Annotated in this window: 43 protein-coding genes and 1 pseudogene (1 of these 44 running past the window's edge); 34 read left to right on the plus strand and 10 right to left on the minus strand. The window is 71.2% G+C overall.

The genetic code is table 11. From position 1 onward, the window contains the following. The 3 genes from ABZ842_RS34140 to ABZ842_RS34150 all read left to right on the plus strand — a co-directional run. On the plus strand, positions 1-2,255 hold a 2,255-nt coding region (locus tag ABZ842_RS34140), incomplete at its 5' end, for an amino acid adenylation domain-containing protein (protein ID WP_361545970.1). Beyond that, positions 2,252-9,280 (plus strand): amino acid adenylation domain-containing protein, encoded by a 7,029-nt coding sequence (locus ABZ842_RS34145; protein WP_361545973.1) that lies wholly within the window; start codon positions 2,252-2,254, stop codon positions 9,278-9,280. The genes ABZ842_RS34140 and ABZ842_RS34145, both read left to right, overlap by 4 nt. 1 nt (position 9,281) lies before the next feature. Beyond that, positions 9,282-10,286, plus strand: a complete 1,005-nt coding sequence (locus ABZ842_RS34150) for a 3-oxoacyl-[acyl-carrier-protein] synthase III C-terminal domain-containing protein (RefSeq protein ID WP_361545976.1) — start codon at positions 9,282-9,284, stop codon at positions 10,284-10,286. 229 nt (positions 10,287-10,515) lie between these two features. Here ABZ842_RS34150 and ABZ842_RS34155 read toward each other — a convergent pair whose 3' ends face one another. Further along, on the minus strand, positions 10,516-11,412 hold the full coding sequence (locus tag ABZ842_RS34155; protein ID WP_361545978.1) for a LysR family transcriptional regulator: 897 nt from the start codon (positions 11,410-11,412) through the stop codon (positions 10,516-10,518). 101 nt (positions 11,413-11,513) lie between these two features. Between ABZ842_RS34155 and ABZ842_RS34160 the strand changes: the two genes are divergently transcribed. The 12 genes from ABZ842_RS34160 to ABZ842_RS34215 all read left to right on the plus strand — a co-directional run bounded on the left by ABZ842_RS34160 (position 11,514) and on the right by ABZ842_RS34215 (position 26,762). Next, positions 11,514-12,257 (plus strand): IclR family transcriptional regulator, encoded by a 744-nt coding sequence (locus ABZ842_RS34160; RefSeq protein ID WP_361545981.1) that lies wholly within the window; start codon positions 11,514-11,516, stop codon positions 12,255-12,257. Positions 12,258-12,311: 54 nt separating this feature from the next. Next, a complete protein-coding gene (locus ABZ842_RS34165) occupies positions 12,312-13,493 on the plus strand; it encodes an acyl-CoA dehydrogenase family protein (protein ID WP_361545984.1) in 1,182 nt (393 codons plus the stop codon). Continuing rightward, on the plus strand, positions 13,490-14,737 hold the full coding sequence (locus ABZ842_RS34170; RefSeq protein ID WP_361545987.1) for a CoA transferase: 1,248 nt from the start codon (positions 13,490-13,492) through the stop codon (positions 14,735-14,737). The genes ABZ842_RS34165 and ABZ842_RS34170 overlap by 4 nt, the downstream gene beginning before the upstream one ends. Before the next feature lie 39 nt (positions 14,738-14,776). Next, positions 14,777-15,676 (plus strand): SDR family oxidoreductase, encoded by a 900-nt coding sequence (locus tag ABZ842_RS34175; RefSeq protein ID WP_361545990.1) that lies wholly within the window; start codon positions 14,777-14,779, stop codon positions 15,674-15,676. Positions 15,677-15,718: 42 nt separating this feature from the next. After that, on the plus strand, positions 15,719-16,492 hold the full coding sequence (locus ABZ842_RS34180) for a citryl-CoA lyase (RefSeq protein WP_361545993.1): 774 nt from the start codon (positions 15,719-15,721) through the stop codon (positions 16,490-16,492). Positions 16,493-16,511: 19 nt separating this feature from the next. Next, positions 16,512-17,768: an MmgE/PrpD family protein gene (locus ABZ842_RS34185; protein ID WP_361545996.1), complete on the plus strand. Its 1,257-nt coding sequence runs from the start codon at positions 16,512-16,514 to the stop codon at positions 17,766-17,768. Next, a complete protein-coding gene (locus ABZ842_RS34190) occupies positions 17,765-19,465 on the plus strand; it encodes a class I adenylate-forming enzyme family protein (RefSeq protein ID WP_361546002.1) in 1,701 nt (566 codons plus the stop codon). Before ABZ842_RS34185 ends, ABZ842_RS34190 begins: the two co-directional genes overlap by 4 nt. 47 nt (positions 19,466-19,512) lie before the next feature. Continuing rightward, positions 19,513-20,652: an acyl-CoA dehydrogenase family protein gene (locus ABZ842_RS34195; RefSeq protein WP_361546005.1), complete on the plus strand. Its 1,140-nt coding sequence runs from the start codon at positions 19,513-19,515 to the stop codon at positions 20,650-20,652. 61 nt (positions 20,653-20,713) lie between these two features. After that, positions 20,714-22,579 carry an alkyl sulfatase dimerization domain-containing protein gene (locus ABZ842_RS34200; protein WP_361546008.1) on the plus strand — a complete coding sequence of 622 codons (1,866 nt, stop codon included), beginning with the start codon at positions 20,714-20,716 and terminating at the stop codon, positions 22,577-22,579. 38 nt (positions 22,580-22,617) lie between these two features. After that, complete coding sequence (locus ABZ842_RS34205) at positions 22,618-24,078, plus strand: aldehyde dehydrogenase (protein ID WP_361546011.1); 1,461 nt, start codon at positions 22,618-22,620, stop codon at positions 24,076-24,078. A 28-nt stretch (positions 24,079-24,106) separates the two neighbouring features. Continuing rightward, positions 24,107-25,183, plus strand: a complete 1,077-nt coding sequence (locus ABZ842_RS34210; RefSeq protein WP_361546014.1) for a zinc-binding dehydrogenase — start codon at positions 24,107-24,109, stop codon at positions 25,181-25,183. Between the two features lie 220 nt (positions 25,184-25,403). Then, on the plus strand, positions 25,404-26,762 hold the full coding sequence (locus ABZ842_RS34215) for a hypothetical protein (protein WP_361546016.1): 1,359 nt from the start codon (positions 25,404-25,406) through the stop codon (positions 26,760-26,762). A gap of 161 nt (positions 26,763-26,923) precedes the next feature. On the opposite strand, the gene ABZ842_RS34220 is transcribed toward ABZ842_RS34215, so the two are convergent. From ABZ842_RS34220 to ABZ842_RS34230, 3 genes are all read right to left on the minus strand, one after another. Then, complete coding sequence (locus ABZ842_RS34220; protein WP_361546019.1) at positions 26,924-28,300, minus strand: MFS transporter; 1,377 nt, start codon at positions 28,298-28,300, stop codon at positions 26,924-26,926. Between the two features lie 254 nt (positions 28,301-28,554). Beyond that, positions 28,555-30,081, minus strand: coding sequence for a long-chain fatty acid--CoA ligase (locus ABZ842_RS34225; protein ID WP_361546022.1), 1,527 nt, complete (start codon positions 30,079-30,081; stop codon positions 28,555-28,557). A 287-nt stretch (positions 30,082-30,368) separates the two neighbouring features. Beyond that, on the minus strand, positions 30,369-31,370 hold the full coding sequence (locus tag ABZ842_RS34230; RefSeq protein ID WP_361546025.1) for an AraC family transcriptional regulator ligand-binding domain-containing protein: 1,002 nt from the start codon (positions 31,368-31,370) through the stop codon (positions 30,369-30,371). A 187-nt stretch (positions 31,371-31,557) separates the two neighbouring features. Here ABZ842_RS34230 and ABZ842_RS34235 point away from each other — a divergent pair, with 187 nt between their 5' ends. The 7 genes from ABZ842_RS34235 to ABZ842_RS34265 all read left to right on the plus strand — a co-directional run bounded on the left by ABZ842_RS34235 (position 31,558) and on the right by ABZ842_RS34265 (position 38,263). Further along, positions 31,558-32,112 (plus strand): 2,4'-dihydroxyacetophenone dioxygenase family protein, encoded by a 555-nt coding sequence (locus ABZ842_RS34235; protein WP_361546028.1) that lies wholly within the window; start codon positions 31,558-31,560, stop codon positions 32,110-32,112. Between the two features lie 10 nt (positions 32,113-32,122). Next, a complete protein-coding gene (locus ABZ842_RS34240) occupies positions 32,123-32,887 on the plus strand; it encodes an SDR family NAD(P)-dependent oxidoreductase (protein WP_361546031.1) in 765 nt (254 codons plus the stop codon). Positions 32,888-32,923: 36 nt separating this feature from the next. Next, entirely contained in the window at positions 32,924-33,964 is a 1,041-nt protein-coding gene (locus tag ABZ842_RS34245; protein ID WP_361546033.1) for an NAD(P)-dependent alcohol dehydrogenase, read from the plus strand. A gap of 34 nt (positions 33,965-33,998) precedes the next feature. Next, entirely contained in the window at positions 33,999-35,213 is a 1,215-nt protein-coding gene (locus ABZ842_RS34250) for an alkyl sulfatase dimerization domain-containing protein (protein ID WP_361546036.1), read from the plus strand. Beyond that, on the plus strand, positions 35,210-36,085 hold the full coding sequence (locus tag ABZ842_RS34255; RefSeq protein WP_361546039.1) for an alpha/beta hydrolase: 876 nt from the start codon (positions 35,210-35,212) through the stop codon (positions 36,083-36,085). Before ABZ842_RS34250 ends, ABZ842_RS34255 begins: the two co-directional genes overlap by 4 nt. A 41-nt stretch (positions 36,086-36,126) precedes the next feature. Then, positions 36,127-37,386, plus strand: coding sequence for an alkyl sulfatase dimerization domain-containing protein (locus ABZ842_RS34260; RefSeq protein ID WP_361546042.1), 1,260 nt, complete (start codon positions 36,127-36,129; stop codon positions 37,384-37,386). 412 nt (positions 37,387-37,798) lie between these two features. Further along, positions 37,799-38,263 (plus strand): hypothetical protein, encoded by a 465-nt coding sequence (locus ABZ842_RS34265; RefSeq protein WP_361546045.1) that lies wholly within the window; start codon positions 37,799-37,801, stop codon positions 38,261-38,263. Here the strand turns inward: ABZ842_RS34265 and ABZ842_RS34270 are convergent. The 3 genes from ABZ842_RS34270 to ABZ842_RS34280 all read right to left on the minus strand — a co-directional run bounded on the left by ABZ842_RS34270 (position 38,226) and on the right by ABZ842_RS34280 (position 41,953). After that, a complete protein-coding gene (locus tag ABZ842_RS34270) occupies positions 38,226-39,623 on the minus strand; it encodes a HAMP domain-containing sensor histidine kinase (protein ID WP_361546048.1) in 1,398 nt (465 codons plus the stop codon). The two genes, ABZ842_RS34265 and ABZ842_RS34270, sit on opposite strands and share 38 nt — an antisense overlap. Next, complete coding sequence (locus ABZ842_RS34275) at positions 39,623-40,321, minus strand: response regulator transcription factor (protein ID WP_361546051.1); 699 nt, start codon at positions 40,319-40,321, stop codon at positions 39,623-39,625. The genes ABZ842_RS34270 and ABZ842_RS34275 overlap by 1 nt, the downstream gene beginning before the upstream one ends. A 69-nt stretch (positions 40,322-40,390) precedes the next feature. Further along, positions 40,391-41,953: an alpha/beta fold hydrolase gene (locus ABZ842_RS34280; protein ID WP_361546054.1), complete on the minus strand. Its 1,563-nt coding sequence runs from the start codon at positions 41,951-41,953 to the stop codon at positions 40,391-40,393. Positions 41,954-42,149: 196 nt separating this feature from the next. Here ABZ842_RS34280 and ABZ842_RS34285 point away from each other — a divergent pair. Beyond that, positions 42,150-42,929 (plus strand): annotated as a pseudogene (locus ABZ842_RS34285) (PP2C family protein-serine/threonine phosphatase); the annotation flags it as partial. A gap of 10 nt (positions 42,930-42,939) precedes the next feature. Here ABZ842_RS34285 and ABZ842_RS34290 read toward each other — a convergent pair. After that, positions 42,940-43,896: an AraC family transcriptional regulator gene (locus ABZ842_RS34290; protein ID WP_361546057.1), complete on the minus strand. Its 957-nt coding sequence runs from the start codon at positions 43,894-43,896 to the stop codon at positions 42,940-42,942. A gap of 81 nt (positions 43,897-43,977) precedes the next feature. Between ABZ842_RS34290 and ABZ842_RS34295 the strand changes: the two genes are divergently transcribed. Further along, positions 43,978-44,826: an NAD(P)H-binding protein gene (locus ABZ842_RS34295; RefSeq protein WP_361546060.1), complete on the plus strand. Its 849-nt coding sequence runs from the start codon at positions 43,978-43,980 to the stop codon at positions 44,824-44,826. Positions 44,827-45,090: 264 nt separating this feature from the next. Beyond that, positions 45,091-45,870, plus strand: a complete 780-nt coding sequence (locus ABZ842_RS34300; protein WP_361546063.1) for an alpha/beta fold hydrolase — start codon at positions 45,091-45,093, stop codon at positions 45,868-45,870. A gap of 82 nt (positions 45,871-45,952) precedes the next feature. Here ABZ842_RS34300 and ABZ842_RS34305 read toward each other — a convergent pair whose 3' ends face one another. After that, positions 45,953-46,354 carry a Rid family hydrolase gene (locus tag ABZ842_RS34305; RefSeq protein ID WP_361546066.1) on the minus strand — a complete coding sequence of 134 codons (402 nt, stop codon included), beginning with the start codon at positions 46,352-46,354 and terminating at the stop codon, positions 45,953-45,955. Positions 46,355-46,600: 246 nt separating this feature from the next. Here ABZ842_RS34305 and ABZ842_RS34310 point away from each other — a divergent pair, with 246 nt between their 5' ends. The 4 genes from ABZ842_RS34310 to ABZ842_RS34325 all read left to right on the plus strand — a co-directional run bounded on the left by ABZ842_RS34310 (position 46,601) and on the right by ABZ842_RS34325 (position 51,104). Next, positions 46,601-47,587 carry an AsnC family transcriptional regulator gene (locus ABZ842_RS34310; RefSeq protein ID WP_361546069.1) on the plus strand — a complete coding sequence of 329 codons (987 nt, stop codon included), beginning with the start codon at positions 46,601-46,603 and terminating at the stop codon, positions 47,585-47,587. Positions 47,588-47,933: 346 nt separating this feature from the next. Then, entirely contained in the window at positions 47,934-49,418 is a 1,485-nt protein-coding gene (locus ABZ842_RS34315) for an MFS transporter (RefSeq protein WP_361546108.1), read from the plus strand. Positions 49,419-49,613: 195 nt separating this feature from the next. Continuing rightward, positions 49,614-50,576: an AsnC family transcriptional regulator gene (locus ABZ842_RS34320; protein ID WP_361546072.1), complete on the plus strand. Its 963-nt coding sequence runs from the start codon at positions 49,614-49,616 to the stop codon at positions 50,574-50,576. Between the two features lie 96 nt (positions 50,577-50,672). Further along, positions 50,673-51,104, plus strand: coding sequence for an Rrf2 family transcriptional regulator (locus ABZ842_RS34325; RefSeq protein ID WP_361546075.1), 432 nt, complete (start codon positions 50,673-50,675; stop codon positions 51,102-51,104). Positions 51,105-51,166: 62 nt separating this feature from the next. Here the strand turns inward: ABZ842_RS34325 and ABZ842_RS34330 are convergent, their stop codons facing one another. Further along, entirely contained in the window at positions 51,167-52,255 is a 1,089-nt protein-coding gene (locus ABZ842_RS34330; RefSeq protein WP_361546078.1) for an enolase C-terminal domain-like protein, read from the minus strand. A gap of 319 nt (positions 52,256-52,574) precedes the next feature. On the opposite strand from ABZ842_RS34330, the gene ABZ842_RS34335 reads away from it, so the two are divergent. The 5 genes from ABZ842_RS34335 to ABZ842_RS34355 all read left to right on the plus strand — a co-directional run. Beyond that, positions 52,575-53,711, plus strand: coding sequence for a DegT/DnrJ/EryC1/StrS family aminotransferase (locus ABZ842_RS34335; RefSeq protein WP_361546081.1), 1,137 nt, complete (start codon positions 52,575-52,577; stop codon positions 53,709-53,711). Then, complete coding sequence (locus ABZ842_RS34340) at positions 53,708-54,451, plus strand: hypothetical protein (protein WP_361546084.1); 744 nt, start codon at positions 53,708-53,710, stop codon at positions 54,449-54,451. Before ABZ842_RS34335 ends, ABZ842_RS34340 begins: the two co-directional genes overlap by 4 nt. Continuing rightward, positions 54,451-55,188: an amidohydrolase family protein gene (locus ABZ842_RS34345; RefSeq protein ID WP_361546087.1), complete on the plus strand. Its 738-nt coding sequence runs from the start codon at positions 54,451-54,453 to the stop codon at positions 55,186-55,188. The genes ABZ842_RS34340 and ABZ842_RS34345 overlap by 1 nt, the downstream gene beginning before the upstream one ends. A 138-nt stretch (positions 55,189-55,326) precedes the next feature. Beyond that, positions 55,327-57,381, plus strand: a complete 2,055-nt coding sequence (locus tag ABZ842_RS34350) for a hypothetical protein (RefSeq protein ID WP_361546090.1) — start codon at positions 55,327-55,329, stop codon at positions 57,379-57,381. A 123-nt stretch (positions 57,382-57,504) separates the two neighbouring features. After that, positions 57,505-57,671: the start of an extracellular solute-binding protein gene (locus tag ABZ842_RS34355; RefSeq protein ID WP_361546093.1), read on the plus strand. It continues 1,096 nt past the right edge of the window; only the first 167 of its 1,263 coding nucleotides appear in the window; it begins with the start codon at positions 57,505-57,507; its stop codon lies off the right edge, out of view.

Raw genomic sequence — 57,671 nt, forward strand, 5'->3', positions numbered from 1 at the left:
TGAACGCTTTCGATCATCAGGACATCCCGTTCGAGCGACTCGTCGAAACACTGAACCCCGAACGCTCCACCGCCTACCACCCCCTCTTCCAGGTGGCGTTCTCATGGCAGGGCCGTACCGGAGGCATCGAACTGCCCGGCGTGACGGCCGCACCCGTCCAGGTCACGACCGGCACTGCCAAGTTCGACCTGCTCTTCCACGTCGAGGAGCCACCCATGGGGAGCGAACAGCGACTCAGCGGGCTCGTCGAGTACGCCACCGACCTGTTCGACCACAGCACCGCACAGGCCCTGGCAGACCGCTACGTGCGTCTGATCACCGAATGCGCCGCTGCCGCACGGAGACCGCTCAGCGCGGTCGACGCGCTGACGCCTGCCGAGCGGGACCTCGTGGTGCGCCAAGTGAACGACACGAAGGCACCCACCCCCCACCTCACGATCCCCGCGCTCTTCGAACGGCAGGCCGCCGCCACACCGGACTCGATCGCCGTCGTCAGCGACGACCGCACCCTGACCTACCGCGAACTCAACCACCGCGCCAACCGACTCGCCCGCGAACTCCTCCGCCACGGTGTCGGCCAGGAGTCCACCGTCGCGGTGGCCGTACCGCGGTCACTGGAGTACGTCGTGGCGGTACTCGCCGTGGTCAAGGCCGGCGGAGCCTACGTGCCGCTTGCCCACGACCATCCCGCGGAGCGCCTGGAGCAACTGCTGCGGCACTCCCGGCCCCAACTGCTCGTGACCACCTCGACGGTGGCGTCAGCTCTGCCCGAGCACCCGTGCCCGCAGCTGATCGTCGACGCCCAGGCCGTCGCCGCGGACGTTGCCGCACAGCCGGCGGACGACTTGCCCGACCCGGGCCTCCCGGACCGGTTGGCGTACGTCATCCACACCTCCGGCTCGACTGGCGTGCCCAAGGGCGCCGGGGTCAGCCATCGCGCCGTGGTGGACCTCGCCTCCGACCGGCGATGGCCCGGCGGCGCCCACGACCGGGTCCTGATGCACTCGGCGCCGACTTTCGACGTCTCGGCGTACGAGACGTGGATACCACTGCTGAACGGCGGCCGAATCCATATCGCCCCACCGGGCCGCTTGGACGTCGATGCTCTCGCGACAGCCGTGGCGGAGCAGCAGGTGACCGCGGTGTGCATGTCCGCCGGCCTCTTCTCGGTGATCGCCGCGGAGCGCCCCGAGAGCTTCTCGGGGCTCCGGGAGGTGTTGGCCGGCGGCGAACAAGTGCCTGCCGACGCCGTGGCCCGGGTGTTGCGGGCCTGCCCGGACACCGAGGTCGTCAATGTGTACGGACCCACCGAGGCGACGGTCTTCGCCACCTGCCACCGGATCGCGGGAGGCACCCGGCTCGGCGCGGCCGTCCCGGTGGGACGGCCCCTGGACAACACGCGCGCCTACGTCCTCGACGACCGACTGCGGCCCGTTCCACCAGGGGTGGAGGGCGAGCTGTACCTCGCGGGTTCCGGCCTGGCGCGCGGATACGCACGACAGCCGAAGACCACGGCCGAGCGCTTCGTGGCCAACCCCTTCGACGCCGCCGGCGAACGCATGTACCGCAGCGGTGACCTGGTGACCTGGACGAAGGAAGGTGAACTGGTGTTCCGAGCGCGCGCCGACGACCAGGTGAAGATCCGAGGGTTCCGGGTCGAGCCGGGCGAGGTCGAGACCGCACTGATGACACACCCCGGGGTGGCCCGCGCCGTGGTCGCGGCCCACCCGAGCCCCGGCGGCTCCGGAGGGCTGCGCCTGGTGGCCTACGTGGTCGCTGCCGGCGCAACGGAAGGACCCGGGACGGCGTCGCCACGCGTCGGGGAGGCGGAGCTGCGTCCGTACCTCGCCCGGCGCCTGCCGGACCATCTGGTGCCCTCGGTCTTCGTGGAGCTCGACGACCTACCGCTGACCAAACACGGCAAGGTCGACCGCAAGGCGCTCCCCGTCCCCGGCGCTGGTGAAGCCCGGCCCGAGACGGCCCTCGTACGGCCGCGCACGGCCACCGAACGTGCGATCGCCGCGATCTGGGCGGACCTGCTCGACCGGGACGACATCGGCGTGCACGACAAGTTCTTCGACGCCGGGGGGACCTCGCTGTCCCTGCTGGCCCTCAGCAGCCGGCTCGCCGACCTCACCGCCCGTCCCGTGGAGCTGAGCGCACTGTTCGAACACACCACGGTCGAGGCGATGGCCCGGCTGCTCGACGACACACCCACCGGTGAAACCACTGACGAATCGGGGTACGAGCTGTGAAGAGCAGGAGCCGTTGCGACCAGGAGGCCGTGGCGATCATCGGCGTCGCACTGGCCCTTCCCGATGCCGATGACCTCGACGCCCTGCACCACAACCTGATCGCCGGGCGGTGCAGCGTCGGAAGGCCGGACAAGGAGCGGGCGCACTTCGCCGGTGCACCGGGGGGTCTCGACTATCTCAAGATGGGCTATCTGAACCGGATCGACCTCTTCGACCACCGGTTCTTCGGACTCTCCCAGCGCGAGGCCGAGCTGATGGACCCGCACCAGCGCATGACCGCGCAACTCGCCCACCGGGCCGTCGAGAACGCCTGTTACGCGCCCGGAGAACTGAGGGGATCTCGGACCGCGGTCGTCCTCAGCACCCCTGAACCCCACTACGCGACCCTGTACACGGACAGCGACCCGCAGCAGATCCTCGGCGCGCACCCCGCAGCGGCGGCGGCGCGGATCTCGTACCTCTTCGACTTCGCCGGGCCCTCGCTGACGGTGGAAACCGCATGCAGCGGGAGCCTGACCGCGATCGCCACAGCCGTGGAGGCCCTCCGCACCGGGCGCTCCGACCTGGCGATCGCCGGCGGGCTCAGCCTCTACCCGGTCCTGGCGGCCGAGAGCAGCCGCGAACCCATGATCGGCCTGGAGTCCCCCGAGGGGGTGTGCCGCCCCTTCGACGCCGCGGCGGACGGCTGCACCGGCGGCGAGGGCGGTGGTCTCGTACTCCTCAAACGCCTCGACGAGGCCCTGGCGGACGGCGACCACATCCACGCCGTCGTACGAGGCATCTGCGTGAACCACAACGGATTCAGCGCCACCAGCATGAGCGCGCCGAGCCCACGAGGGCAGACCGAGGTGATTCTGGAAGCCTGGCGGGAGGCCGGTGTCGCGCCGGTCGACTACGTCGAGGCACACGGCTCCGCCACCCGGCTCGGCGACGTGGTGGAGGCCGAGGGACTGAGGCGCGCGTTCCTCACTGCCGGGGTGAGCGAACCGTGCGGAATCAGCGGCATCAAGGGAAACATCGGACACCTCAACCACGCGGCAGGAGTGGCGGGCCTCTTCAAGGTGCTCGCCGCGCTGCGACACGGCACCCGATACCCCAACCCCCACTTCCAGTCGCCGAATCCGCTGATTGACTTCACTGGCCCGGTCCACGTCGACGAGGTCGCGACGGGTTGGACGCGTGCGGCCGGCCGAACCCGTCGAGCAGGTGTGAGTTCCTTCGGCCTGACTGGGACCAACGTCCACGCCGTCATCGAGGAACCGCCCGCCCCCGTGCCGCTGTCGGCACCGGCAGGGCCGGACGTCGAGTTGGTGACGCTCTCCGCCAAATCGCCCTCAGCACTCGAAGCGTACGCGCAGCGCGTCGCCGACTTCCTCGACCGAACCGAACACGACCTGCCCACGGTCACCCATGCCTTGAACCACGGGCGCGACGACCACCCCTATCGATGGGCGGGCACCGCGCACGACACCGGTGAACTAGCTCTCTGCTTAAGGGCGTTACGACACGGCGGTGGACCGGAGCCGATGACGGCGGCCCCCCTGGTCCTCCTGCTGTCCGGCGACGGCGACCTCGGCGACGCGGTGTGGTCACGACTGCGTGCGGCCTTCCCCGAGCTCGCCGACCCGGACGGCGCCACCCCCGGCGCGCTGCTGCACGCCCGGCAGTGCGCGGTCTACGAACTGGCACGCTCCCTGGGACTGACCGAGGCACGACTGGTCGGCTCCGGTGTCGGCAACTTCGCGGTCCGGGCCATCCAGAGCCCGTCGACGGCCGCGGACGCACGTCAGAAGGCGGCGGATGCCGCCGTCGTCGGCCAGGTCGACGAGGCCGGGCTACGCCGTGCCGTGCACAGCCTCGCCGAGGAAGGGGCCGTGGTCGTCGAACTGGCGGCGGAGGGAGTCCTGTGCCGGGAGATCGCCCGGGTCGCCCCTGAGCTGCCCGTGGTGCGACTATTCGAGAACCCCACCCGTCAGGGCGTACTCGCCGCCCTCGCCGAACTCTACGAGCACGGGGTGGACCTCGACTGGAGCCGGTACTACGCCCATGGCGGCATGCCCCGCATCGAAGTGCCCACCTACCCCTTCGACGTCGACGAGGTGTCCTGCTGGTGCCGCCCGCCCGGCTCCCCCTTGGACATCCACCTGGTCGGCGCCGCAGAGCCCGCTTCACCGGCGGCATCGGAACGCCCGAGCCGACAAGACGACATCGAACGCACACTGGTCGAGATCTGGAGCGGCGTCCTCAAGGCCGACGACGTTGACACGGATGCCAACTACTTCGAACTTGGCGGCACGTCGATCGCGGGCATCACCGTACTGCGCCAGGTCCAGGAACGTCACGGTGTCCAGCTGACCTTCGCCGACCTGCACGAGTACCCAGTACTGGGCGAGCTGGCCGGGCGCATCGACGCCCTTGCGGCCGGGGGAGCGGAGCGAGAGGACTGGACGATCCCACCGATTCCACGCCCCGGCCGCCTGCCGCTGTCGATGAACCAGGAGCAGCTGTGGTATCTGGACCGGCTCCACCCGGGCACCCCCCTCTACAACATCCCCATCGTGCTGCGCTACGTCGGAGACTTGGACTTCGACGCCTATCGGGGCGCCGTGCGCGACGTGGTGGACCGGCACGAGGTCCTGCGCACCCGCATCGGGGACGAGAACGGTCGCCCCTACGCACTTGATGAGGTGCCCGAGCCGCACGTGACGTTCCTCGACCTCTCCGCGCTCCCGGACGAGCGACGCACCGCCGAACTGGCCCAGGCGATGGAGCACGAGGCGAGCGAACCCTTCGACCTCGCGCGGGGGCCGCTGTTCCGCACCGCGATCATCAAGACCGGAGCTCAGGAGCACCTCGTCCAACACACCTGGCACCACATCGTCTTCGACGGGTGGACGCCTGCCGTCTTCTTCGGGGAGCTGTCCGCCTACTACACCGCGCGTCGAGGTGGGCCCGCGGCCCAGTTGCCGGCGCTGCCCGCCCAGTACGCCGACTTCGCGGCCTGGCAGGGCCAGTGGTTGCAGGGGCAGCGGATGGCACGCGGACTGGACTTCTGGCGTACGGAGCTGAGTGGCTTGCGCCCGGCCGAACTGCCGCTCGACCACCCACGCCCGGCGACCCAGTCCCACCGCGGCGGCAGTGTGCCGTTCGCACTCGACCCGGACGTCGCGGCACAACTGCGCGCGTTCAGCGTGCGAGAGAACACGACGAACTTCGTCACCATGCTCGCCGTGGTGGACACGGTGCTGGCACTGTGGGCGGGGCAACGGGACGTCGTCGTGGGCGCCGCGACCACGGGCCGGTTCAACCCGCTGACACACGGGCTGATCGGCTACTTCAACAACCTCCTTCCGTTCCGCACCCGCGTCGACGCCGGGCTGAGCTTCCGGGAACTGGTGGCCCGCTGCGCGACCACCGCCACCGGGGTGCTCGACCACGAGGAGATCCCGTTCGCGCAGATCGTCGCGGAAGCCGACCACCGCGACCCCTCTCGACACCCGATCTTCACGGTCTGCTACACCCACCAGAACACCACCAGGGCGTCCTACGACCTGCTGGACCTGACCATGGTGAGCATGGAGGACGATCTTCCCGCGGTCTCCGGAGTCGCCCCGGGAACCTCCAAGTTCGACCTCACCTTCGGCCTGTACGACCAGGACGGCGTTCCGATGGACGGCTACCTGGAGTACGCCGTCGACCTCTTCGAACCGGCCACCGCCCGCCACCTCGTCGAGCTGTTCCAGCGCATCGCGGCAGCTGCCATGCGGAACCCGGACCGGCCCCTGGAAGAACTGCTGGAAGACGGCGACGCGGCGGGTCTCCTCACCGGTGTGTGCCGTGACGTGACGCAGGGCCGCCTGGTCAGCCGGGCCTTCGAGGCGCACGCCGCGCAGCGCCCGGACGAGATCGCCGTCGTCGACAGGGCTGGCGAGCACACGTACCAGACGATCGAACAGCAGGCGAACCGGCTGGCGTGGCGGCTCGTGGAACACGGAGTCGGCCCCGACAGCGTGGTGCCCGTGCTCGCGGAACGCGGTGTGGAACTCGTGGTCGGTTGGCTCGCCGTGCACAAGGCGGGCGGCGCCTTCGCCACGATCGACCTCGGCGTGCCGGAGCAGCGCATACGGAGCATCCTCGCCGGCATCTCCTCCTCCGCAACCCTCGTCGGAACCGGTGCCGCCGGTGTCCTGGAGGACGGTCACGGTCCGCTCGTGCACATCAGCGCCACTGGCGTGGACGCGCAGAGGGACGCCGAGGGGGACCATGACGGTCCTCCGCCGCAGCGGGCGGGCACGGCGCACCTCGCCTATGTGTCGCACACGTCGGGCACCACCGGACGCCCCCTCGGCTGCGAGGTCGAACACCGCAGCCTGATCAACCTGCTGCGCTGGTGGGGCGAGGAGGTCGAGCTCACCACCGGGGACCGGATGGCCCAGCTGTCCGCACCCGGCTTCGACCTGGCCGTGCTCGAAGTCATGGCCGCCCTCCACCACGGCACACCCCTGTGCTTCGTGGACGACGTTCTCCAGACCCCGGCGAACCTCCTCGGGGAACTCGCCGAACACGGCGTGACGGTGGCCTGCCTGCCGACGCCCCTGGCCGAACTGATGCTCCCGGACACCCCTGACGTGCCGGGTCTCGCACTGCGCAGCCTGACCACCGGCGGTGACGTGCTACGTGCGAGGCCGCCCCGGGACTCCGCGCTCACCCTGCTCAACGTGTACGGACCGACCGAATGCACCGTCTGCGCCACCGCCGGAGTCGTGGCCGAAGCCGGAACAGCCCCCGGGGAGGCGGCTGCGGAACAGCCGCTCCCTGACATCGGCAAGCCGCTGCCGAACACCCGGGTGTACCTGCTGGACCAGCGCGGCCGACCCGTCGCCGCTGGCCAGCGCGGCGAGGTCTTCATCGGCGGGATCAGCGTGGGCCGCGGCTACCACGACAAGCCAGCGCTGACTGCGACCCGGTTCGTCGCCGACCCGTTCGCAGACGAACCGGGAGCCCGGATGTACCGCACCGGCGACGTGGCCCGGGTCCGACGCGACGGCACCCTCGCCTTCGCAGGCCGTAGCGACCATCAACTCGAACTGCGCGGCCACCGTGTGGAGCCCGCCGAAGTCGAGCGGAGCCTGCTGGACCACCCCCAGGTCCGGGAAGCCCTCGTCGTCGGGGAACGGCAACCGTCGGGCGCCCCTCTCCTCGTGGCCCACGTCGCCGGCGAGGACCTGCCCCCAGACGACGAACTGCTCGCCTGGGTCGCCCGCGAGCTGCCCGCCTACATGGTGCCCGGCCGTGTGGCGCACCACGACCACCTGCCCAAGACGAGCAACGGAAAGCTCGACCGCAACGGGATGAGGGAGACGCAGATGCCCGACGACCACTCCAGTACGAGCGGGTTGACAGCAGTGACGACGACGGGCGCAGACCCCGTTGACGGGGCACAGCGGGAGATCGAACGCGTCTTGGGGGAGATCTGGACCGATCTGCTCGGCATCGGGACGGTGTCCCCGGGCGACAACTTCTTCCGCATCGGCGGTGACTCGATGCTGAGTGTGGGCGTCGCCTCCCGCGCGGCACAGCTGGGCCTGCACCTCACGCCCCACGACGTGCTGAGCCACCCGACCCTGCGGGAGCTCGCCGCCGTCGCCGTCCAGGACCTCGGCCACCCACCGCAACTCGTCACCACCGCCACCACCGCCACCACCGCGCCCCGCGTCGCCGCGTTTACGGAGCCGGTGCCCCCGAGCCCGTGGATGCAGGCGATGCTGAGCAAGTCCGGTGACAATTTGCGGGACTTCATCGCCCCCCTCGCCCTGGAAACCGTCCCAGGGGTGCGCCTTGAGGCGGTCCGGGCGGCCTTCGAGCGACTGGTCGAGATCCAAGAACCCCTGCGCTACCGCTTCCGTCACAACAGCCTCGGTTGGCGCGTCGAGTGCGCCGAGCGGGAGAACGCACCCCTGGTGGACGCCAGGGTGCTGCCGCCACTCGACGAGGAGCAGCTCCAGAGCCAGTTGGCCGCCGACGTCGACGAACTCGCCAAGGACATCGACCTCAGCCGGGGGCCGGCACTGCGAGTCAGGTTCTACGACCGCGGGGCGGAGCGACCAGGTGTGATCCTCTTCGTCGCCCACCACTTCGTCTTCGACGCGCTGTCACCCGTACCGCTGGTCGAGGACCTGAACGCGGCGCTGGCCAACCGTGTGACCACCATCCGCCGGCCCGCCTGGCGGGAGTGGACCCGCCACCTGCGGGCCATGTCCACGTCCGACGAGATCGCCAGCGAACTCCCCTACTGGAGGGGAATCATGAGCATGGGGTCCCAGCAGGCCCCGCTGACCGAGAACGGCCCGCCCGGCTCGCCGCCGAGCGTGGTGCGCCGTACCGTCGCGAGCCGTCCCGCAAGCCTGCTGGCTGACAGCGGCCCACGCGGACAGCAGGCCGCCATCGCTGTGGCCGCGACTGCCTGGTCGCGCTGGCGGGGCACTCCTGACGCCTATCTGAGCACCCTGGGCATGGGAGCCGCGCCCAACGCGCTGTGGCACGGCGATCGGAGCACGTCACTGGGATGGTTCACCCATCTGTTCCCGGCCTTCGTCACCGTCCCCTCCGGGGCGCGCGCGACAGACGTGCTCAACGCGGCGGGCGCAGCCCTCTCGGTGCCGAACGACGGCATCGGCTACGGCGTCCTGCGCCATCTCAGCCCGCACACCCCCGAGGTCGCACAGCTGCGGGACGTCCCGGAACCCCAGGTGCTGGTCGAGCACCTGGCCAACGCCAGCAACGGGCTCGTCAGACTCGGCGGCGACTGGGTCCGGTTGCGGTCCGCAGTCCTGTTCGCCCCTCCGCAGGCCGTACTTGACCAGGTACCGGTCGTGGTGGCGACCCAAGTGATCGATGGGGTGCTGGAGATCGGTGTGGCGTCCCGCGGCACGGTGGCTGACGCCGACATGGAGGTCTTCGCCGACCACCTCGTCGAGGCGTTCATCGAACTCGCCGCGGCTGAGGACACGGACGGGGTGGGTTGACGTGGCGCCGACGACGGCGGTGCGGGCGCTCGCCTTCCACCAGCCCGATACCGCGCTGCGTGTGACCGAGCTCCCCGGTCTCGACCGGCTCAGTGACACGGAACGGGAGTGCTGCGTGCGGCTCGGCATCGACGAGGTCCGCGCGGACGCAACCCTGTCGGCGTACGACCTCGCCGCCGGCGCGGCACACCGGGCCCTGGGAGAGGCGGGCCTGACCGCGGCCGACGTCGGCGCGCTGATCGTGATCGAAGCCCGGGCACCACAGACGCTGATGAGCTCCACCGCCACCCGCCTTCAGTCACAGTTGGGCGCGGACCGGGCGGTGACGTTCTCCGTCGGCGGGCTCGGCTGCGTCTCCCTCACCCCGGCCCTGCTCGCGGCCCGCGGGCTGCTCGCCGCCGACGGGGACATGGACCACGTCCTAGTAGCCCACGGCAGCAAACCACCGACGCCGTTGCGCTATCGACATCCGGTGACGGTCAGCGGCGACGGCGGGGCGGCGATGGTGGTGTCCCGCAGCGGACCGATCCGCATCCTCGACATCCTCCAGGCGACCAACGGCGCCTACTGGGACCTGTTCCGGGTCGAGTACCGGGACCGGCCGACCGACCAGTGGCGCGAGGAGTGCCGGGAGATCACCGGTTACACCTTCACCCTGGCCGCGGAGACTCGACACCGCCTGCGCGAGATGCACCGTCGCCTCTTGGAACGCAACGGCCTCGATCCGCAGGACATCAGCTGCTACCTCAGCCACAACCTCTCCACCGGCGCCTTCCGATTCACCGAGGAAGCCCTCGGCATCAAGATCAGCAACACTTGCTTCGACACCCTGCGGCAGTACGGACACCTCGGCCCGAACGACATCCTGCTGAACCTGCACGCGGAACTCGGAAGCGGCACCCTCGCCCAGGGACAACGAGCGGTCCTTCTCAGTGCGAGCCCGGCCGCGGCGTGGAGCATGCTCCTGGTGGAGACAGGCGACGGCGCGGCGACCCACTATCTGTAACGACTCCTTTGGGGGCAGGGGCGGAGAACGCCCGCCGCTGCCCCCACTGGCTGGGTTCATGTTGCGGGTGGTGTCGGAACCGTCTGCGACGACATGCCGGGTGCGGTATCGGTGACGCTGGAGCGCGTCGATGGTCCTGCTGCAGCTGGCAAGCTCTTCTCAGCCACCGGTGTCCCGCCGGCCGGCGTCGCCCTCCGTCTCGGGGACTCGTCGGGTCGCCCGGGCCGGCTCAATCGCGTGCGGGCGGGTTCTCCGCTCGTTCCTCGGCGAGGGCGACCAGCGCCCGCGCCGCCGGCGAGAGCGGGCCGATCCGGTGATAGAGGAAGCAGTGCCGCGGAACGGTGAAGTCCACGTCCCTGATCACCGCACCCAGGAGACCGGCAGGCCGCGCCGCCGACTCCGGCAGGACCGTGGCTCCCGCGCCTGCCAGGACGAAGTGGACGACGGCGTCGCGGTGCGCGCTGTCCACGGCGACGGTGAGGGCGGGAAGCCCGCTCGCGGCGAGTTCGGTGCTGATCCAGGTCCCGACCGCGGAGTCGGCCGAGGCACCCATCACCACTTCGTGACGGGACAGCTCCGCGAGCCCCACGGGACCGTCGGGCAGATGGGTACCGGGCGGGAAGACCGCCATGAGGGGGCCGGGCGCCACCGGGACGGCCCGGTGCTTCGGATAGGGCGCGGGATGGTCGTGGAGCAGTAGTTCCGCCTCGGCGCGGCGGAGCGAGTCGAAGCCCCCCGTGCCGTTGGCGGCCTCACGCACTCGTACGCGGACACCGGGATAGCGCTCCCGGAAGGCGGTGATGAGCCGTACCGCGGGGTCCACCGCGCAGGCGGGTACCACCGTCAAGTCGAGCTGTCCGGCCGCCAGCCGGTCCACCTCCTCCACCGCTGCCCGTACGCCGTCGAAGGCTCGCAGGGTCCGTCGGGCGGGGCCGATGAGGGCCCGGCCGGCGGGGGTCAGGGTCAGCTTCCGCCCTCGTACGACGAGCGGGGTGCGCAGTTCGCGTTCGAGTTCCCGGATGGCCTGGGAGACCGAGGGCTGGCTCAGGTGGAGCTGACGGGCAGCGGCCGAGATGCTGCCGGCCTCCACGGTCGCGAGGAAGTAGGCGAGGTGACGTCTTTCCATAGGCACTGCCTACCCATTCTCAAGGAATCTCAAGGCTTCACCGGTGCCGGTGAGCGGCATAGCGTGCCGGTCAACGAACCGTCGAGCCGAGGGGGAATCCGATGCAGGCCGTCCATCGCACCCTGCGCGTCCTCGAAACGGTCGCCGGGCACCAGCCCATCGGTGTCGGCGAACTCTCCCGTCGCTGTGCGCTGCCCAAGTCGACGGTGCAGCGCCTCGTCCAGTCGCTGGCTGCCGAGGGGTGGCTCCGGTCCGTGGGCCAGGAGCAGACCCGGTGGGTGCTGACGACGCGGATGCTCACCCTCGGCACGGCAGCCCTGCAGGACGGTGGGGTGCGCGAGTCGGCGATCGGCCCGATGCGGGAGCTGGGGGAGCTCACCGGCGAGACGGTCACCCTGCAGGTTCCCGACGGTCCGTTCCGGATGGTGCTGATCGAACGGGTCGACTGTCTCCACCCCGTCCGCACGATCAATCAGCTCGGCACGACCTCCCCGATCACCGCGACCTCCACGGGTCTCGCCTTCCTCGCCCTACTGGGGGACGACGAGGTGGAACGGGTGCTCGCCCGGCCCGTGCCGAGACTCACCCCGAGCACCGTCACCGAGCCGTGCGAGCTTCGGGCCGCGGTCGCCGAGACCCGCGCGAAGGGATACGCGGTGAACCGGGGCCAGAACCGCGAGGGGGTGTCCGCGGTCGGGACCGCCGTCGTCGGCCTGTCCGGCCGTCCCGTCGCGGGGATCGGCCTCTCCCTGCCCGACAGCCGGTTCGATCCCCAACGAGTGCCTCGGTGGGCGCGGCAGCTCCGGGCGACCGCCGTGGCCGTCACCGCGGCGCTCGCCGACTGAGAACGCGACCCACCCCACATCGGCGCCCCCGCGGCGCGAAGGGAGGAACACGGGATGGACATGCACACCGAATCCCCCGCAGAAACGTTTCTTACGGCGGACCGACTGGCCATCAGGAACCTGGCGCGGGAGTTCGTCGCCCGCGAGGTGCTGCCGGCGGCCGACGCGCTCGACCCGGTCGCCGGCGAGATCCCCATGGAGCTGCGGGACAAGATGGCCGACCTCGGATTCTTCGGGATCCTCATTCCCGAGGAGTACGGCGGGCTGGGCATGGGCGTGTCCGAGTACGCGCTGATCGTCGAGGAGTTGGCGCGCGGCTGGATGAGCGTGGCCAGCCTGATCGCCCGGGGGCAGCAGTTCACGCACGGCTTCAGCCCCGAGCAGCGGGCCGAATACCTGCCGAAGATGGCACGCGGGGAGTTCCTCAGCGCGTTCGCGCTCTCCGAGGCCGAGGCCGGCTCGGACGTGGCGAACCTGAGCTGCCGCGCCGAGCCGGACAGTGACGGCGGCTGGCGGATCACCGGGCAGAAGATGTGGTGCACGTTCGCCGACGGCGCCGACTACCTCCAGGTGTTCGCCCGCACCCGGCCGGTGGACCCGCTGCACCGATCCCGCGGCATCACCTGTTTCCTGCTGCCCAAGGAGCGCGGCACGCTCCCCGGGGGCGTCACCGGGACGCCGGTGCGCAAGATCGGCTACCACGGCTGGAAGACCTGGGAGCTGTCGTTCGACAACGCCCGGGTCGAGCCCGGGATGACCGTCGGCGAGGAGGGCCACGGCTTCAAGGTCGCCATGGGGGACCTGGTGATCGCCCGGATCCACACGGCGGCCCGCGCCATCGGCCTGGCTCGCGGCGCGCTGGAGGACTCGGTGGCGTACGCGAAGGAGCGGGTGCAGTTCGGCAAGCCGATCGCGGACAAGCAGGCGATCCGTTTCAAGATCGCCGGCATGGCGACGCGGATCGAGGCGTCCCGGGCGCTGCTGCACCAGATCTGCGCCGATTACGACGCGGGCCGCCCGTCCAACCTCCAGGCGTCCATGGTGAAGCTGCATGCCACCGAGATGGCGGAGCGCGTCACCAGCGAGGGCATCCAGATCCACGGCGGCGCCGGGTACACCACGGACTTCGCGGTGGAGCGCCACTGGCGCGACGCCCGGCTCACCAAGATCTTCGAGGGCACCTCGGAGATTCAGCTGAAGATCATCTCCGACACGCTGCTGGGCCGCGGACGATGACCGCCCGGACGCCGACCACCGGGCCGCTGGCGGGGCTGACCGTCCTCGACCTCAGCCGCATGCTCGCCGGGCCGTTCTGCACCATGGTCCTCGCCGATCTCGGTGCCACCGTCCTCAAGGTGGAGCCCCCGTTCCGCGACATGGTCCGCGACCAGGGCCCCTACGCCGAGGACGACGAACTGAAGGCGTACGGCGGGTACTTCCAGAGCGTCAACCGCAACAAGCAGGGCCTGGTCGTCGACCTGACCTCACAGGACGGCGGCGCCGTGATCCGCCGCCTGGCCACCACTGCGGACGTCCTGGTGGAGAACTTCCGACCGGGCGTGATGGAAAGGCACGGCCTGAGCTACGAGGAACTCGCCGGGATCAACCCGCGGCTGGTCTACACGGCGGTGCGCGGCTTCGGCGACCCGCGCACCGGAAGCAGCCCGGTCCAGGACTGGCCCAGCTTCGACATCGTCGCCCAGGCGATGGGCGGACTGCTCGGGATCACCGGCCCGGCCGGAGGTCCGCCCGTGAAGACGGGGCCCGGCTTCGGCGACATCGTGCCCGCCCTGTTCGCGGCCGTCGGGACGCTGGCGGCGGTCCGCGAACGCGAGACCACCGGGCGCGGCCGTTTCGTGGACGTGGGGATGTACGACGCGGTGGTGGCCGCCTGCGAGCGGATCGTCTACCAGCACTCGTACACCGGTGCGGTGCCAGGACCCGAGGGCAACGCGCACCCCCTGCTCTGCCCCTTCGGCCTCTTTCCCGCCGCCGACGGCTTCATCGCCCTGGCGGCGGCGCCCGCCGACCACCACTGGAGGCTGCTCTGCGAGGCGATGGGCCGGCCCGAGCTGGGCACGGACCCGCGCTACGCCCGCAACACCGACCGGGTGGCGCACCAGGCCGACGTCCTGGACGCGGTCGGCGAATGGTCCGCCCGCCACACCCGCGCCGAGCTGGCGGACCTCCTCGGCGGCAGGGTTCCCTTCGGACCGGTCAACACTGCGGACGCGCTCTTCGAAGACCCGCACCTCGCCGCCCGCGGCATGCTCCAGCAGGTCGAACACCCGGGCCTGGACCGGCCCGTGACCATCGCCGCGACCCCCATCCGTCTCGCGGGGAACGGGCCGCCCGCCGTTCGCCGGGCACCCCTGTTCGACGAGCACACCGACGACGTCCTGCGCCGGGCCGGATACGCGGACGACGAGATAGCCCGGCTGCGAGCGACCGGGGCCATCGGCGCCCCCGGCTCGCCCTGACCCCTCTCATCAACCCCTACTCCCGAAGGATGATGCTCCATGGGAAGCCTCGAAGGGCGCGTGGCGATCGTCACCGGCGCCGGGCGCGGACTCGGGCGGGAACACGCCCTTCTGCTCGCCGCCGAGGGTGCCAGCGTCGTGGTGAACGACCCCGGCGTCGCGGGGGACGGCGAAGGCGCCGACCAGGGACCCGCCCATGAGGTCGTCGCGGAGATCCGGGCGGCGGGCGGACAGGCGGTCGCCGACACCGGCCGCGCCGACGACTTCGCCGCCGCCCGCGCCATGGTCGACCTCGCCGTCGAGCACTACGGCGACCTGGACATCCTGGTCAACAACGCCGGCGTCACCCGCGACGCGACCATCGCGAAGATGACCGAGGCCGAGTGGGACAGGGTCGTCTCGGTCCACCTCAAAGGCCACTTCGCCCCGCTCCACCACGCTGCCGCCCACTGGCGCGAGCGGACGAGGGCGGGGCGCGCCGTCCGCGCCTCGGTGATCAACACCTCGTCAGGGTCCGGTCTGCGCGGCAACCCCGGTCAGCTCAACTACGCCGCCGCCAAAGCCGGCATCGCGGCGATGACCGTGGTAGCCGCCCGTGAACTGCAGCGCTACGGCGTACGGGTCAACTCCATCGCGCCGGTCGCCCGCACCCGCATGACGATGGAAACCCCGGGGCTCGCCGAGAAACTCGCACCCCGGGACGGTGAGTTCGACGCCTGGGACCCGGCGAACGTCTCTCCGCTCGTCGCCTGGCTCGCGGCCGAGGAGTGCCGGGCCAACGGCCAGTTGCTGATGATCCGGGGCGGCCGGATCGACGTGTACGACGGCTGGGCGGTGCGAGAGACCCATCAGAGCACGGGCCGCTGGACGCTCGCGGCTCTCGACGCGGCGCTGGCCGACCTCCCGTCGGCTCCGCCGACCCTGGTCCCCTCCGTCTGAATCAGAGCGGAAACACGCAGGCGCCACTGTGAAAGGGCAGTCATGTACACCACCCGCATCGGCCACTCCACCACCGACTCCATCAACATCTACGGCTACGACCTGTGTTCGGAGGTCATCGGCCACACCAGCCTGGCCGACCTCGTCTTCCTCGGCGCCCGGGGACGGCTGCCGACCGTGAACGAGTCCCACATGCTCAACGCCCTGATGGTGGGCATCGCCGAGCACGGCTTCACTCCCAGCTCCCTGGCCACCCGCCTCACCTGGCTGGGCGCCCCCGAGGCCACCCAGGCGGCCGTGGCCGCCGGACTTCTGGGCGCGGGCAGCGTGTACCTCGGTGCCATGGAGCTGACCGCCCGCACCCTCCAGGAGGCCCTGGACTCGGCGCCGGACGGCCAGAGCGCCGAGTCGACCGCCTCGGCGATCCTCGACGCGTACGAGAAGAGCGGCGAGAAGGTGCCCGGCTTCGGTCACCCCACCCACCGGCCGCGCGACCCCCGCACCGCCCGCTTCTTCCAACTCGCCGAGGATTGGGGGTTCCTCGGCCGTCACAGCCTCCTCCTCCAAGCCGTGCACGCCGAGATGGAGCGCCGCCGGGGCAAGCCCATCACCCTCAACGGGGCCGGCGCCTTCGGCGCGGTCCTCGCCGACCTCGGCTTCGCCTGGCAGCAGGTCCGCACGGTCGTGGTGGCCGCCCGTGCCGTCGGTCTCGTGGGCCACATCGCCGAGGAAGCGGCGCGCGGCGCCGCGGAAAGCACTGCGCAAGCCCTGTTCCGGCACGTGGAAGAGCACACCGACTACCAGCCCCAGCGCTGACCTGAACCAAGGACCGACCATGTCGTCCCTCGCCGAGACCCTCGCCCGCTGGGCGCACTCGTACGAACCCGACGCCCATGACTTCGCACTGGCCGACCGCTCGCTGCGGGACACCCTGGCCGTCACACTGGCCGCCCGGGACCACGAGGTGGCACGCATCGCCGAATCCCTGCCGAACGCCACGCGCTGGGCGGCGGTCGGCCACGTACTGGACTTCGACGACGTACAGCTGGAATCGACCAGCCATGTGAGCGTGGTGGTGGTCTCCGCGGCCCTCGCCGCCGGCGGCGACGCCCGCGCGTATCTGGCCGGGGCCGGGGTGATGACCCGGCTCGGCACTGCCCTCGGCTGGCCGCACTACGCGGCCGGGTGGCACGCCACCTGCACCCAGGGCGCGCCTGCTGCCGCGATCGCCGCCGGCGTCGCCCTCGGACTCTCCCCGGAGCAACTGACGACCGCGCTGGTGCTGGCCCTCCCGGCAGCGGGGGGAGTGCAAGCGGCCTTCGGCACGCAGGGAAAATCCCTCCAAGTCGGGTTCGCGGCCGAGGCCGGGGTGCGCGCCGCGCGGCTGGCGCGGGCCGGCGCCACCGCCGACCCGCGTGCCCTCGAAGCCTGGATGCGACTGGTGGGCGCGGCCGGTTCCCCGGTGGACCTCGGCGGCCCTGCGATCCCCGGTGGTCTGGCCGTCAAACTGCATCCCTGCTGCTACGCCATGCAACGGCCCATCGCCGCCGTCCGCGAGCTACGGGCACGCCACGGGCGCCTCGACCCCGCGGACATCGACCGCATCGTGATCACCACGCCCGAGGCGAGCGTGCGGCCGTTGATCCACGATCGGCCGGCGACCGGACTGCAGGGCAAGTTCAGCCTGCCGTACGCCGTCGCCACCGCACTGCTGGATCCCTTCCCGGACTTCGACTCCTTCACCGATGCCGCGGTCGCCAGAGCGGAGGCCCGGCGCCTGGTCGCCGCGACCGAGACCGTGCTCGTCCCCGGCGGCGACGGCCTGCTGTCGGGCGAGACGGACATCCGGCTGGAACTCGGCCGGGGCGGCACGTTGCACACCCGGCTCGCGCAGCCACCGGGCGCACCGCTCCGAGCACCGTCCCAGGACGATCTGGAGCGCAAGTTCGCGGCCTGCGGTGCCGACGTGCCGCACCTGCTCAACGGCCTCACCTGGGCGTCCGCGCGCGCACTGCTCACCGAAACGATCCGTCGCCAACGCCCCCGGACGCCCAGCGCCCGTTCCCTCGACAGCCGCCTGGAGAGCTCGTGACCCACGTTCGGCCGAAGAACATGCCGCCGTCCCTCGACATCCCGAGAGTCGGCGCGGACGCCCTGCTCGCGGGAGCGGCCCGCACGTACCCGGACCGGATCGCCCTGATGGACGGCGATGAGACGCTGACCTTCGCCCAACTCCACGACTCGGCACGACGGGTGGCCGGCGGGCTGCGCGAGCGCGGACTCCAGCCGGGTGACGCGGTTGCCCTGCACATGCCCAACACGTACTGGTACATCGTCGTCTACTACGGCGCGCTCTGCGCCGGGCTCGCCGTGGCACCGCTCAACCCGGCCCAGCCGCTCGGCCCGCTCCGAGCCCAACTCGCCGACTGCGGGGCCAAGGCCGTCTTCAGCCATCCGGCCTGCGCGTCCGCGCTCGTCGACGCCGTCTCCGACGCGGTCCGGCTCGTCGTCACCGTCCCCGCCACGGCCGCGGGCCCGGCCCCGGACGGCGGTGGGGCGGGGCCCGAGGGTTCGGTGCCGCTGGCCGAACTGCTGTCCTCGGAGCCGCTGGACTACCGCGTCGACCCCGACCTCGTGGCCCACCTCCAACTCACCGGGGGGACCACCGGAAGGACCAAGGCCGTCCGCGTCCTGCACCGCAACCTGGTGGCCAATGTGGTGCAGACCGGATGCTGGCGCTCCGCTTCGCTGCCGTACCTGGACGAGGAGGGCGGCGTCCGGGTCCGTCGCCTCAGCGATCCGGCGCCCAGGACGATCGTTCCCGGCGAAGGCTGCAACATCGCCATCGCCCCTCTCTTCCACGGCCTCGGACTGGTCGGCCACAACGCCAACACGCTCCTGGGAGCCACCGCCGTCATCACCGGCGGACGGTTCGACGCGGACCAGTTCATCCGCGACATCGAGCAGTACGGCGTGACCCACATGTCCGGCTCTCCGGCCATGTACTACGGGATGCTGCGCAGCGCGGAGCTGAGGAGGCGCGACCTCTCCTCCGTACGCATGATCACTTCGGGCGCGGCCCCGATCGACACCGGCGCCCTGGGTGCGCTGCGCCGGGCGTTCCCATCGGCGAGTGTCACCGAGGGCTACGGGCTGAGCGAGGCGACCATGGGCCTGACGATGTCACCACCGGGAGCCGACGTCGACACGCCGCTGGGCAGCGTGGGCGTCGCGATCGCCAACACCGAGGTCGAGATCCGTGGCGAGGACGGTGTCACGCTGCGTTCGCAGGGCGCGAACGGAGAGATCTGGGCGCGCGGTCCGCAGATCGCCGACGGATACCGGGACGCGCCCGCGTTGACGGCGGAGCAGTTCGTGGACGGCTGGCTGCGCACCGGGGACCTGGGCCGCCTCGACGAGAACGGCTTCCTCTTCCTGGTGGGACGGGCGAAGGACATGCTCATCTACAAGGGCTACAACGTCTACCCCCAGCCGCTGGAGGAACTCCTCTGCTCCCATCCGGCGATCGCGCAGGCGTCGGTGGTGGGCCGTCCTCATCCTGCATCGGGCGAGATCCCGGTCGGATTCGTGGTGCTGCACCCGCGGTCGACGGCCGAGGCCGAGCGGGGCCAGGAGTTCCTGGACGAGGTCATGGCCCATGTCGCTGCCCGGGTCGCGCCCTACCAGCGGATTCGCGAGCTGCACGTGGTGGAAGCGCTCCCCCTCACCCCGACCGGAAAGGTCCTCAAGACGCAGTTGAGACAGCGCCTCCAGGACCGATGCGCCTGAACCCCGCCCGCCGCCCTCACCCACGCCCCCGAGAAGAGGAAACACCCGTGGAAGCCACCGAATTCGCGTCCGTCCTGGCCGCCGTCCGCCGTCTCGTCCGCGAGGACGTCGTGCCCCGCGAGCGGGAGATGGAACGCGACGACGAGGTCCCGGCCGAGATCCGTCGCAAGGCCGTCGACATGGGCCTGTTCGGCTACACCCTGCCCGAGGAGTACGGAGGCATGAACGCCACCGTCGAGGAGGACGCCCGACTCTGCTTCGAGTTCGGCTACACCAGCCTCGCCTTCCGCTCCATGTTCGGCACCAACATCGGGATCGCCGGCCAGGTCTTGGTCAACTACGGCTCGCCCGAGCAGCGGGAGCGCTGGCTGCCGCGGTTGGCCGAGGGCGCGGTGGCCTCCTTCGCGCTCACCGAGGCGGAGGCGGGTTCGGACCCGTCGGGGATGACGACCCGCGCAGTGGATACCGGCGACGGGTTCTACGAGATCTCGGGCGCCAAACGATTCATCACCAACGCCGCCGTCGCAGATGTCTTCATGGTGTTCGCCCGCACCGACGAAGCGGCGAAGGGCACGGACGGGATCTCCTGCCTCCTGGTCGAGAAGGACGCCCCCGGTCTGACCGTCGGCCCCAAGGACGCCAAGACGGGCCAGGCCGGGGCCTGGACCTCCGAGGTCTTCTTCGACCAGGTCCGCGTTCCACGCTCCGCGTTGGTGGGAGGCATGGCGGGCAAGGGCTTCAGCGCCGCGATGCGCTCCCTGGCAAAGGGCAGGGTCCACGTGGCCGCGCTCTGCGTCGGACAGGCGGAACGGGCTCTGGAGGAGTCGATAGCCCACGCCCGCGAGAGCAAGCAGGGCGGCGCGCCCATCGGCCGGTTCCAACTCGTCCAGGCGCTGCTGGCCGAGAGCAGGGCCGAACTCGACGCCGCACGCGCGCTGGTCCTGGACGTCGCCCGGAAGTACGACACCGGCGAGGACACCAAGATCGGACCGTCCACCGCCAAGCTGTTCGCCAGCGAGATGGCCGGCCGGGTCGCCGACCGCGCCGTGCAGATCCACGGCGGCATGGGCTACATGCGGGAGACGACGGTCGAGCGCATCTCCCGCGACGTGCGTGTCATGCGCATCTACGAAGGCACCAGCGAGATCCAGAAGCTCATCATCGGCCGCGCGCTGCTCCGCGGCTGACCCGTTCCCACCCGCATCCCCCTTTACCCGCATCTCCTCGGCACCGACTGGATGAGGAACCATGACGACCACATCGGACCTGAACTGGGACGACCGCACCGACCACATCAATGCGACCCGCGGGCTGATCGACAAGCTCGAACCCTGCGTCATCCGCACCGCCGAAGGCCGTGTGGTCTGGGACAACGACCGCTGGGACTTCCTGACCGAGGACACCTGCCCCCCGACGGTCGACCCGAGCCTGTGGCGCCAGGCCGGACACAACACCGCGCAGGGCCTGTTCGAGGTCACCCCGGGCTTCTACCAGATACGCGGCCTCGACGTCTCCAACATGACGATCGTCGAGGGGGAGTCGGGCGTCGTGGTGATCGACCCGCTGGTCTCCAAGGAGTGCGCGGCGGCCGGCCTGGAACTGTACCGTCGCCATCGCGGTGAGCGCCCCGTCAGGGCCGTCGTCTACACCCACAGCCACGGGGACCACTTCGGTGGGACGCTCGGTGTGACCACGGCCGCCGCGGTCGCCGCGGGCGAGGTCGCCGTCATCGCGCCCGAGGGCTTCATGGAGCACGCCGTCAGCGAGAACGTCTTCGCAGGGCCCGCCATGCGCCGCCGTGCCGTCTACATGTACGGCAAGTCCCTACCCGCCGGACCGCGGGGAACGGTCGGCTTCGGCATCGCACAGGCCCTGTCCACCGGCACCATCGGACTGGTGCCCCCGACCGTCACCGTCACCCACACCGGCCAGGAACTGACGCTGGACGGCATACGGTTCGTCTTCCAACTGGCGCCGGACTCCGAAGCCCCCTCGGAAATGAACTTCTACTTCCCCGACCACAAGGTCCTGCTCGTCGCCGAGATGGTCAACCACACGCTGCACAACACGCTCACTCCGCGCGGCGCGCTGGTGCGCGACGCCCGAGCCTGGGCCGGGTACATCACCGAGTGCATCCAACTCTTCCACGATGCCGACATCCTCATCGGCTCGCACAACTGGCCCACCTGGGACCACTCCAAGGTGCTGGAGATCCTCACCCAGCAGCGTGACGCCTACGCGTATCTGCACGACCAGACCGTCCGACTGATGAACCGCGGTCTCACCGGCACGGAGATCGCGGAGGAGCTGACCTCGTTCCCCGGTCAGGTGGGCTCGGCGTGGCACACCCGCGGCTACTACGGTTCCCTCAGCCTCAACGTCAAGGCCGTCTACCAGCGGTACATGGGGTGGTTCGACGGCAACCCCGCGCATCTCTGGCAGCACCCGCCGGTCGAACAGGCCCGACGGTACGTGGCCTTCATGGGCGGCGCCGACGCCGTCGTCACCAAGGCCGCCGAGTCATACGAACAGGGCGACCTGCGCTGGGTGGCGGAGGTGCTCAACCACGTGCTGTTCGCGGAGCCAGAGCACGCTGGTGCGCGCGAACTCCAGGCCTGCACCTACGAGGCGCTGGGATACGCCCAGGAGAACGGCGTCTGGCGCAACTTCTACCTCACCGGCGCCCAGGAACTGCGAGCCGACGCCGACGGCCCGGCCGGCAGCGAGCCGCACCACCAGAGCCTCGACATGCTCGCCGGTCTGACCACCGAACAGATCTTCCAGTCCCTCGCGGTGCGCCTGGACGGACCGCGCGCGGCGGCCCACCGGTTGCTCATGCGCTGGGAGTTTCCGGACAAGGACGAGGCGTGGACCCTCCTCGTCGGCAACGGCGTGCTCACCCCCATGCGCGGTGACGCACCGGGCGGGGAGGCACCGCACCTCACCCTGCGCCTGGACCGTGCCACCTTCGACCTGGTGCTGGCTAGGCGGACCACGTTCGCCGAGGCCACCGACGCCGGAACGGTCCGGCTCGAAGGTGACGCGAGCGTCCTCGCCACCTTCTTCGGCCTCTTGGAAGAGCCCCCGTTGCACTTCCCGATCGCGCTCCCGTGAGCCCGCCCGTCCCACCCCCGTCGAGGAGCAGCCAGCACATGACCGACATCGTGGAACACCACACCCTCTTCATCGCAGGACAGTGGGTCGAACCCGCGGGCACCGAGACCATAGAGGTGGTCTCACCGGTGACCGAGCAGGTCGTCGGGCGGGTTCCGCACGCCACCCCCGCGGACGCGGACAAGGCGGTGGCCGCGGCGCGGGCCGCATTCGACCACGGCCCCTGGCCGCGACTGTCCCTCGTGGAGCGCGCCGAGGTGGTCACCCGGATCAAGGACGCCATCGCGGCCCGCCACCAGGAACTGGCGGAGCTGGTCACCCTGCAGAACGGCTCCCCGATGCTCTTCTCGGTGCGCGGCCAGGCGCTCTCCGCCGTCGGTGCGTTCGAGGTGGCACTCGCCGCCGCCGAACGGTTCTCGCAGGAGGACGAGCGTCCCGGCACCGGCGGCCCGGTCCTGGTGCGCAGGGAGCCGGTCGGGGTGGTCGCCGCGATCACCCCGTGGAACGTCCCCCAGCTCACCATCGCCGGCAAACTCGCCCCCGCACTGCTCGCCGGCTGCACCGTCATCCTCAAACCGTCGCCGGAGACCCCGCTCGACGCCAACTGGCTCGCGGACGTCTGCGCGGAGGCCGGACTCCCCGACGGGGTGCTCAGCGTCCTCCCCGCCGGCCGTGAGACTGGCGCGTACCTGGTGGCCCACCCCGACGTCGACAAGGTCGCCTTCACCGGTTCGGTCGCCGCGGGCAAGGCCATCATGGCCGCCGCCGCCGAGAACCTCACACGCGTCTCCCTGGAACTCGGCGGCAAGTCCGCCGCGATCCTCCTGGACGACGCCGACCTTGCGGTGGCGGTGCCCGCCGTCGTCGGCGGCACCTGCGCGGCCAACAGCGGTCAGGCGTGCGTGGCCCTCACCCGTGTCCTGGTTCCAGCCTCCCGGTACGACGAGGTCGCCGCCGCGCTGACCGGCGCGTTCGCCGGACTGAAGGTGGGAGACCCGGCAGACCCCACGACCGTGGTCGGACCGATGGTGACCAGGCAGCAGCAGGAGCGGAACCTTGAGTACATCAGGATCGGGCGGGAGGAGGGCGCGAAGGTCCTCACCGGCGGCGGGGTTCCCAAGGGGCTGAGCACCGGCTGGTACGTCAGTCCCACGCTGTTCGGCGACGTCACCAACGACATGCGGATCGCCCGTGAGGAGATCTTCGGCCCGGTCGTCTGTCTCCTGCGCTACGAGACCGTGGACGAGGCGGTCGCCCTCGCCAACGACTCCGCGTTCGGCCTGTCCGGGGCCGTCTTCAGCGCCGATCCGGACCGGGCGACCGAGGTCGCCCGACGCGTGCGCACCGGCACCATCACGGTCAACGGCTTCCGCCTCGATCTGGCCGCCCCTTTCGGCGGCTTCAAGGACTCGGGCATCGGGCGGGAGTTCGGCCCGGAAGGGCTCGCCGCCTACTTCGAGTACCAGGCCGTCAACCTTCCCGCCCCGAACCCCAGCTGATCCCCGCCCTTCACGAGGAGAGCCCCTCATGCACGCAGCGATACTGCACAACACCGGTGACGACACCCTCGACGTCACCGAGGTCGATTCCGTGTCCTTCGGCCCCGGCCGGGTGCGGATCAGAATGCACAAGGCCGGTCTGTGCCACTCCGACCTGTCCGCGATGAACGGGGTGCTGAGCCACCCCGCGCCCTTCGTCCCGGGCCACGAAGGCGCCGGTGAAGTCGTCGAGGTCGGCGAAGGCGTCACTCACGTCAAGCCGGGCGACCGCGTCATCGTCTGCTGGATGCCGCCCTGCGACCGGTGCCGCGCCTGCAAGGCGGGCGACGGCCACCTGTGCCGCAGCGGCTACGGCAACCTCGCGAATCCGAACTTCCGGCACGGCGAGAAGGTACTGCCCGGCATGCTGGGCGCCGGTACCTTCGCCGAGGAGACGGTGATCGCTGCCTATGCCGCCATCCCGATCCCCGACGACGTTCCGTACGACATTGCCGCGCTCGTCGGCTGCGGCGTCACCACGGGGATCGGGGCCGCCCTCAACACCGCGAGGGTGCGACCGGGCTCCTCGGTCGTCGTCATCGGCCTGGGCGGCGTCGGAGTGAGCATCCTCCAAGGAGCGAAGGTCGCCGGAGCCGCGCAGATCATCGCGGTCGACCCGACCGCGAACCGCCGCGACATGGCACTCAAGTTCGGCGCCACCCAAGCCGTCGCCCCGGACGAATTGGCCGAGGTCACCCAGCGCGTCACCGACGGCCACGGCTTCGACTACGCCTTCGAGGCCGTCGGCAAGGCGGCCACGCTGCGCTCCGCGTACGACGCCACCCGCCTCGGTGGCACCGTGTGCCTGGTCGGCGCCGGTTCCCGCACGGACCCGAACGACCTGAGCATGGCGGAGTTGGTCCTCAACGAGAAGAAGGTGCTTCCCTCCTTCTACGGCGGTGACGACATCCGTCGCACCTACGCGACGATCTTCGACCTGTGGCGGGCCGGCCGAATCGACCTGGAGTCGATGATCACCCATCATGTGCCGCTGACCGGGATCAACGAGGCGATCCGTCAGATGCACACCGGCGAGGCACTGCGCACGGTCATCGACATCGCCTGATTCGGCCAGTGCGGTGGGGCGGTGGACCAGGGTCTGTCGAACCACCATGCCCCAGGCCCCGGCCGGCCGCGGGACGGACGAGGCCTTGCTCGTGGTGCGGTATCGCGGGCACAGTCAGGCGGCCGTACGGTGTGAAGAGGAGCCGGGCGGGTGGCGGGCCGAGGGGTGTTCCGTACGCACTGGGTGCGCCCGCCCGAATCCTGGACTGGAGGCATCGGTCATGGCACCAGCAAGCGCGGCGGCACAGTGGCGGAAGGTGTCCACGGCGGCTGAACTGATGGACGCCGTACGGGATGGGGATCCGGCGATCGAGGTCGAGGGCACGGTGTCCGGGATGCCGATGCTGACGCTGGCCCCGGGCGTCCGGCTGCGGGGCGGGACACTCGAATTCGGGGCCCGCGGGATCCGGCTCACCCGCGACAACATCCTGGAGAACGTCACCGTCCGCTGCCCGGACCACGAGGTTGCGATCGGCAACGACACCACCGTCGCGGACCTCGGCACCCTGACTCTGCACCGGGTGCGGACCCGCGGCCAGGTCCTTCTGCTCGCCGAGGACGCGGTGTACTCCGGGCATGTTCACGTCGACACCCTGCTGGTGGAGGCCGCGGACCTGCGAGGTCGGGCGGCCCGACCCCACGGCTTCGGCGTCGACGCCCTCCAAGGAGCGTTCACCCTGTGGAACCGGCAGCCCGACCCCGCCGTGGTGATCACCGCCGAACTCCTCGACATCGCCGTAGGCAGTGCCGAGACTCCGGCGCGCGGAAGTGGCGTGTTCGTCGGCGGCCACGGTGACTGGGCCGGAGTGGGCGACGGCGGCGTGACGAAGGTGAGCGTTCTGCGCACCGGCGAGATCCACGCCGATGGCGGCATCCCGCCCGGGACGCCGGATCTGATCTCGGGCGGAGTGTTCGTGATCTCGGGCGCCCAGGTGGAGAAGGTCCACACCGCAGGCGCCGTCACCACCTACGGGCAGAACGACATGGTGCTCGACAACTGGGGCCAGGTCGTCGAGTGGGAGTCCACCGCGCCGGTCACCTCGAACGGGCCGAGTGGCATCGGATTCGTGAACTTCGGCGACATCGACCACCTCGACGTCCGCGCCCCGATCGCCACCCACGGAGTGGGAGCGCGCGGCTTCAACGTGTACGAAGGGACACTGCGGCACGCGCAGTTCGACTCCATCACCACCACCGGCGACGGCGCGGTCGGCGTGCAGGTCAGCAAGGACCTGCCCGTGCTCGACATCCGCGGCGACCTCGTCACCTCCGGCGGCGTGGGCGCCAGCCTGGTGCGCGGAGTGCAGATGAACCTCGCCGCGACCGCGCTCAGCATCAAGCCCGGCGGCCGGATCGGGAGGGCCACCGTCGGCGGGAAGATCGCCACCCGGGGCGACTCCCTGGTCACCGTCGATGTGGACGGCGAACTGGACAGCCTGAATGCCGTCGGCGGGATCAGCGCGGACGGCCGTAGTTCTGATGCGGTCCACCTGGGCGGGTCCGTCGACGCCCGACTCGACCTGTCGGCCATCTCGATCACCGCCGCCGACGGTCAGGCTGTCGTCCACACAGAGGGCTAGAACCGTGCGCATTCATCCGCTGCCGCACACGTCACGGGCCGGCCCGGTGACGGTCATGGGGTCGTGCAGTTGGTGTCAGTCATGCCGGTGGCGGAGGACCACAGCCACAGCGGCACCGGATCTCCGCTTTGGGGGCGGTGGACAAGCCGCCCCCGGCACGGTCACTCCTTGCCCGGAACCCCTTCGGCAGGGCCGGAGGGGGACGCGGGGGCCTCGGCCGCGGCGATGGCGGCGAGCTTGGCCGCGTCCCGCTCGGGGTTGATCATCAGCAGTCCGACCAGTCCGCCGACGATCAGCACGATCCCGACCAGGGTGAAGCCGCTGGTGTAGCCGGCGGCCTTGGTGGCGGCGTTCTCGACGATGCCGCCGAGGACCAGCGGCGCCAGGAAGCCGCCCAGGCCGTAGACCGCGGTCACGGCCGCCAGGACGACTCCGCGCTGCTTCAGCGGGGCGACATCGCTGATCGCGGCGAACGTGGCACCGTATCCCGCGGACCCCATGCAGGCGCTGAGCACCAGCAGCACCATGTGCAGCGGCCCCGCGTCCAGCGGCGCCCAGGCGAGGTGCAGCACCCCGGCGGCGATCACCAGGGAGGACCCGAGGACGCCCCGGGACATCCTGCTGCTCACGCCCCGCCGGGTCAGGGCGGCGGAGACGAAGCCGATGGCGATGACGGCGATCATCCCACCGAGGTAGGGCAGGGCGGTCAGATTGCCCGCGGTCCGGGCCTCGTAGCCGAGCCCCTGCTCCAGATACGGCTTCAGCCAGGTGATCTTGAGCGAGGTCGAGGCGTAGGCCGCGAAGAACATCACGGAGATGCCGATCAGCGAGGCCGTGGTGAGGGCCGCCCGTAGGGGGACCCGGTCCGGCAAAACGCTCCCGGCGGCATGTGCACCGGCGCCGCCCTGGTTCCCCTCCCGGCCCACGACCAGCCAGATGGCGGCCACCACCAGACCTGTCACGGCCAGGGCGACGAAGGCGGCGTTCCAGGAGTGGTCGGTGACGATCCACGTCAGAGTGGGTGCGCCGATCACGGCGCCGACATTGGCGCCCGCGATGATCACGGAGCTGGGGAGCGCCCGCTTCTCCGGCGGGAACCAGGTGTGCGCGATGTACATGGCCAGCGCGGTCGTCGGCCCTTCGGCGAAGCCGAGCACGACGCGCATCGCCACCAGGGTGCCGAAGCCCACCTGCCAGCCCATCGGGAGCAGGCTGAGGGACCAGATCACCATGATGACCAGCAGCAGGATCCACGGCCGCATCCTGGTCATCAGCCAGCCGCCGAGGATGCTGCCGACGGCGAAGAGGGCGAAGAAGCTGGCCTGGACGACACCGAACCGGGCCTCGCCGATCCCCAGGTCCTTCATGATCGAGGGTCCGGCGATGTTGGTGATGATCTTGTCCGCGTAGTTCATGACGAGTACGAGGACCAGGGCCCAGACGACGAGCCAGCCGCGGCGCTCGGCCGGGCGGCCCGCCGGCGGTACGGCGCCGCCCGGGGAGGCGGGATCGGCTGTGCGGTCCGCATGGATGGTCATGGGGATCTCCCTCGAAGAAGTCGGGAAGGGGGCGGCGGGCACGACTCACTCGGTTCACTTCCGGCTCTCCACAGGACCGGTGCTCTCACCAGAACGAAAGGGAAGCATCACAAACAAGCCACGGCAAGGCTTCTCACAAGGCTTTCTCTGACGCATCCACGAATCGTGATGGTTACCAGAGATTCACCTCGGTGGGGCGCGAAAGGGCGGGAGGGGTTTCCCCGTCCCGCCCGGCGGCCTCGCAGCGGGGCCTGTTAGCAGGCCCTTCCGGCCCGCAGTTCGCGTTTGAGGATCTTCCCCGAGCCGGACATCGGCAGCTCTTCGGCGAACTCGACGCTGCGGGGCACCTTGTAACCGGCGATCAGCTTCCGTACGTGCGCCTGCAGGTCCTCCTCGGTCGCCGCCGTCCCCGGCCTGAGCACCACGACGGCGTGCACGCGTTCGCCCCAGTGCTCGTCCGGCAGACCGACGACGGCGCACGAGGCCACGGCGGGATGGGCGGCCAGGGCGTTCTCCACCTCGCCGGAGTACACGTTCTCGCCGCCGGTGATGATCATGTCCTTGATGCGGTCGGCGATGAAGACGTAGCCGTCGTCGTCCATGAAGGCGCCGTCGCCGGTGTGCATCCAGCCGTCGCGCAGTACGACGGCGGTCTCCTCCGGCCGGTTCCAGTAGCCCAGCATGAGGTGGTCACCCCGGCACACGATCTCCCCGACCTCGCCGCGCCGGGCCTCGGTGCCGTCGGGGCGGACGATCCGCACCTCGCAGTGGGCGAGCGGACGGCCCGCCGAGCGCAGCAGCGCCCCGCCGGCCCGGTGCTCCTCGCCCCCCAGGAGGGTGATCATGGCGGTCTCCGTCATGCCGTACCCCTGGAAGAACTCCGCTTCCGGGAAGACCTCCATGGCGCGCCGGAGCACCGATTCGGAGATCGCGGAGGCGCCGTAGCTCACCCGCCGTACCGAGGTCAGGTCGTACTCCTTCACGTCGGGGTGGTCGATCAACATCTGGAGCATGGTCGGCACCAGGGGAAGGCTGGTGATCCGGTGCTCCTCCAGGGCCCGGAGCGCGGCTTCGGCCCGGAAACCGGGGAGGAAGACGAAGGAACCGCCGATGCTGTTCTGTCCCGACCAGCCGGCCAGTGCCGCGATGTGGAACATGGGCGCCGAGACCAGCATCCGGCCGCCCGGCACCGAGGTGGCGGCCGAAGCGAGGGTACCGAGGGCGGAAGTGAGCAGGGAGCGGTGGCTGACCATGACCCCCTTGGGCTCCCCCGTCGTGCCTCCGGTGTAGACGAGCGCGGCGAGCCGGTCGCCCCCGGCCCTGATGTCCTCGACCGGACCGGATTCCGCGATCAGTTCCTCGTAGTCCCGGGTGCCGGGGGGGCCGGCCGCCTCACCGCAGTAGACGACGGTCCGGAGTTCCGGGCAGCCCGCGTGGAGTTGCGGAAGGAGGCCGAGGAAGGGCTCGTCCACCAGCAGCACTTCGGCGCCGGAGTCGTTCAGCGCCGCGATGATCTCGGCCGGGCTCCAGCGGAGGTTGACGGGGGTGACGGCGGCGGCGATCCACCAGGAGGCGTAGAAGGTCTCGTGGTAGCGGTCGGAGTTCCCGGCCAGGATCGCCACCCGGTCGCCCTCGGCGACACCGAGCCCGCGAAGACCGCCGGCGAGCCGGGCGACCCGGTCCCGTACCTCCCGTGCCGACCTGCGGCGCTCCCCGCAGATCGTCATGGTCTCGTCCGGCGCACGCTGTACGGCGCGGTGCAGGGACTGGGTCAGATACATGGCGGACACCCATCCTGGAGGAAGGCGGAAACGGGAGGCGGAGCGGGGGAGGGCGCGCGGGCGGGCCGGGGCCGTCCGGGCATGCGCCGGTCACCCCGCTGCCACAGCGGCGTTGGCGACGGAATCTGCAATTCACTTTCGCCGAGCTCGGCACCTCGGTCAATAGTCGTGAGGTGGTCAGATACCAGGAAGCTCACCTCACTCATGCGATACCGACTATTCACTTACCTGTAACGGCGGGGCCCGGTGACCCGGTGCGGGCGGGCCGGCCGGACAGGCTTCGGACGTCACCGGCGGGCCTGCCGGTGAAGCGTCCCCGACACCCCGAACCAGCGGTGGCAGGAGCGGGTGAGAACGCTCTGCTCGCTGTAGCCGAGCAGCCCCGCAAGCCGCCCCATCGGCATGTCCGTGTCGCGCAGCCAGCGCTCCGCCTCCTCGCGCCGGACGTCGTCGACGAGCGCGGCGAAGGTGGTCCCCTCGGCCGCGAGCCGCCGCTGGAGGGTGCGCGGATGGAGACAGAGGTGTCCGGCGATCAGATCGCGGTCGAGACTGCCGGCGGGCAGCAGACGGCGCACCAGGGTACGCACCGGCCCGGAGACCCTGCCGCCGGTGAAGTCGCCGGTCAGGGAGGTCAGATACTGCTGGACCACCTCGTGGACCGCGCTGTCCGAACGGAGCGGCCGGGCGAGGTCGTCGGCCCTGAGTAGAAAGCCGGCGTACGGCTCCGCGAACCGCACCGGGCAGGTGAAGTAGCTGCGGTACTCCGCTTCCGGCGCCAGGGCGTCGTGCGGCAGATGAACCGAGAGCGGGACGAAGTCGGGGCCGATGACCATCCGGAACGCGCGGACCGTGGCCGCGACGGACAGTTCGGTGATCTGCCGGTGCGCGGGCAGCCCGGGGACGGCGATCTCGAACCTCAGCCGGACGTGGCCGGTGCCGGGGATCCGGTCGATGGGGACGACGATCGCCGGGCTGTACAGGGCCAGATAGCGGTGGACGGCGCGGAACGCCTGTCCGGTGGTCGGCGCAGTACGGGCCGCGGCGGCCAGCGGTCCGAGGATGTCCAGCCCCTGGCGGAGCGCGAGGAGGCGACCGAAGTCGGGGGCTCCGGTGGTGACGGCCGCCGCCTCCACGGCGGTGACCACGCTCCGGTAGCGGACGAACCGGTCGTGGTGGCCGGCGGCTTCCGCAGCGATCCCGGCCGCGGCGAGCAGCGGCCCCGGGTCCGCGCCCAGTGCCGTGACCAGTTCGGAGTAGCCCTGTAGGGACGTGCCACGGATCAGCGACATGTCCCCAAAAGTCAAACAGTTGTCTTCTGATGTCAAGTCCGTGTCCCTGATCAGCGGAGACGATGACGGAGTCTTCGCGTCCGGCGGACGGTCCGCACGATCACCGCCGCCGACGCCGCCCGCACGACCGCCGGCGGATACGTCCCGGCCGGATCGCCGGGCGCCTCCGGCCAGAAGGGACCCGCCCGTGCCCACTCATCCGTCGCCCGCGATAGCCGCGACCACCAGCGGCTCCCGGCTTCCGCTCGTCGCACTGCCGCAGAACGACCTCCTGACGGTCAACGGCGACGAACTGCCGCCGGTCAAGGACTCCCTCGGCCCCGGGGTGGACGTCAAGGTGCTGCGGCTCGACCTGGAGAGCGGCACCTGGGTGCTGCTCGCCACCGTCCCGCCCGGCTTCTCCTTCCCGATCCACTACCACACCGGCCCGGCGGAGGTGCTGACCCTCCGGGGCCGCTGGCTGTACCGGGAGTACCCCAACGACCCGCAGACCGCGGGGTCGTACCTCTACGAACCCGGCGGCTCGGTCCACACCTTCTACACCCCCGACGACAACACGGAGGACACGGTGATGTTCATCCGGGTCGCCGGGGCCAACGTCAACTTCACCGAGGAGGGGGCGTTCCACTCCATCGTGGACGCGGTTTCCATCCAGTACCTCGTCGACCGGTCGGTCCGGGACGGCATCCGCGGCATCCGGTACATCAACGGCTCGGCCACCGTCGTGGCCGGCGACCGCTAGGGGATCTCGCGTGTCCACCTCCGTGACCGGCGAGTTCGCCGGCCGTACCGCCTTCGTCACCGGTGGCGCCTCCGGGATCGGCCGGGCCGTCTGCCGGCGGCTCGCCGAGGGCGGTGCGGCGGTGATCGTCGCCGACCGCGACGCCCGGGCCGCCGCCGAAGCCGCAGCCGAACTGACCGCGGGCGGCGCCCGCGCACTCGCGGTGTCCTGCGACGTCACCGACCCCGACGCGGTCGCCGCGGCCGTCGCCACCGGTGCGGAGCGCTTCGGCGGGCTGCAACTCGCCGTCAACAACGCGGGCATCACCGGCACCCGGGGCCTGGTCGGCGAGCTGACGGCCGAGGAGTGGCACCAGGTGGTCTCCGTCAACCTCGACGGGGTGTTCCACTCGATGCGGTACGAGATCCCCGCCCTGCTCGCCGCGGGCGGCGGGGCCGTCGTCAACATCGCGTCGGTCGCCGGTACGGTCGGCCTGGCGTCGGGCTCGGCGTACACCGCGGCCAAGCACGGTGTGGTGGGCCTGACCCGGTCCGCCGCGTTGGAGTACGCGTCCCGCGGCATCCGGGTCAACGCCGTCGGGCCCGGCTTCGTCGACACCCCGCTGCTGGCCTTCGCCGACGAACGGCAACGCGCCTATCTGACGTCGCTGCATCCCGCGGGGCGGCTCGGCACCGCGGAGGACGTCGCCGAACTGACGGCGTTCCTGCTGTCGGACCGGGCGGATTTCATCACCGGCAGCCATCAACTCGTCGACGGCGGCTACACCGCCCGCTGAGCGGGCGGGCCGCACCCCCCAGCAAGGAGCACCGCCATGAAGGCGTTCCAGTACCACACTCCCGGGCAGCCCCCGTCGGTGACGACCGTGCCCGATCCCGAACCCGGCCCCGGCCAGGTGGTCGTGAAGGTCGAGGCGGCCGGGGTCTGCCACTCGGACGAGGTCATCATGGGCCTGCCGGCCGACCGACTCTGGTTCCCGCTGCCGCTGACCCTCGGCCACGAGGCGGCGGGCACCGTCGCCGCGCTCGGGCCGGGCGTCGAGGAAGTACGCACGGGTGACGCGGTCGCCGTCCACGGAGCATGGGGCTGCGGTGTCTGCCGGGCCTGTGCGCTGGGCCGGGAGAACTACTGCCCGCACACCGAGCGGCTGGGAATCCACTCTCCCGGGCTCGGCGCGCCCGGCGCGATCGCCGAGTACCTCCTGGTCGACTCCGCCCGCCATCTGGTGCCGCTGGACGGCCTCGACCCGGTGCGGGCGGTGCCTCTCACGGATGCCGGCCTCACCCCGTACCACGCCGTCAAAAGGGTCCTGCACCGGCTGGTTCCGGGCAGTACGGCGGTGGTCATCGGCGTCGGCGGCCTCGGGCACCTCGGGGTGCAGATCCTGCGCGCACTGAGCGCGGCCACGGTCGTCGCCCTGGACGTCGCCGAGGAGAAGCTGGCGCTCGCCCGCGCCTGCGGGGCGCACCGCACCCTGCTCTCCGACGAGCGGGCGGCCGACGGGATCCGGGAGCTGACGGGCGGTCTGGGAGCCGAGGTGGTACTGGACTTCGTGGCGAACGACGCCACGCTGAGGACCGCCGCGAAAGCGGTCGCGAAGGAGGGCGAGATCGCCGTCGTGGGTCTCGGCGGCGGTCGGCTCGGCCTGGCGGCCGGGCGGGTCCCGTACGGCGTCACCGCGTCCGTCCCGTACTGGGGCACCCGGCCGGAGCTGGCCGAAGTGCTCGCGCTGGGCCGGCTCGGCGAGCTGGACGTGCACATCGAGACGTACGGCATCGACGAGGCGCCCCTCGCCTACGAGCGCCTGCACGCCGGGAAGGTCACCGGCCGCGCCGTGATCCTGCCCGGCGCCTGAACCGTCCCTCCCACCCCGCTCCGAGGAGTCACCCGTGCCCACCGCACCCCTGTATCTGGAAACCAAGCTGGAGACCGTCGCGTCCGGAGTCCACGTCATCGGCGGCCAGGGCCGGTCCCTCGCCGTGGAGACCGACGGCGGAGTGCTGCTGGTCGACACCGGCGCGACCCCCGAGATGGCGGCCCGGATGCGGGCCGCGCTGCGGGAGGTGACGGACGCGCCGGTGCGGTGGATCGTCTACAGCCACGGCCACCTCGGCTACAACTACGGCGCCCGGCGCTGGCTGGACGCCGCCGCTGAGGCCGGCGAACCCCGCCCGGTGATCGTCGCCCAGGACAACCTGGTCCGCCGCTACCGCCGCTACCAGGAGACGGCCGGGCTCCAGAACCACTTCAACACCCTCCAGTTCCGCGGCGGCGCGGACATGACGTTCGACGACCTGCCCCCGCTGACGTTCCCCGACCTCACCTACTCCGACTCGTACACGGTGCACGCCGGCTCCGGGCGCGCGGTGCAGCTGCTCTGGGCGCCCTCGGAGACCGACGACACGACGGCCGTCTGGCTCCCGGAGGAGAAGGTGCTGTACGGCAGCGCCGCCCTGATCGCCGCCCTGCCGAACGTGGGCACCCCGCTGCGGACCCTGCGCGACCCGGTCCGCTGGGCCGACACCCTCGACCGGCTGCTGGCGCTCGGCCCCGAGGTCGTCGTACCGGAGTTCGGCCGCACCACCCGCGACCCGGAGCTGATCCGCGGCTGGCTGGGCGGGGCGGCGCAGGCCCTGCGATGGCTGCGCCGGGAGGTGGTGGAGCGGATGAACCGCGGGATGACCGTGGGCGCGATCCTCCACGACGTCGACTACCCCGACGACATGTTCTCGCCCTGGTGGATGCGGGAGACGTACGGCCACCGGGACTATCTCGTCCGCGACATCTACCGCTCGGAGAACGGCTGGTGGGAGGAGCGGAACCCCACTGCCCTGCACCCCGCCCATCCGGACGCGTCGGCGACCGCGATCGCCGACGCCATCACCGACAAACAAGCCGTCCTCGACCACGCCGCCCGGCTCCATGACGAAGGCCGCACCCAGGAAGCGCTCCACGTCGTCGACCTCCTCGCCCTCGCCCCGGGCGACGACCCCCACCACACCGCCGCCGCCACCCTCAAGCGCCAACTCTGCGCCGCCCTCGCCACCCGCAACCCCAGCTACGTCTCCCAGAGCATCTACCTGGCGGCGGCGGAGGGCGAGTGACGTACCACCGCAAGCCCGAGGAGTCCCCGATGAAGCCGTCCCCCTTCGTTTCCGCGGTCCGCGGGCTGGAGTTCACCGGTCTGGCCGCCGGACCGGTCGACGGCCCGCCCGTACTGCTGCTGCACGGCTTCCCCCAGTTCGCCGACTGCTGGCTGCCGCTGATGGACGGTCTCGCGGCAGCCGGATACCGCGCCGCCGCCTTCGACCAGCGCGGCTACGCGGACGGCGCCCGCCCCTCCGAACCGTCCGCCTACGCCACCGAGGAGCTGGTTTCGGACGCCCTCGCAGTCGGGGCGGACGTCTTCCACGGCCGGCCGTTCCACCTCGTCGGCCACGACTGGGGCGGCGGGCTCGCCTGGCAGGCGGCGGGCTCCGCGCCGGACCGGCTGCGCACCCTCACCCTGCTCTCCACCCCGCATCCGTCGGCCTTCGCCGCGGCCCTCGCCGATCCCAAGAGCGACCAGCGGGAACGCTCCCGCTACATCGGCTACTTCCGCAGCCCCGGGCAGCGGGCCGAGCAGGGGCTGCTGAAGAACGGGGCGGCCGGCCTGTACGGGGTGTACGAGGACCTGGGCGCCGATCGGGCCGCGCCCGCCGTCCGGCGGCTGGCGGCGAACGACGGCGCCGCGCTGACCGGCGGCCTCACCTGGTACCGGTCGGCGAGCCTCCTCCTGGACCCGGGCCCGGTCACACTGCCCACCCTCTACATCTGGGGCGAGCTGGACCCGGCGCTCGGCCGGGACGCCGCCGAGTCCACGGCACGGCATGTCGAAGGCCCGTACCGCTTCACCGAACTCTCCGGCGCCGGCCACTGGCTGCCCGAGCTGGAAACCGACCGGGTGCTGCCGGAACTCCTGGCCCACCTCGCCTGAAACCCCGTTCCCGTATCGCGCTCTGTTGAGGAGTAGCCGCTGTGAAGGCCACCAAGGCAACCGACACCGACATCCCCCTCGCCCATGACATCGAGGTGGAGGACGTCGCCCCCGGCGTGTACACCATCGGCGGCGCGGGGCGCTCCCTCGTCGTGGAGACCCCCGGCGGGCTGCTCCTGGTCGACGCGGGCGCGACGCGTCCCATGGTCCAGGAGATGCAGCGCACCCTACGGGCCCGGACCGGCGCTCCGGTCCGGTGGATCGTCTACAGCCACGGCCACCTCGGCTACAACTACGGTGTCGGGCTCTGGCTGAAGGAGGCGAAGCAGCTCGGCCACCCGCGTCCGATGATCGTCGCCCACGAGAACCTGGTCCGCCGCTACCGCCGCTACGAGGAGACCACCGGCCTCCAGAACCACATCAACGCCCTCCAGTTCCGGGGTGCCGTCCCGATGCTGGAGCGGCTCCCGCTGACGTACCCGGACCTCACCTACACCGGTTCGTACACCGTCCACGCAGGACCGGACCGCACGGTGCAGCTGCTCTGGGCGCCCTCGGAGACCGACGACGCGACGGCCGTCTGGCTGCCGGAGGAGAGGGTGCTGTACGGCGGAGCGGCCGTGATCGACGCGATCCCGAACGTGGGCACCCCGCTGCGGACCCTGCGCGACCCGGTCCGCTGGGCCGACACCCTCGACCGGTTGGCGGCCCTGGGCGCACAGGTCCTGGTGCCGGAGTTCGGGCCGATCGCGCGGGGACGGGAGGCGGTCGACGCCTGGCTGAGGGAACCGGCGGCCGTGCTGCGGTGGCTGCGCCGGGAGGTCGTGGCGCGGATGAACCGCGGAATGACCGTGGGCGCGATCCTGCACGACGTCGACTACCCGGACGGCATGTTCGACAAGCCGTGGCTGAAGGAGACGTACGGCCACCGGGACTACCTGGTCCGCGACATCTACCGCTCGGAGAACGGTTGGTGGGAGGAGCGGAACCCCACTGCCCTGCACCCCGCCCATCCGGACGCGTCGGCGACCGCGATCGCCGACGCCATCACCGACAAACAAGCCGTCCTCGACCACGCCGCCCGGCTCCATGACGAAGGCCGCACCCAGGAAGCGCTCCACGTCGTCGACCTCCTCGCCCTCGCCCCGGGCGACGACCCCCACCACACCGCCGCCCGCACCCTCAAGCGCCAACTCTGCGCCGCCCTCGCCGAGCAGACCACCAGCTACATCTCCCAGAGCATCTACGCCAACGCGGCCCGGCGGTCCGGGCCCGCGGAGACGGGGGAGCCCGCGTTGTGAGCACGGTCCGCCCGGCCGGGTCGATGGCAGTGATGCTGTGCGTGGAGGGCGACCTGCGGTGCCGGCGCTACGGGGAGCCGGTCGCGCGGTCGGGTGAAGTCCCCGGCCATCGAGCTGGCACCGCTGCGGGTGAACGCGGTGGCACCCGGCCCGGTGGACACCCGCCGCCATCTGATGGGCGAGGCCGAGTACCGCGCGGCTTCGGCTTTCCGCCCAGTGGTGGATAGTCGGTGTACCCGTCCGCTCCGCCACCTTGGAAGCCGTCGGGGCGGGCTTCGTTGAGTGAGGCGCCGATCCGGCAGCGGTGATCTCGGCCATCGCCAAGGAGCGGGCCACCGACGGCGGGAGCACCCGAGGCCGACAAGAACGATGACCAGCCCACCGGACCTTCGCCCACCGGACCTTCAACCGGGTGCTCGAGCAACGCGAGGCCGCCGACCGCAAGCGCTGCGGCTCCTCCGTGGCACAACCCACCGAAGAGCAGGCGCCCGGAAGCGGCACCGCGATCGCGGTCGGAGCACTGATCGACGGCATCCCCGAATCCATCGCGATCGGCCTCACCGTCGCTGCCACAGGCGGCTCGGGGGCGCCGGTCGTCCTGATCGCCGGCTTCTCCCTGGCCAACATTCCCCAAGGCATCTCCAGCGCGAGCGGCATGCGCCAGGCGGGCCGGTCCCGTAGGGACGGACCTATGTGCACGACGGACGCCGTACCGACACGAGCCTCCGCTCCGGGGTGCGGTCATCCCCGGGAACGGGCCGACACCATGTCCTCGGTGTCCTTGGGCCCGCGCCGCCCGAGGTGCGGACGCGGCTCCCCGACGGGGCCTGCGGACGTCCTCATTCCGTTCGGCTCCCTCTCCGAAGCGGCCGTCTGACGGTCGGTGTGTGCGGGCCGGGTCCGGATGGCGGGAGGACGAAACCGACCTCGGCGCCGCCGTCGTCGTCGGCGTCCGTCGCGAACACCGTGCCCCCGTCGGCCGTGACGCTGTCGTGCACGATGGCCAGGCCGAGCCCGGACCCCGGGGTGGCCTGGGTGCGCGAGCCCCGGTAGAAGCGGTCGAAGACGGCGTCGCGGTCGGCCGGTTCGATGCCGGGGCCCCGGTCGCGTACGGACAGTCGACAGCCTTCGACGTGCAGGGCGACCGGGGTGTCCCGCGGGCTGAACTTCACCGCGTTGCTGAGGAGGTTGTCGATGCAGCGCTGGAGCGCCCGGGGCCTGGCCCGTACCGGAAGGGGTTCTTCGGCGGTGACGGTGATGGTGCGGCCGGTGCGGGCGCGGTGGCGGTGCGCGGCGTCCTCGGCGAGGACGGCCAGATCGACGGTGACCGGGGCCTCGTCGGTGTACCGGTCGGTGGCCAGCTCGACGAGTTCGCGCACCAGGTCGTCGAGTGCGGCCGTCTCGGTGACCAGGGTGGTCAGGATCTGTTCCTCGTCTTCGGGGGCGAGCCTGCCGCGGCCCCGTTGCAGGAGTTCGGCGCTGCCGCGCACCGAGGTGAGCGGGGTGCGCAGTTCGTGGCTGGCGTCCTGGACGAGCCTGTGCTGCTGGTCCCGGGAGCGGCGCAGCGCCGTGAGCATGGAGGCGAAGCTCCGGGTGAGCTCGCCCACCTCGTCGGAGCCGGCCGGAGGGAGGTCGGTGGAGAGGTCCCGGGTGGCCGTGATGCGCGCGGTGGTACGAGCGAGGTTGCGGACCGGCCGCAGGATCCGGCCCAGAACGAACCAGCTCAGCAGGGCGGACAGGGCGAGGGCGGCGGCGGTCGTGCCGGTGACGCGCCACAGGAACGCGTCGTCGACGCGGGCGGCGCCCTCGTAGCTCTGCGCCACCATGACCGCGTCCCCGCCGGGCAGCGGCCGGGTGAGGACGCCGTAGTCGGTTCCGTCGATGACGACGTCCTCCAGGTGTCCGCCCTGCCCCGTCCGGGCCACCCCCAGGGCCGATGCCGAGACCGGGATGCGCGGGCCGGAAGGGCTGAGGCGGCGCACCGTTCCCCGGTCGGACAGGACCTGGTCCGCCATGCCCTGTCGGGGCGGCGGTGTCAGGCCGGCGGCGACCAGGGTGTGGACCGTGTGCATGCGGTCCTCCAGGCCGCGTTCGAGCTCGTCGTCGACGAGGTCGCTGACGCCTCGGTACGACATGACGGCGGCGAGGGCCATGGCGAGCGCGGAGGCCGCGACGACGACTGCGGTGACCTTGCTGCGGAGCGTGACGCCGGGCCGCACACCGGGGGAGCGCGCCATCAGCCGACCCGCACGGTGTAGCCGACGCTGCGCACGGTGTGGATCAGCCGGGGCTCGCCGCCCTGTTCGGTCTTCTGGCGGAGGTAGCCGATGTAGACGTCCAGGGAACGGGAGGTGGTGTCGAAGTCGTAGCCCCAGATGCTCTCGTACATCTGGGACCGGGTGAGGACCACGCCGGGATGGCAGAGGAGGAGTTCCAGCACGTCGAACTCGGTCTTGGTGAGGTCGAGTCGGCGCGGTCCGCGGAACGCCAGGCGTGCGTCGGGGTCCAGGGTGAGGTCCGCGACCGCCAGCGCTCCGCCGGCCCCGGCCGGCTCGTTGCGGCGCAGCAGCGCCCGTATCCGCGCGAGGAGTTCCTCCGTGGCGAACGGCTTGGCGAGGTAGTCGTCGGCCCCTGCGTCCAGTCCGGCCACCCGGTCGCCCACCTCGTGCCGTGCTGTGAGGACCAGTACGGGCAGACGGTCGCCGCGTCTGCGCAGCATCCTGCACAGACCCAGACCGTCCAGGTTCGGCATGACCACATCCAGCACCGCCACGTCCGGCCGCTCCCGTTCGAGGAGGCCCAGGGCCTCCAGTCCGTCGGCGGCCAGCAGCACCTCGTAGCCCTCGAAGCGCAGCAACTGGTCCAGGGTGCTGCGCACTCCGGGGTCGTCCTCGGCGACGAGCACGGTGCGGGGGTGCTCCGTTTGGTCTCTCATGTGATCATCTTGGCCGGTGGTGGGCGCCGGCCCGCTCGTCCGGCCGGTTGCCCGCGCGGTGTTCCACGGTCACGTGCGCACAGCCTCGACGGTGATCGGCGCCAGGCCGCGCAGGCAGGACGTGTCGCCGGGGTCGCCGGTGCGAAGGAAGCGAGTGGAGACGCCGGTGACGCAGCCGGTCGGCTCCCACTCCGGGACGTGACCGGTGTTGGGCACCGAGAAGAACCTGCCGTCGCGGAACTGCCGTGCGGCCCGGACCCCGTTCGCGTCGGGGGTGTTGGCATCGAGGTCGCCGGAGAGCACGAGGACCGGGACGTCGGGCAGTTGCGGGTGCGTGGGCTGCGGCTCGGGCGCGGTGTTCTCACGCGGCCAGCCGATGCAGACGTCCCCGCCGTCCGTGGGACCCTCGTTGAAGCCCTCGGCGCTGAACGCGCCGTGCTCACCGTGGTCCACGCCCGCGAGCGCGGCCCGGTACTGTCGCCACCGCACGGACACCGGTGCCTCCGTCGACCAGGGCTTGCGGTAGTCGTTGCACACGACACCGATGTACGGGGCCTGGTCTTCCTCGCTGCCGGACGCGCCCTCCTCCTGGACCAGCGTGCGCAGCGCCGACACGTCGCCGTTGGCGAACCGGTTCAGTGCCGCGGGCAGCCGTCCCAGCAGCGAGGGCCGGTCCGGTGCCGCCCCGACCTCGCGGCTTGCCGCTTCGTACAGCAGGTTGGCGAGCTTGCCCTCGGTGAACCGTACGGAGTACGTGCCGTGTTCGGTGGCGACCGGGACGGCCATCGGCTGGGTCCCCAGCCGCGCGGCGGCGGTCGTGAGGTCCCGTATCGCCTGCTTCCCGTCGCAGGCGGCCGGGGCGCTGCGCTCGCACACCCGGCGCAGGGTCGTGGAGACGGCCTGGGCCTGGGGGCGTCCCAGCGGATCGAAGGCGAGGGGGTAGGCGCCGGACTGCACGATCGAGCGGACCCGCTCGGGGTGCCGGGACGCGTAGACGGGCATCAGGTACGTGCCGTACGACAGTCCGTACAGGGAGAGTTGGAGCACTCCCAGGCGGGCGCGGGCGGCGTCGATGTCGTCGGCGGTGGCCGCGCTGGTGTACGCGGCGGCCCTGGGCCCGAGGTTCGCGGCACACCGTTTCACGGCGTCGCGCTGCTGGGTGCGGGTGCCGAAGCGGTACTCGGCGTCGGTCACCCCGCAGGGGATCCGCTCGGAGTGACCGGTGCCGCGCGGATCGACGAGGAGGAGGTCGTGCTCCTTCAACAGGTCACCGAGGGCGTGGCCGAAGATCGGGGCCCGTTCGATGACGACCTGGCCGGGACCTCCGGTGTTGACGGCCACGGTGCCCTTGGCGGCGCCGGGTGCGCTGTGCCGTACGACCGCGTAGCTCACCTTGACCGTCCCGAGCGCGGACCTGCCCTCGGCCAGCGGACGGTCCAGCGTGCCGCAGTCGACCTGGTGCCCGGGGACGGTGGGGCACCACGGCGGGGCGGTCGCGACCCGAGGCACGGAGGGGGCCGCCGAAGCCGTCGGTCCGCCCACGGGCGAGGTGGAGGCGGCGGTTGCCAGCAGCGCCGTGACGGCGATGGCCAGTCCCGCCCGCCGCGCCCTCCGCTTGTTCCTGTACGTCATGTGCACTCCCTGTGCCCGCTTTCGGCGAAGGCCGTTCGTCGCTGTGCTTCCGTCAGCGGCGAGGTCGTCCCTCATCTGCGGGAACGACATTGCCTGGCGCGTTTCACGGCGACGACAGAGCGATGACAGAGCCACGTAAGAATCGGAAGGACGCTGGCAGCACCGACCCCGCTCCGCTCGGTGGAACTCGCCTGCGCAGCGGGAGATCCTGCACCCGCTTCCGCTGCACACGGTCGATGTGCTGGTCGACGGCGGGTACGAGCCCAAGCACGAGGACGAGCTCGTGGGAGGCGACATCTACGACGTCGTCGAGTCCCCGTGGGGCACCCGTGTGCTGATCGGTGACGTGCAGGGCAAGGGGCTGGCCGCCGTCGGTGCCGCACTCGCCGTGGTCGGTGCCTTCCGGGCCGCGGCCCATCGGGAACCCGCCCTCACCGCGGTCGTGGACTTCCTGGACGCCTCCGTCGCCTGGTACAACGCCCGTACGGAACGAACGGGTGGCGAGGGGCGTTTCGTGACCGCGCTCGTCCTCGGCATCGACGCGCACGAGGAGGCGCAGGCGATCAACTGCGGACACGTGCCTGCCTACCTGTTGTACGGCGGCTCCGTGACGACGCCGCCGCTCAGCACCCGCGCCCCCCTCGGGCTCGACGAACTCACGGACGAGCCCATGGCCGTCGACTCGTTCACCTTTCCTGTCGGTGCGACGCTGTTGTTGAGCACCGACGGGCTGTCGGAGGCGCGGGCGGCGGACGACAGCTTCTACCCCGTCGAGGACGGCCTCGCGCGCCGTGCGTACCTCGACCCGGCGGAGCTGCCGCTGGCCCTGTGTGACGACGCCCGCGCGTTCGCGGGTAGGAAGGGTCGGCAGGACGACGTCGCCGTCCTCACCGTCCGTCGCTCACACGTACCCGCTCAAGTCGACCACCCGCACGCTTCGGTAGGCACCGGCGGATCGAGGATCTGGCAGCCGTAGTGATGGCTGGTCAGAAGTCCGGTGAAGCCGCGGTCGAGATCCTCCCGCGGTGTGCCTGCGGGCTGATGCCGCGCACCCGTTGGAAGGCGTTGCTCAGCGCGGACGAGCGGCTGTAGCCGACCTTGCGGGCGATGGAGTCCAACGTGGCGCCCGGCTCGCGCAGGAGGTCCGCGGCGAGGTCGAGTCGGTGACGGGTCAGATACGTCATGGGCGGCTCGCCGACCAGGTCGTGGAAGCGGCGCGCCAGGCCCGCACGGGAGACCCCGCACTTCGCGGCGAGCGACGCCACGGTCCAGGGGTGGGCCGGATCGTCCCGCACCAGCCGCAGCGCCCGTCCCACGACGGGGTCCCCCATGGCGCGGTACCAGGCCGGGGCGCTCGCCTCGGGCCGGGAGAACCAGGCGCGGAGCGCCGACACCAGAACGAGGTCGAGGGCGCGGTCGAGCACCGCGTCCTGGCCCGCCCCGTCGCGGGCGATCTCCTCGTCCAGCACCGGCAGGAGGGGCCAGTTCCACGCGTCGGCCGGCAGGTGGAGCAGGGGCGGCAGGGCGTCCAACAACGGTCTGCTCACCTCGCCCTCCATGCGGTAGGTGCCCACCTGCATCACCGCTGAGCCGTCGGGGTCGTTCCCCCATGTCCGTACGCCCATGGGACGCGTCTCGGTCAGCGGATCGCCGCGCAGGGTACGGCTGCTGCCGTCGTGCGCGATGAACGTCCGGGGCTCGGTCGTACGGCTGTCGGCGAGCGTGTAGCGGGTGGGCCCCCGGGTCACGGCCGCGTCGCCCGGACGCAACAGCACGGGCTCTCCCGCCTCGGGCACGACCCACGCCTCACCGCGCGTCATGCACATCAGGGACAGCGAGGCACCCTCCTGGACGAGGACGGACCAGGGCGGTTCCATCACCATCCGGAGCAGACACGCACCACGGGCCCGAGGGCCGTCCAGCAACCCGGCAAGAACATCCACGCGCTCCTCCTTGGACGAATGCGCATGCAATTGAGCGCTACAGGCGTTGAGAGTCTTACATTTCGACATAAAATTAGGTACATGAGCTATGAAAAGCAGACATATGGTACAGAAGCTGCACGCACCTACCTGGTGACGTCGGCCACCGGGAAGAACGGGCGGCGGGTTGCTCGAAGGCTCGCCGACCGGGGCGTCACGGTGCGGGAGGGCTCCCGTCGCGGTGAGACCGTCTTCGACTGGCAGGCGCCCGAGACATGGACGACCGCCCTCAGGGGAGTGAACCGCGTCTTCGTCAGCTACTACCCCGATCTGGCGTCGGCCGGCGCCGCGGACGCCATGCGCGCCTTCGGCCGCGCGGCTGCCGAGGCGGGCGTGGAGCGGCTCGTCCTGCTGTCGGGGCGCGGCGAGCCGGGGTCGGAGACCTCGGAGGCGGCATTGCGGGATGCGGGCGTTCCGCTGACCGTGGTGCGCTCGTCCTGGTTCGCCCAGAACTTCAACGAGGGCGAGATGGCCAGGGGCGTGGACCAGGGCGAGATCGTCTTCCCGGCCGGGGACACCCCGGAGCCCTTCGTCGACCTGGACGACGTCGCGGACGTCCTGGTCGCCGCGCTCACCGAGGAGGGGACCGAGAGCCGGACCTACGAGGTCACCGGGCCGCGACTGCTCACCTTCGCGGACGTGGCGGCCGAGATCTCCCGGGCGTCCGGGCGGGAGGTCCGCTACGTGCCGGTGTCGGCCGACGAGTACCGGGCGCTGCTGACCGAGCACGGCGTTCCGCAGGACGTCGCGCAGTGGACGGCGTACCTGTTCGCCGCGCTCCTCGACGGCCACAACGCGAGCACGACCACGACCGTGCGCGACGTCCTCGGCCGGGAACCGCGCGACTTCACGGAGTACGCCCGGCGCGCCTGGGCGGACGGTGCGGCGTAGGGCAGCGCGCTCACGGCGCCGGGCGGCGGCATTCGATTTCGCGGCAGCCACGGGTGAAATCCTCCACAGATCGAGCGGGAGTTCACCAAAACGGTGATGACGGTGGGTCGTGAATCTACAATCCTCCGCACGTCGGAAGCCTTCAGTGGGAACCTCGCCATGGCCGGTTAGGCTGTTAATCGACCCCCCCCAAGGGTCGCATCACGACAATAGACGGCATGTCATTTCGCTACAGCCAGGGCAACCTGCGAGGAGGTGGCTGCGATGAAAATCGCGCAGAGGACCGTAGACGGCGTCTTCATCGAACATGCGGCACCAGGAGCCTTCTCTTCCGCTCCTCCCATCGTTCTTGTTCACGGTGCGGGCCACGGCAGTTGGGTGTGGGAGAACTTCCTGCCGTATTTCGCCGCGCAGGGCCGGGACTGCTACGCCTTCAGTTGGTTCAACCACCGTGGGTCCCGCGGCCTGCCGGACGACCAGTTCGCGAAGCGGTCCCTGGTCGACACCGTGGAGGAGTTGACGACGGTGGTCGACCTCGCCGGGCAGCCTCCGGTGCTCGTGACCCACAGCATGGGCGCGATCGTCGCGCAGAAGTACGCCGAGGACCATCCCGTGGCCGCACAGGTCCACATCACCCCCGCCATCTGCGCGGAAGTCGGTTTGGACGTCGATGTGGACGTGGACCCGGCGACCCCGGTGGGGCCGGGGCCCTTCGAGCAGGCGTGGGACCTCTACCTGGGCGGTACGTCCGAGGAGGACGCCCGCCGCTACTACGCCCTCTTCTCGCACGAGTCGCCGAGGGCGATCAAGGAGGGGGTGAACGCGCTGGTGAGCGTCGACCGTACGCGTCTGGGTGGGCCGTCCCTGCTCGTCGCGGCCGAACACGACGTGGTCGTGCAGGCGGAGGACGTCCGCCGGAGCGCCGCGTACTTCGGCTCCGACTACCTGTTCCTGCACGGCCGTTCGCACAACGTGGCCCTGGAGCCCCGCTGGCGCGAGACGGCGCACCGCATCCACTCCTGGCTCACCCACAAGACCTGGTAGGAGCCCCGCTGCCAGGACGGCCCGGCTCGCGACCGAGACACTCCCCCTCTCGGTCGCGAGCCGGGCGACTTCGTCCGTGACGTCAGGTTCCCCGTGCGGCGAGGGCTTCGATCTCGATGAGCATGGCGGGGTCGGACAGGGCGCTGACCTCGGCAAGAAGGCTGGCCGGGCGGCAGCGGACCGCCGCGAGTTCGTCCATGAGGACCCCGTACTGCGCCTTGCACTCGACCAGATCGGTGGTGAAGACGCGGATCTGCACCACATCCGCCATCGTCATCCCCGCTTCGGCGACGGTCCCGCCGAGCCTGTGGAGCGTGAGCCTGATCTGGCCGGCCATGTCGCCCTCGTGGGCGACGGCTCCGTCGTCGTCGCGCGCCTCGTGGCCCGCGACGAAAAGCAGGCTCTGCGTTCCGTCGACCCGAACCGCATGGTTGTACATCAGCTTTCCGCCCACGACGCGTGGGCCGATCTCCGTAGGACTCATCCCTGCTCCTCGATTCGTCGTTCCGCTGTGTGGGCAGTGTGGCGACAGCGCGTCGTCCACAGCGGCATTCGCACGGCGCGCCACGTCGGAGCGGGGGAAGAATTTCGCCATCGTGAGCGTTCACCTTTTCGTCGTTCCGTCCGACGTCCGTGTAAGAATCAGAGATGAGAGGCGATATCTCCAAGTGGAACCCGCAGTACCCGGAAAAACCCACTTGGCGAGCCTCAGGAAGTGCTGATTTCCGCCATGCTCGACCGTATTGACGTCAACATCCTCCACGCGCTGCAGCGGGCTCCGCGGGCCGCGTTCAATCGCATCGGCGAGGCCGTCGGCGTGTCCGAGCAGACGGCCGCACGCCGCTTCCACGCTCTGCGGCGTTCCGGTGCGATGAACGTGGTCGGGCTGGTGAATCCGGCCATGGACGGTCAGGCCCAATGGGTTGCCCGCATCCGGTGCCGACCCGACCGCGTCGTCGCCCTCGCCCAATCGCTGGTCCGGCAGCCGGAGGTCGCCTACGCCCATCTCTCCACGGGGGGAGCCGAGATCGTCTGCGCGATCCGTTCCCCCCTGGACTCCGGACGCAATCCGTTCCTGTTGGACCAGATCCACAGCTCCGCCGCGGTCCTCGACGTCCGGGTCGACATGATGCTGCACACCTTCGGTGGGTGCGGCGCCAGTTGGACCGGGCACGGCGGCGAGTTGGGTGAGGACCAGGTGCGGATGCTGACCGCCGGAAGGGCGCCGCACACGGCCGGCGCGCCGATCGTCCCGAGCGAGGACGACTCCGCACTGCTGACGGCGCTGGCCGGCGACGGTCGCACCAGCTATACCCGCCTCGCCCAGCTCACCGGCTGGTCCAAACCCCGCGTGGCCCGACGCCTGGAGGTCCTGGAGGAGTCCGGCACCCTCTTCTACGACGTAGAGCTGATGCCCGAGCGCCTCGGCTTCCACGTCACCGCCACGCTCTGGCTCAGCGTCGCCCCCGAGTTCCTCCAACAAGTGGGGGAGGAGATCGCCTCCCACGCGCAGGTCGCCTTCGCCGGGGCGATCACGGGCGACAACAACGTGATGGCCATCGTCATCTGCCGGGACACCGAGGACCTCTACCGATATCTGACGACCCGTCTGGCGAGGATCCCGGGGATTCACCGTCACGGCATCAGCCTTCGATCGCGCAGTCTCAAGCGGTCGTCCTCCCTCATCTCCCACGGACGTCTCGTGCTCGCCGACTAGCGCTGGCGCGGAGGCGTCGAGCGGGCGGCGCGGGCCGTCCCGTCGCCCGCGTCGATCCGGTTCCCGGCGACCGGTCGACGACCCCCGGCCCCTGCCCTGATCCGTATCCGGACGCACTGCGGTCGTCCACCCCACAGCCCTGTCACGCCCGTGTCGGAAGTTGCCCGGAAACAGCGTGCGGACGTCGGTTTCCGTGATTCTCGCGGGTCCTGGTTGGGCCCGGGCACGGGACGGCCGGAAGGTGGAGGCCGTCCGATCCCGTCACACAGCAGCGAGGAAGATTGACGTGAGTACTGTCGAGGCGGCGCCGAACGGAGCACTGGAGGGGCGGGTGGCCACGCTCGTCATGGCCTGCGTCGGCGTGTTCGTCGCCTACCTGCCGGTGACCGCCGTCTCCGTGAGCCTGCCGGCGATCCAACGGGCGCTCGACGCGACGACCTCCCAGCTCTCCTGGGTCTCGGCGGCATTCGTGCTGCCGATGGCGGCGCTGATCCTGACCGCCGGGGTCATCGGGGACGTCCACGGCCGCAAGAAGGTGTTCCAGGCGGGCCTGGTCTTCGCGACCGCGGGAGCGGTGGTGGCCCTGTCCGCGGACTCAGTGCCGGTGCTTCTGACGGGGCAGGCGCTGTCCGGGGTAGGTGCTGCTGCCTTGCTGCCGAGCACCCTGGCGCTGATCAGTCAGGCCGTACCGGACCCGGTGGAGCGCGGCAGGATCGTCGGCGTGTGGGCCGCCTCGCTGATGGCCGCGCTGGCCGCAGGTCCGCTGGTGGCAGGGGTGATCCTCGAAGTTGCGTCCTGGCGCTGGATATTCCTGCCCGCCGTGCCCATGGCCCTGCTCGCCCTCGCGGTGTCCGTGCCGCTGGTGAGCGACTCGAAGGCACCCGGCACGCGTCGACTGGACTGGCCCGGCCAGGTCGCCGCCGCCGCGGCCGTCACCGCCCTGGTGTACGGCGTCATCGAGGGCGGTGCGAGTTCCTTCTCGCAGACGCGCGTGGTGTTCGCCCTGGTGCTGAGCGCGGTGTCCCTCTTCGCCCTCGTGCTGATAGAACGGCGCAGCGCGAGCCCGATGCTCGCCCCGGAGCTCTTCCGCAGTGCGGCGTTCAGCGCCACCGCGCTGATCGCCATGATCACCTTCCTGGGGCTGATCGGGTTCTTCTTCGTCCTCAGCCTCTACTTCGGCATGGTGCAGCAGCTCGACACCCTCGACACCGCGTACCGGATGCTCATGGTGACGCTCGTCTGTCTGGTGGCCGCGGTGCTCGTGGCCCCGGTGATGCGCCGAGTTCCCGCCCACGCCCTGATCACCTCCGGCCTGGTGCTCATGGCAGGTGCCTTGCTGTCCCTGACCACGGTCGACGTCACCACCTCCTTCACCTCGTTGGCCTGGCGACTCGGCCTGCTCGGCCTGGGCATGGGCCTGGTCATCACCCCGATGACCACCGCCGCGGTCGGCTCCGTACCGCTACGGCTGGCCGGCATGGCCGCGGCCGGGAACAACGCCTTCCGCCAGGTCGGCGGTGCCCTGGGCCCGGCGCTGATGGGCATGCTGCTGACCACCCGGGCCGTGGGGACACTGCCAGGACACCTGGCCGACGCCGGTGTCGACCCCGAGACGACCCGGCGCATCACGGGCGCCGTGGCAGCCGACGGCCTGGGCGCGGTCGGCCAACTGGGGCTGGGCCCAGTCGAGGGCCGCGCGATCGGCGCCCTGTCCGCCGCCTTCCTCGACGGCCTGGTCCTCTGTCTGCTCGTCTCCGCCTCCCTGGCGCTGGTCGGCGCATTGCTGAGCACCGTCCTGCTGCGCTCGCCGCGCCGGGCGCGGCACCGCTAACGCCGCCTCCCTTCGCCGTTCCACCGTCTGCCCTCCCACCACCTCCTCGGCCGCGGACTGGGCCATCCGACGTGCTCGGCGCTGTGCCGTACGCCGACAAGCGACGATGGCCGCCTACGATGACACCCGGCCTCCCGCCCCGCCCGCCCGTCCTCATGTCCCGCTGCCCGCGGGTGTGACCCCTGCGGAGCACACGTGTTGGATCCGCTCGACCTGAAGCTGCTCCAAGCGCTGCAACTGGACGCCCGCGCGCCGTTCAGCCGCCTCGCGCAGGTGCTCGACGTCTCCGACCAGACAGTGGCCCGGCGCTTCCGGCGGTTGCGCGCCACCACACGGCTTCGCGTGGTCGGCGTCGCCGACGAGACCCGACTCGGCCGCACCAACTGGCTGGTGCGCCTGGGCTGCGCTTCGGACGGGGCGGCGAACTTGGCGACGGCACTGGCGCGACGGTCGGACACCGCCTGGGTCGGTCTGCTCTCGGGAGGTACCGAGGTGCTGTGCGTGATGCAGCCGCGCAGCGCCCAGGACCGGGACGAACTGCTGCTCGGTCGTCTGCAGCGTACCCCCCAGGTGGTCTCCGTCAGCGCCCAGTGCCTGCTGCACCGCTTCTACGGCGGTCCCCACGGCTGGCTCGACAAGATCGACGCCCTCGACCCCGAGCAGGAGGCCGCGCTACGGCTGCCACCGGTCGACCCGGCGAGCGGCCCCGTGGAACTCGACGAGTCCGCCGAGCGCCTCCTGGCAGTGCTGCACCACGACGGGCGGGCCACCTCCACCGAACTCCAGGCGAGCACCGGGCTCTCCGAGTCGGTGGTGAAGCAGCGGTTGGAGCAGCTGCGCGCGACCGGGGTCCTCTACTTCACCGTCCAGTACGACCGTCAGGTCCTCGGCAGCGAGGTGGCGGCCATACTGTGGTTGACGGTGTCGCCGGGAGCGCTCGCCGCCAGTGGGAGCGCCCTGGCGACCCACCCCGAGGTGCAGTTCGCCGGAGCCGTCACCGGGCAGGCGAACCTCGTCGCCACGACGCTGCACCGCACCACGGACGAGCTCTACGCCTACCTCGGCGGACGGATCGGCGTGCTGCCGGGCGTCCACACCGTGGAGACGGCACTGACGTTGCGTCAGGTCAAGCAGTTCACCTACGACCCCGCCCGCTGAGAGCGCCGCACGCCAGGGCGGACGGCCGTGAGCTCGCCGCATCTTGTTGTAACAATTATTGTTACTATGGGACGAGGTGAGACGGGGAGGTGCGGTGTGAGTGCCAACAGCAGATTGACCATCGCGGCGCACGCGCTGACGTGGATCGGGCTCTATCAGCGCCGCGGTCACGAGGTCGCCACCTCCGAGCAGATCGCGACGAGCGTCAACACCAATCCGGTGGTGATCCGGCGCCTGCTGGGGGAGCTGCGCAAGGTCGGACTCGTCGACTCGCGACGAGGCGCGGGAGCCGGCTGGACGCTCTCGCGGGACCTGGTGGACATCACCCTCCTCGATGTCTACGAGGCGGTCGAAGCGGGGCCGATCTTCGCCCTGCACCGTTCCGCGCCGGACCCTGAGTGCGTCGTGGGTCACGGCATCGGGCCGGCGATGACCGCCGTGTACGACGGGATCGAAGCCACTCTCCGTAAGCAACTGGCGAGAACGACACTGGAGGACGTCCTGCGGGACGTGCTCGAAGTCGCCTGATCCACCTGCACCTTCGCGGGTGGATGACCCAGGGGCGAGCCCGAACGAGTCGTCGAAGCCCCCTAGGCGAGGGCCTCGACGCCGTGGCCCAGGCCGGCAGTCGCCGGCAGGTCCACGTGGCCCGTGCGCGCCGCGGATGCGAACACCTCGCCGGCCAGCGGATCTTCGGTCACCAGCAGCGGTCCCACCAGATCCGCCGGCACCGTCGCATGCGGCAGTGCCGCAGTGAGGTGGGCCGCCGCCAGTGTCGCCACCCCCAGTTCCGGCATCGTGCCGAGCTTCACCGCCAGCCCCGCGGCCTCCGCCAGCGCCGCGATCTGGCGGGCCCGGTGCAGACCTCCCACCTTGAGGATCTTGATGTTGAGGACGTCCGCCGCCCCCCGGCGCACGATCTCCATCGCGTCGTGCAGCGACTGCATGCTCTCGTCGGCCATCACCCGCACCGCGCCCCCGCGCCGCAGGGCCGCCATGCCGCGCAAGTCCCAGCGGGGCAGCGGCTGCTCGACGAAGTCGAGACCCGCGTCGGCGAGCCGGGCGACCGTGCGCGCGGCGGTTCCCGGGACGTAGCCCTCATTGGCGTCGAGGCAGAGTTCGACCGCCGCCGGCACCGCCTCGCGGACCAGCCGCACCAGCCGGACGTCGAGTTCGGAGTCCTCCCCGCCCTTGACCTTGATGTGGGTGAAGCCGCGGGCCGCGTAGTCGGCCGCCTCCGCGGCCATCTCCTCCAGCGTGCCGAGGCCGACGACCCAGGCGGTCGGCACGCTGGTACGGACACCCCCGCCGAGCAGCAGATGCAGCGGCCACCCCGCGGCCCGCGCCACCAGGTCGTGCAGGGCGATGTCGAGCGCGGCCTTCGCGAGGCGCTGGCCGCGTATCGCCGCGTCCATCGCGGTGTGCGCCCCGGCCAGATCGCGTGGATCGCGGCCGACGAGGGCGGGCGCGGCGTGCTGGGTGAGGGCGGTCTCCAGGCCGGCGAGCGTCTCACCGGTGTACGCGGTCATCGGGGACGCCTCACCGAAGCCGGTGACGCCCTCCGCGGTGCGTATCTCGACCACGACGCTGATCAGTTCGGGACTGGTTCCGCTGCTGATGACGAAGGGGCGTCGATAGGGGACCCGGACGACGCGCGTATGGATCGAGGCGATCTTCAAGCACGGCTCCTTTATGGTTACGGCCCGGACCGCAACAAGGGTCCGGTGGCGCTCAGAGCATCCGTGGTAGGCGATCGGGGGCGGCCGGTCAGTCCCTTCCGTCGGCTTCCCAACTGCTCGGCGAATCCCGAGCGTTCGAGACACTGAAGAGCGTGCCGTGCTCGTGTTCCAGCTCGGACACGACCTGCTGGGAATCGTCTGCGGGACTCGCGACCGTGCGGGAACGGCACCGACCGGAAGAGGCTTGACGTGCACCCTTCATGGCACCTACTTTCGGCCCGGGCCATAACCGCGTGTCTGCGGAGAGGATAGTGCCACGATGCCGGAACGGGAAATGCCACTGCCCACAGTTCTCGAACCTCGCGGCCGTACCCTGGGCGCCGAAGAACGCGCCGCCGTACTGCGCGTCCTCGACTCGGCGGTGCTGTGCAGTTCCTTCGGAGGTGAAGCACGCGCCCTCGAATCGGAGATGTCCCTGCTCTACGCGACACCGGACGCGATCCCCGAGGCGATCGCCTGCAGCTCCGGAACGGCGGCGCTGCACCTCGCCGTCGCGGCGGCCGGGATCGGCCCCGGCGACGAGGTCATCACCACCCCGGTCTCCGACTTCGGGACCGTCGCCCCCGTCCTGGCGCAGGGCGGGAGCGTGGTGTTCGCCGACGTGCGCCCCGAGGACGGCACCCTCGACCCGCAGGCCGTCGAGGCCGCAGTCACCGACCGCACCAAAGCGGTCATCGTCGTCCATCTCTTCGGCGCCGCCGCCGACGTCGACGCCCTGCGCGCGATCTGCGACCGGCACTCACTGGTCCTCATCGAAGACAGCGCCCAGGCATGGCTCGGTGAGGACGCCTCGGGCCGGCTGCTCGGCACGGCCGGGGACATCGCCTGCTTCAGCCTCCAGCAGTACAAGCACATCACCGCGGGCGACGGCGGACTCGCCCTGACCCGCGACCCCGCCCTCGCCCGCCGGATGCGGCTCTTCATGGACAAGGGCTGGGACCGCAGCGAGGGCCGCATCCACCGCGTGATGGGCCTCAACTACCGGATGCCCGAGCTGTCGGCGGCCGTCGCCCGCGCCCAACTCGGCAAGGTCGCCGACGTCGTACGGCTGCGCCGCGAGCGCGCCGGGCAGCTCGCGGAGGCGCTCCGGGACGTCCCGGCCGTCCGGATGCCCCGACAGCGACAGGGCCACGCCTGGTGGGTGATGCCGCTGCTCGTCGACGACAACGCCCGCTGGGCGCGGGCACTCGGCGAACTCGGCGTACCGGCACTGCCCGGCTATCTGGAACGCACCCTGTACGCCAACCCCGCGCTGCCCGGACATCCACCGGGCCTGTGCCCGCGCGCCGAGGAACTCATCGCGCGCACCCTGCTGGTGCTTCCGTGGAACGAGGGCTACAGCCCCGACGACGTGGACCGCATCGCGCGGGCGCTGCGCGAGGTGGCCGCCGGATGACCGCGTACGACTGGCTCACCCCCACCGCCGACGAGCACATCGGCTGGGACGTGGACGTGCTGTACGGCCCCTGGCCCCGGCACCACCGCGACGTTCAGCTCGCGGAAGTCCGCTCCGTCCTGGCCCGTTCTCCCGTCGCCCGCGCGCTGGCCCTGTCCACCCGGGGCCCCCTCTTCGACGACCGCACGGGCAACGCGGAGACCGTACGCGACCTCGCCGGCTGCCCGGAACTGCTGCCCGTCGGCACCGTCGACGTACGGGACGCCCTGACCGCGGAGGACCGGCTCGACGAACTGACCGCCGACGGGGTGCGCTTCCTGCGCCTCTTCACCGTCGAACAGGGCGCCGAACCCGGCTTCCCCGGCTACCGTCACGTCGTCGCCCTCGCCCTCGACCGCGGGTTCGTCCTCCTCCACGACGGCGACCCCCGCCGCTTCGGCCCCGGACTCACCGGCAGGGGCGCGGACGTCGTCTTCCTCGATCTGCACGCCTACCTCCTCGCCGACTTCCTGCTCCTGGCCCGCGGCGAACCCGGCTTCCGCGCCAGCACCCGCATGCTGTCCGGCTCCGACTCCATCGAACGGGTCGTCGGCTCCGTCGGCGCGCGTCACCTCGTCTTCGGCTCCCGCACCCCGTTCATGGACATCTCCCCGCAGACGCTGCGGCTGCGCCACGCGGACATCCCGGACGCCGACCGTGCTGCGATCGCCACCAAGAACGTCGAGGAGTTGCTCGCCTGATGCCGGTCATCGACGTCCACGCCCACGTGGGCCGCTGGCAGTTCCACCTCACCGGCGGCGACGCCGACGACAATCTGCGCCAGATGGACCGCTACGGCATCGACCGCCAGCTGGTGTCGGCGTCCGAGGCGGTCGTCCACGACGCGATCGCCGGCAACCGCGCCCTGAGCGCGGCGCTCGCCACCCGGCCCAGGCTCCTCGGCTACGCGGTCGTCAACCCGAACCGCATCGACGACAGCGCGGCGGACCTGCGGCGCTGCCTGGACACCGGCCGTTTCGTGGGCGCGAAGATCCACACGCACTACCCCGGTCGGGCGCCCGGCTCCTCCCAGCTGGCCGAGGCGTTCGACCTCGTCGCCGAAGCGGGCGTCCCCCTGCTCCTGCACACCTGGGGCCGCGAGGTCGAACTCCTCCCCGACCTGGTCTCCGCCCGCCCCGGCCTCCGCGTCATCATGGGCCACGCGGGCGGCGACGCCTGGCGCGAGGCCGCCCACGCGGCGGCGGCCTGCGACCGGCTCTACCTCGAACACTGCCGCACCGCGACGGACGCCGGCCGGATCGCGTACGCCCGTGAGGCGGGAGTCCCCATCACCCGCTTCCTCTTCGGCACCGACGCCACCCTGGTCGACCCCTCCCTCGCCCTCGGTGTCCTGCGCGACGCCGACCTCACCGCCGGGGAACTCGAACGCGTCCTGTGGCAGAACGCCACGGAACTCTTCCAACTCCCCGCCCTCTGACCGCCGGGCTCCGGCCCGGGTCCCGTGAGCCCCCGTCAAGTTTCGGGCACGAACGGAGTCTTGACGGCTTCTGATGCGCGGCATATCACTTTCGGCTAGTGCCGTAACTCAAGCCCGGAACCGGAGGTGTTCCACACCATGTCGACGCGCCGCGCGTTTCTGGTGAGCACGACCGCAGCACTGTCCGCCACCGCCCTGTCCGCAGTGCCGGTGCAGGCGGCGGCCCTCGACGGCCCGGAGGCGGCCGGCCCCGAGTCCCTCGGCATTCCCCTCAAGGACGTCCTCCTCATCGGTGGCGTCGTCGCCCCGGCGCCGAACGGCCGGCCGGCCTGCTGGAACATCTCCAACGGCGCCCCCGCCCACCTCAACGCCATCGACCCCGCCACCGGCGACGTCTCCGTCGCCGCCAAGCTGCCCGGCGCCGACGGCGGCTGGACGGCCGCCGCCGCGCCCGACGGCTCCATCTACGCCGGCACGTGGGGCAGCAGGGGCCGGCTCTACCGCTGGCGCAGCGGCGACACCGCCGAAGACCTCGGCGTGCCCGTCCCCGGGGAGAACTTCATCTGGCGGGTCGCCGTCGACGCCGACGGCAAGGTGTGGGGCGGCGGTTCGCCGCTCGGCCACCTCTTCCGCTACGACCCGGACACCGGCGCCGTCGAGGACTTCGGCCGCCCGATCGCCGACCAGACGTACATCAAGAGCCTCGCCTGCGCCGGCGGCAAGGTCTACAGCGGCGCGTACTCCCAGGGCCGCATCGCCGAGTTCGACCCCGCCACCCGCACCTTCGCCGAACTGCCAGCGCCGCCGGGACTGCCGCCCGACAACAAGCTGAGCGTGTACGACCTCGACATCCACGACGGCCGCCTCTACGCCCGCATCGGCACCGCCAACCCCAGCCCGCTGTACGTCTACGACATCGCCGCCCGCACCTGGACCGACCAGATCCCCGACGCGCACGGCCTCAACATCTCCCCGCCCGACGCGCACGGCGCCGTCTACTTCATCCAGCGGAGCGAGCTGCGCCGCTACGACCCCGCCACCCGGCAGCTCACCGGCACCGGCCTCACCTTCGAAGGCCGGGTGCAGAACGCCCGCTCCATCGGCTGGGCCGAACTCGGCCTGCCCGAGTACCCGGGTAAGAGCCTCGTCGGCACCCTGTGGCGCGGCCACATGTTCCGCCACAACCCGCAGACCGGCGCGTACGCCACCCTGGAGACGAAGGTCAGGCGCGACGAGCCGATCGAGATCCTCGCCCTCGGCGCCGGTGGCCGGGGCACCGTCCACGCGGGCGGGTTCCTCAACGGCGGCTTCGCCGGCGTCGACACCCGCACCGGCCGGCCGGACTTCCACCGCTTCTCGCAGACCGAGTCCGTGCTGCGGACCCGCGACGGCTCCGTGTGGATCGGCACGTACCCCGAGGCCCGCCTCTACCGGTACGACCCCCGCACGACCTGGAGTTCCCCGGAGTACTCCCCGGGCCCGGCAGGCAGCCCCGACAACCCGGAGCGGATCTACACGCTCAAGGACCACGTGCAGATGCGGGCCAAGGCCCTGGTGGAGGTGGGCGGGAAGATCGTCATGGGCACCGTCCCCGACGGCGACCGGCTCGGCGGCGCCATCGCGGTGTACGACCCGGACACCGGCAGGGTCGAGGTCACCCGGCACGTCGTCCAGGACGAGTCGGTCTTCTCGCTCGCCACCGCGGGCGGCGTCGTCTTCGGCGGGTGTTCCATCACCGGGGGGCTCAGCACCACCCCGCCGACGCGCGAGTCGGGCGCCGTCTTCGCCTGGCACGTACGCGGCCGGCGCAAGCTGTGGGAGCTGGTTCCGGTGCCGGGGGCGGCGACCGTCACCGCCGTGGCCATCGGCCCGGACCACAAGCTCTGGGGCATCGCCGGAAACACGGTCTTCGCGATCAACCCGTACACCCGGAAGGTCGTCCGGCACTTCACGGTGGGCGCCGGCCGCGGCGGCGGCGATCTCGCCGTGATGGGCCGCCACCTGTACGCCAGCATCGACGGCAACCGCATCTACCGCGTCGACCCCTGGTCGTGGGAACAGCCGGTGCTGTTCGCCGAGCACGCGCACCGGCGACTCATCGCCCACCCCGACGGCCGCCTCTACTTCAGCAGCGGCGCCGAGCTGTACCGCTTCGACCCGCGAGACGGCGCCCCGGACGATGAGGACGACTGACCCGAACCGGCCTCAATCCCGCCTCGCTGCACGGTTATTGACAGCCCCCCGAAGAGCTGGCTACTTTCGGTCTAGGCCGAAAATGCCGGGCTCCACTGCACCCTGATGCCCACGGAGGCCCTCATGAAGTCATCGCTCAAGCGTGTGCGCATCCCCCTCGCCGTGCTCAGCCTCGCCGCCCTCACCGCCGCGTGCAGCGACTCCGGAGGCGGGTCCGGCTCGGTCTCGGAGGAGGTGACCGTCTGGATGTACCCGGTGATCGCCGACCCCAAGGCCAACGCGGAGTACTG

It is taken from the genome of Streptomyces sp. NPDC047315, assembly GCF_040643215.1.
GTDB lineage: Bacteria > Actinomycetota > Actinomycetes > Streptomycetales > Streptomycetaceae > Streptomyces.

Bases quoted from the DNA above. Each gene is read 5' to 3' on its own strand.
- ABZ842_RS34270 (WP_361546048.1), bottom strand. From the start codon at position 39,623: ATGGCGCGCTCCCCCGGTGTGCGGCCCGGCGTCACGCTCCGCAGCAAG.
- ABZ842_RS34345 (WP_361546087.1), top strand. From the start codon at position 54,451: ATGCCGGTCATCGACGTCCACGCCCACGTGGGCCGCTGGCAGTTCCAC.
- ABZ842_RS34340 (WP_361546084.1), top strand. From the start codon at position 53,708: ATGACCGCGTACGACTGGCTCACCCCCACCGCCGACGAGCACATCGGC.
- ABZ842_RS34175 (WP_361545990.1), top strand. From the start codon at position 14,777: ATGGGAAGCCTCGAAGGGCGCGTGGCGATCGTCACCGGCGCCGGGCGC.
- ABZ842_RS34215 (WP_361546016.1), top strand. From the start codon at position 25,404: ATGGCACCAGCAAGCGCGGCGGCACAGTGGCGGAAGGTGTCCACGGCG.
- ABZ842_RS34165 (WP_361545984.1), top strand. From the start codon at position 12,312: ATGGACATGCACACCGAATCCCCCGCAGAAACGTTTCTTACGGCGGAC.
- ABZ842_RS34185 (WP_361545996.1), top strand. From the start codon at position 16,512: ATGTCGTCCCTCGCCGAGACCCTCGCCCGCTGGGCGCACTCGTACGAA.
- ABZ842_RS34160 (WP_361545981.1), top strand. From the start codon at position 11,514: ATGCAGGCCGTCCATCGCACCCTGCGCGTCCTCGAAACGGTCGCCGGG.
- ABZ842_RS34335 (WP_361546081.1), top strand. From the start codon at position 52,575: ATGCCGGAACGGGAAATGCCACTGCCCACAGTTCTCGAACCTCGCGGC.
- ABZ842_RS34205 (WP_361546011.1), top strand. From the start codon at position 22,618: ATGACCGACATCGTGGAACACCACACCCTCTTCATCGCAGGACAGTGG.
- ABZ842_RS34200 (WP_361546008.1), top strand. From the start codon at position 20,714: ATGACGACCACATCGGACCTGAACTGGGACGACCGCACCGACCACATC.
- ABZ842_RS34295 (WP_361546060.1), top strand. From the start codon at position 43,978: ATGAGCTATGAAAAGCAGACATATGGTACAGAAGCTGCACGCACCTAC.
- ABZ842_RS34310 (WP_361546069.1), top strand. From the start codon at position 46,601: ATGCTCGACCGTATTGACGTCAACATCCTCCACGCGCTGCAGCGGGCT.
- ABZ842_RS34170 (WP_361545987.1), top strand. From the start codon at position 13,490: ATGACCGCCCGGACGCCGACCACCGGGCCGCTGGCGGGGCTGACCGTC.
- ABZ842_RS34220 (WP_361546019.1), bottom strand. From the start codon at position 28,300: ATGACCATCCATGCGGACCGCACAGCCGATCCCGCCTCCCCGGGCGGC.
- ABZ842_RS34210 (WP_361546014.1), top strand. From the start codon at position 24,107: ATGCACGCAGCGATACTGCACAACACCGGTGACGACACCCTCGACGTC.
- ABZ842_RS34225 (WP_361546022.1), bottom strand. From the start codon at position 30,081: ATGTATCTGACCCAGTCCCTGCACCGCGCCGTACAGCGTGCGCCGGAC.
- ABZ842_RS34350 (WP_361546090.1), top strand. From the start codon at position 55,327: ATGTCGACGCGCCGCGCGTTTCTGGTGAGCACGACCGCAGCACTGTCC.
- ABZ842_RS34315 (WP_361546108.1), top strand. From the start codon at position 47,934: ATGGCCTGCGTCGGCGTGTTCGTCGCCTACCTGCCGGTGACCGCCGTC.
- ABZ842_RS34230 (WP_361546025.1), bottom strand. From the start codon at position 31,370: ATGTCGCTGATCCGTGGCACGTCCCTACAGGGCTACTCCGAACTGGTC.
- ABZ842_RS34305 (WP_361546066.1), bottom strand. From the start codon at position 46,354: ATGAGTCCTACGGAGATCGGCCCACGCGTCGTGGGCGGAAAGCTGATG.
- ABZ842_RS34300 (WP_361546063.1), top strand. From the start codon at position 45,091: ATGAAAATCGCGCAGAGGACCGTAGACGGCGTCTTCATCGAACATGCG.
- ABZ842_RS34280 (WP_361546054.1), bottom strand. From the start codon at position 41,953: ATGACGTACAGGAACAAGCGGAGGGCGCGGCGGGCGGGACTGGCCATC.
- ABZ842_RS34155 (WP_361545978.1), bottom strand. From the start codon at position 11,412: ATGGAAAGACGTCACCTCGCCTACTTCCTCGCGACCGTGGAGGCCGGC.
- ABZ842_RS34275 (WP_361546051.1), bottom strand. From the start codon at position 40,321: ATGAGAGACCAAACGGAGCACCCCCGCACCGTGCTCGTCGCCGAGGAC.
- ABZ842_RS34245 (WP_361546033.1), top strand. From the start codon at position 32,924: ATGAAGGCGTTCCAGTACCACACTCCCGGGCAGCCCCCGTCGGTGACG.
- ABZ842_RS34180 (WP_361545993.1), top strand. From the start codon at position 15,719: ATGTACACCACCCGCATCGGCCACTCCACCACCGACTCCATCAACATC.